The sequence below is a fragment of the Kitasatospora sp. NPDC089797 genome (assembly GCF_040684795.1).
Taxonomy (GTDB): domain Bacteria; phylum Actinomycetota; class Actinomycetes; order Streptomycetales; family Streptomycetaceae; genus Kitasatospora.
In genome coordinates this window covers 57672-115342 of the sequence record NZ_JBFBGS010000012.1, presented here as the reverse complement: position 1 = coordinate 115342, position 57671 = coordinate 57672, and the positions used below count along the sequence as shown (strand labels likewise).

The following is a 57671-nucleotide window of genomic DNA, read 5'->3' as shown; positions in this document are numbered from 1 at the left end:
CCGGCCCGGGTGCCGACGGTCAGCGCGATCCCGCCGACGGCGGCGCCAACCGCCAGTCCGCCGTTGAGGGTTGACTGGAGGTGGGCGAGCAGCCCGGTGCGTTCGGCGGGCGGCACCAGGCCGGCGACCAGCGCCTGCCGGGCGGCGGCGAGGCCGGACTGGGCGGTGGCGTAGAGGCAGACGGCGAGCAGGAACGGTCCGTAGGAGCGGATCACCAGCAGCGCGGCGACGGTGGCGGCGGTGCCGAGCGCGAGGACCACGGCGGTACGGCGCGGGCCCCGGCGGTCGGCGAGGTGGCCGAGCGGGACGCCGGCCAGTGAGCCGATCGCCCAGGCGACGGCGAGGCCGAGCCCGAGGGCGGTCGGCGACATGCCGACGACCCGGGTGAAGTAGAGCGCGGAGCAGGTGTAGTAGGCGCCGTCGCCCACCGAACTCGCCAACTGGGCTGCGGCCAGGGTGCGTTGGGGCCCAGCGGGGGGCACCAGGGCGGACCGGGCCGCGCCCCGGTTCGGCACGACGCCCGGGTTGGGGGCGACGCCCGAGTTAGGGGCGACGCTCGGGTTCGGGACGGCGCCCGGGTTCGGCGCAACACTCGGCTTCGGGGCGACGCTCGGCTTCGGCACGACTCTCCTGACTGTCCGGTGGCGGCGGCGCGGCGGGCGGCGCGCGGGCCGGGCGTTCACAACCGCCCGGGTGGGCCGTCGGTGGGGCGGTACCCAGCCTAGGAACGAAGTGGACCAGCCGACAGGTCCATTGATCTTGCCATTTCCTGGGCCACTTCCGGATCCGCCCGACCCGCCCGCCGCACCGCCGGGCGAGCGGTGAACTCCCGTACGACGGGCCGGTGTTGATCACCCGCCCGGCTCGCCGGCGCTCCGACCCGGTCCCGCCCGCCGGGCCGAAGCGCCGTCCGTACCCGCTCCGACTCCCCCGCCGGAAGTGGATGGGACACCTCCACCACCCGGCCGGAGGGCCAAGATTGACCGTATTGACCCGTCAGTAACGCCCTCCTATGCTCAACGGCGTTCGCGATCCGGCACCGGGGCCGGGGCCGTCCGTGCCCGCCCGATCCGGCGCCGTCTCCCGCTCGAAGGGTTCCTCCCATCAGCACCTCCTTCGCGCCCTCGGGCCCCACCGGCCACCCGGGGGAGCCAGCCGGACCCGACGCCGGGGACCCTGGACGCCGCCGCTTCCTCACCTACCTGCTGGCCGCCCCGACACTGACCGTCGGCGCCCGGCTCGGCCTCGACGCCGCCGCCCCCACCGCCGCCCGGGCCGCCACCGGAGCCCCCGGCGCCGCGCCCACCGCGAGCGCCGCGGCCACCGCCCGCGCGGGGTCCGCGCCCCCGCAACTGCTCGGCCTGCCGGGCATCCCGGACGTCCTCGACCTGGGCGACGCGATGATCCTCGCCGGGCTGCCGACCGCACACCTGCTGGTGCTCGAAATCACCCCCGCCGGGCGTGCCGCGCTGTACCTTCCCCGGCTGGAGGTCGGGCAGGGCCTGACCACCGCGATCGCCATGCTGGTCGCCGACGAACTCGACGCCAGGCTCACCGACGTGGACGTGCCGCTCTCCGACAGCCGCCCCGAACTGCTCTTCAACCAGCTCACCGGCGGCTCCAACTCGGTGCGCGCGCTCTACGACCCGGTGCGCGCCGCGGCCGCCGCCGCCCGCGCCCGGCTGGTCACCGCCGCCGCCCGGCGCTGGAACGTTCCCGCAGGCGACCTGCGCACCGCCGACTCCGCCGTCCTCGCGCCCGACGGCCGCCGCCTCGGCTTCGGCGAACTCGCCGCCGACGCCGCCGCCGTGATCGTGCCCGCCGTGCCCGGCACCCCCAAGCCCGCCGACCGGCGCCGCCTGGTCGGCCGGCCGACCGGACGCATCGACGCCCGCGACATCGTCACCGGGCGCGTCAAGTACGCCGGGGACCTCCGGATCCCGGGCGCCGTCCCCACCGTGGTCGCCCGCCCGACCACCGTCAACGGCACCCTGAAGTCCCTGGACGCCGCGGTCGCCCGCGCCATGCCCGGCGTGCTCGCCGTGGTGCAGATCCCCACCGGCGTCGCCGTCCTCGCCGAGACCTTCGACCAGGCCCTCAAGGCCCGAGACGCGCTGCGCACCACCTGGAACCCCGGCCCGGCCGCCGACCTCTCCACCGCCGACGTCCGGTCCCGACTGCGCGCCGCCCACGCGCCGTTCCTGCTGCCGCCGCTGCTCACCCCGTACCTGGACGGCGAGTTCGACTTCGCCTTCGTCAACCACGCTCCGATGGAGGTGCTGACCGCCGTCGCCGACGTGCGGCCGAACCGCGCCGAGCTGTGGTTCGCCGCCCAGAGCCCGATCATCGCCCAGCAGACCATCGCCGCCGAACTCGGCCTGCCGCAGGACGCCGTCACCGTCCACGTCGTGCGCGGCGGCGGCTCCTTCGGCCGCCGGCTGTTCTTCGACGCCGCCCTGGAGGCCGCCCAGGTCTCCAAGGCCGCCGGGCGCCCGGTCAAGCTGATGTGGACCCGCAACGACGACATGCGGCACGGCCGGATGCGCCCCGCCAGCCACCACCGGATCCGCGCCACCTACGGCCTCGGCCAGGTGCTCAGCTGGGAGCACCGCGCGGCCACCGTCCGCACCGACCTCTCGCACGGCCTCGGCGAGGCGCTCACCGGCGCCGGCTTCAACCTGTCGGTCGCCGGGATCAGCCTCGCCCAGGCCTTCTTCCTGCTCACCGAGAAGAACCCGTACAACGTCGGCATCCCCACCCAGCTGCTCGCCGAGCTGTCGCTGCCCCTGCACACCGGCAGCTGGCGCTCGGTCTACTCCGGCATGGTCCGGGTCGCCGACGAGATCATGATGGACGAACTCGCCCGCCGGATGGGCCAGGACGAGGTCGCCTTCCGCCGGGCCCGGCTGCGCGACGCCGCCGGACGGGCCGTCCTCGACACGGTCGCCAAGGCCGGCGGCTGGGGGCGCCCGATGCCGGCCGGCCAGGCCCAGGGCGTCGGCTACCACGACGAGAACGGCGCCCGGGCCGCCTACCTGGTCGAGCTCGACGCCACCGACCGGGCCAACCCTCGGGTCACCCGGGCGGTGGTCGCCGCCGACGTCGGTCAGGTCATCAATCCCCGGGGCCTGGAGGCCCAGTTGACCGGCGCACTGGTCGACGGCATCTCGGTGATCCTCCAGGCCGGCAACCACCTCGACAACGGCGCCTTCCGGGAGGGGAGTTACGCCGACTTCCACTACGCCCGGCAGCGCCACACCCCGCCGAGCGTCGAGATCCACCTCATGCCGCCGAGCGGATCCCCGGGCGGCGCGGGCGAGTTGGGTGTCCCGGCAGCCTCCGCCGCGGTCGCCAACGCCTACGCCCGGGCGACCGGCACCAGCCCGCGTTCCTTCCCGATCAGCTTCTGACCGCCGCCGACCAGCCGAACCGAGGACCCCGACTCCCCATGCCCACCCACACCTTCGTCCTCAACGGGCAGCCCCTCGCCGTCGAGGCCCCGGACGACATGCCGCTGCTCTGGGTACTGCGCGACAAGCTCGGCGTGACCGGCCCCAAGTACGGCTGCGGCGTGGGCGTCTGCCGGGCCTGCACCAGCCACCTCGACGGCCAGGAGTTCCAGCCCTGCACCCGGTCCGTCAAGGACTGCGCGGGCCGCACCGTCACCACCATCGAGGGCCTCGCCGACGGCGACACCCTGCACCCGGTCCAGGAGGCCTGGATCGACTGCGACGTCGCCCAGTGCGGCTTCTGCCAGCCGGGCCAGATCATGACCGCCGTCGCCCTGCTGCGCCGCACCCCGAACCCGACCGACGCGGACATCGACCAGATCCAGAACATCTGCCGCTGCGGCAGCTACCCGCGCATCCGCGAGGCGATCAAGCGCGCGGCGGCGGGCGGGCCGGTGCGGTGACGCGGCGGTGCCCCGCCCGGACGACCGGACGGGGCACGGCGGGGTCAACCGGGTGTCAGCACTCGACGACGCCGTTGTGGAAGTACCAGTTGTGGTCGACGTACGCACCGTAGGTGTAGGCCTTGTAGCTGCCGAAGTAGTTGTAGTTGGTGCCACCGATCCGGTACCAGACGTTGCCCTGGCCGCCGATGTTCACACCCCTCACCCAGCACTCGAGGTAGATGGTGTTCTGGGATCCCGATGTCGAGTACACATCGTTGGCGACCTTGGCCGACCCGGGGTCCGGGGACGAGTAGACGCCCACGCCGTGTCCGGTCGGGCGGATCCCGAGTACGTACCAGCCGTTGGCGGAGGCGCTGCCCGCCGAGACGCCCACCGCACCGGCCGCCATGGCCAGCACCGCCGCAGCGGCCGCCCCGCGCCGCCCGATCCTCTTCGTGACGTTCTTGATCACGCCGACTCCCTGTCCGGTCGAAACGCTCCGACGCCGCCCCGTCGATCTCGGCGGCGGAGCCAGCTGACCCGATCACCGCCCCTGTTCGGTACTGCCTGACAGGAACTGACAACAGCTGACACCGCCCGCCAACAGCACCGAACGCCCCTTCGCCGAACGGGATCCGGAGATCGGCACCCGGTGCCACTCCCTCGCTATGATGTGTACGCAACATATGAACGCCGACACCGAGGGCTCTGACATCTGACACCAGGGGGCCGCCATGGCGGAGCAGCAGCAGGAGCACCCGGCCGTACGGAAACCGCCCACCGCCGCCGAGAACTTCGCCGGCCAACTGCGCACCCTCCGACTGGACGCCGGCCAGCCCTCGTTCCGCACCATGGCCAAGACCGCCGGCTCGATCTCCCACACCACGCTCTACGAGGCCGCCGCCGGCGCCCGACTCCCCTCCTGGCCCACCACCCGGGCCTTCGTCCGCGCCTGCGGCGGCGACGAGGCACAGTGGCACGACCGCTGGTGCGCCGCCGCCAAGGGGGAGCCGCCCGCCGAACCCGTCATCCCCGCTCCCCCGGCCGGATCGGCCGCCCTTCCGACACCACCGCCGCCACCGACCGGACCACCGCCGCCCGCACCCCCGGTCGCCGCCCGCCCGCACCGCGCCCGGGCCTGGACCCACGCCCTCAGCCTGCTCCTCGGCGTGGCGCTCGGCGCCCTCGGCATGCTGGGCCTGCTCGCCCCGCGCGAGCCCGCGCCCCGGGCCGCCGCACCCGACTGTCCGACGGCCGCCCCCGGCACCGACCCGGAGGCGGCCCCGCCCGGCCAGGACCCGACGCCGGACCCCCACGCCCCCGGAGCCCCGCCACCGTCCTGGGTCGCCCGCCCGGCCGTCGCCCAACAGGCCTCCGCGAGCACGGATTTGACCCTTCCAGTGCTGGCCCCGGTCACCCACGGGGACACCCTGGTCGTCTCGCTGATGCTGACCGACGCCTGCCCCGGGCCGGTCACCGTCACCGACGGCCACGCCGACCGCTTCCAACTCCTCGGGGACGTCACCGACGCGCTGCGCCACCGCGTCCTCGTGCTCGCCGCCTTCGGCGTCTCCGCCCTGACCGCCGCCGACTCGATCCGCGCCGAGTACCCGCGCGCCGGGGATTACCACGTGGCGGTGGACGAGTACCGGGGGGTCCACACCCTCCGGGCCTTCTCCGCCGCCTCCGGCAACGCGGGCAGCCCCCTCTTCGCCACCACGGCCCACACCCCCTGCGACCCCGGCGACCTCCTGGTGGCCACGGTCGGCAGCGGCAGCGGCGGCCCGGCCGAGTTCGGCCCCGACTGGACGTCCCCGCCGGACCTCCGGCTCCCCGCCGACCGCCTCAGCACCGCCCACCGGATCGCCGCCGGCGCCACCCCCTGCACGGCCGCCGTCCGCACCACGGCCCGCTGGGGCGTCGTCCTCGCCGTCCTCCACTGACCCGCCGACACGACCGCCCCCGCCGACACGACCGTCCCCGCCACCCCGAGACCGCCCCCGCCGACACGACGGCCCGCCCGGCCGGGGTTCCGAGCGGGCGGGCAGGAGAACGGGCGGGCAGGTCAGGTGCGGAGCAGCACGCCGGTCGAGCGGTCGGGCAGTCGGCTAGGTCTTCTGATCACTTCACACCAGTCCAATCGGCAGGTCCCGTACGGCGCCGGGGTCGTGGAGCTGGTGCGACCCTAGCGAGAGAACTCCGGGGCCGGACGTTCACATCATGAGCACATCAACAACTTGTCCGGAACCGGCCGCGAGTTGCCCGCAATTCCTCCCTGTCAAGGGTTCGTTACGCTCCGTCCACCTCCTCCGGGGCGGTCGGCGCGGTCGAGCGCCCCGGCCGCCCCCGCGCTCCCGACCGCCCCGGTGGTCTCAGCGGTCGTGCACCCAGGCGGCGATGTCCGCCACCACCTCCGCCGCCACGTGCCCGGGCCGGGCGTACTCGGCCGGGGTGGCGGGGCCGGAGCCCGGATGGAAGAAGTGGTTGGCCTCCGGATGAATCCGGACGGTCACCCCGGGCCGGTCGGCGAGCGCGCGCCGCCAGCGCGTCAGGTCGTCCTCGACGGTGACCTGGTAGTCCCGGCCGCCCTGGAGCAGCAGCACCGGCAGGTCGAGCCCGGCCGCCGTGGCCAGTTGGTCGTAGCCGCGCAGGTCGAGCCAGTAGGCGGCGGAGAGTCCGAACGGCAGCGACTCCGCCGGGGTGTCCGGGGTCAGCCCGGAGCCGTCGACGATCGCGGCCTGCCGGGTCACGGTCTCCACCATCCGGTCCGCCTGCGGCCCGGGCGTCAGCTCCGCCAGGCGACGGGCGACCCGGACGGCCGCCCGGTGCATCGGCTCCGCGTCGGCGGCCAGCAGCACCAGGCCCGCGACCGGCGGTTCGGCGGCGGCGGCGATCCTGGGCGCCGCCTTGCCGCCCATGCTGTGGCCGGCCAGGTGGACCCGGTCCGGGTCGATCTCGGGCCGGGCACGCAGCAGGGCGAGGGCAGCGAGGGCGGGCGGCAGGTACTCGTCGGCCATGGTGAAGCCGGCGGGCAGCCGGTCCGGGTGGGCGAAGGTCGGCTTGTCGAACCGCAGCACGGCGGTCCGCCGGGTGGCGAGGCCCCAGGCGAGGTCCTTGAGCGGCTTATTGGGGCCGCTGCTCCCGTCCCGGTCGAAGGCCCCGCCGCCGCTGAGCAGCACCACGGCGGGCCAGGGGCCCGGCCCGACCGGGAGGGTGAGCGTGCCGGGCACGGCGAGCGGTCCGTCGCCCAGCAGCACCTCGGTCTCGGCGAACCGGGCCGGGTCGGCGTACGGCGGGGGCTCCCATCCGCCGCCCTCGCCCGGGTCGATCCGCAGCCCGTGCAGCAGGCCGTCCGCGCCGACCGAGGTGACGACGGTGAAGCCGCCGTCCGCGCAGCCCACCGGTATCCGCACCCGCACCGGTTCGCCGTCCGGTTCGGCCGCCGGCTCCCCGATCGCGGTCACTCCGCCCCGGCCGTCGGTCTCGGTGGTCCAGGCGAGCCGGAGCGCCTCGGCCGGGACGGCGGCGCGCAGCGGCGGCGCGAACAGCCCGACCGCCTCGGCGAACCGCTCGGCCCGCAGCAGCGCGGCGAACGCGCGGGCCGCCTCCAGTACTGTCCCCTGATGCTGAGTCATGATCAGAAACGTTACCAGCAAGGGGAGTTGTGCCATCCGACGCAGACCGGCCAGGCCTACCCGAGACCGGGATCGCGCCCGAAGAACGCCGCCAGCCGTACGCCGGAGTGTCCGCCGGAGCGGGGACCTCGGGACCGAAGGCGTACTGCTCCGCCTCCTCACCCCGGTACTCGGGCTTGAGGGCACCACGGGCCCGGTTGAGGGCGGCGCGCGCGACCTCGTGGTCCAGGCTCTCGGTGGACTGACCGGTGGCCCGCGCCAAGTCCCAGGCATGGACGGCGAATTCGGTGGTCTGCTGGTCGACGGCGAAGCGCGCCGGGAGGGGCCCGCCGGGGGTCTCGACGGTGCCGCCGAGGTCCCCGGCGGCACGCCAGGCGTCGACCAACCGCCCGGCACCGGCCTCGAAGGCGTGCAGCCAGTCCTGCTCGACCCGGTCGAAGGGCCGTGACCGGTCCGGTTGTCCGCCCTCGGCCCGGACGGTGAACTGCCGCAGGTCGTCCAGCAGATGGCTGATCAGGTCGCCGACGTCCCAGGACCGGCAGGGGTGGGGTGGCCGGCCAGTTCGACACCGGTACCGTCGATCAGCCCGGCGATCTGGGCGAGGGCCCGGGCGAGCAGGTCGATCGGGTCGTCCGGCGCGGTCATGGCACACCTCTCGGTCGGGAGTCGGGGCGCACGGGTCGTGCCGGCGATCGTCGGCCCGGGCCGGCGTAACCCGGCGCGAGCCGTGCCGGGCGATCGTCAGCGGGTCGGTCGACCACCGCCCGGCACGACACCGCCGCCCCACCGGCCCGCAGGTCAGGCGGCGAACCCGCCGTCCACCGACAGCTCCGCGCCGCTGACGTACCGGCCGTCCTCGCCCGCCAGGTAGGCGACGGCACCCGCCACGTCCGCCGGCGTGCCGTACCGGCCCAGGGCGACGAAGCCGCGCTGGAAGTCGGCGGACTCGCCGTCGGCCGGGTTCATGTCGGTGTCGATCGGGCCCGGGTGGACCAGGTTGACGGTGATCCCGCGCGGGCCGAGCTCCCGGGCCAGCGCCTTGGTCAGGCCGATCAGTGCGGCCTTGCTGGTCGCGTAGAGCGCGGCGCCGCCGAAGGCCACCCGCTGGGCCATGCAGCTGCCGATGGTGACGATCCGCCCGCCGTCGGCCAGGTGCTCGACGGCGGCGCGGGCGTACAGGTAGGGCGCGCGGACGTTGACCTCCAGTACCCGGTCGACCTCCTCGACGGCGGTCCGCTCGATCGGCCCGACGGCGCCGACGCCCGCGTTGTTCACCAGGACGTCCAGCCGCCCGAACCGCTCCGCGACGGCCGCCACCGCGCCGTGCACGGCCGCCGGGTCGGCACTGTCGGCGCGGACGGCCCAGCCGGTCCGGCCCATCGCGGTGATCTTCGCGACCACTTCCTCGGCCCGATCGGCCGAGCCCTGGTAGGTCAGCGCCACCTCGGCGCCCTCCTCGGCCAGCCGCAGCGCGACCGCCGCACCGATGCCCCGGCTGCCGCCGGTCACCAGGGCCACCTTGCCGTCGAGCGCCGTCGCACTGTTCATCGTCATGTCCTCGGATCTCCTCGTCCACGCCGTCGCGGGAGCGCCCCGACCGGTCTGCCGGTCGGTGTTCCGCTCTCCGGGCGCGAGTCGATCCTGCTCCGGACTCCTTGACATCTCCGGCGGTATTCGGACCTTGCGTTCAAACTTCAACTACCGGCCGGACGGCGCCTCGGTGCCGGACGGCGCCTCCGCGCTGGACGGCGACTCCGCGCTGGACGGCGACTCCGCGCTGGACGGCGACTCCGCGCGTGCCCGTGCGCCGTAGTACGACCCGACGGCCGGCTGCCCGGTCCAGTTCGGCCCGGCCGCCGGATCGGCGCCCAGGTAGTCGAACGGCAGCACGACCGGCCCGCCGCCCTCGAACAGCAGCAGGTGCCGCCGCGGCCGGTACCCGAACCCGGCCGCCCGCAGCGCGGCCAGCACCGCGCGCTCCAGGCTCGATCCGTCCGGCCGGCGCACCGACGCCGGGTCGAAGTGGGCGGCGAACCGGCCGTCCGGGGTCAGCCAGGAGACGGCGCGGACGATCGCGCCGAGCTGGTCGCCCAGGTAGTGCAGACCGTGCACACAGGTGATCAGGTGGTACCGCCGCTCGGGCACCCAGTCCGCGAGCGCCGCCGGCACCAGCCGGACCTGCGGCGGGGTCGGCGCCGGGACGAGCGGCCCGACCAGGTCGACACCGGTCAGCCCGGCACCGGCCGGCAGCACCCGGGCCGCCTCGACCAGTGCCCGGCCCTCCCCGCTGCACAGGTCCAGCCAGCCGGGCGCGGTGCCGCCGTGCTCCCGCAGCCAGGCGGCCGGGTCGAAGCCGAGCTCGCGGGCGTAGCTGTTGACACCGCTGAGGCCGCGTTCGCGGTTCATCGTGCTGTTGGCCACCACGGAGGAGGCCGTGAGCTCACTGTCGCCGATCAGTCTGACCATCAGCCGACCCTACCGGTGCGGGAATCCGGCCCCGCGGCCCGGAACGGCCGGAACAGCCCCGAACGGCCCGGAACGCGCCGGGCGGCCACCCCGCACAGGGGTGGCCGCCGGGTCACACCGGAGGGCGCAGGCGGACCGGTCGGGCGCATCGGCCGGACGGATCCGCCGGTCGCGCCGCCGACCGCCCGTCCGTCAGACGGTCAGCGTCTGCCCCGGGAAGATCAGGTCCGGGTCGGCGCCGATCGTGCGGGCGTTCTTGCCGTACAGGGCGTCGGTGTCGACGCCGAACTTGGCGGCGATGTCGCTCAGCGTGTCACCGCTGCGCACCGTGTAGCTGCCGCCGGAGGTGTTCTGCGCCGACTGCGGGGCCGCCTGCGCCGGCTTGGCGGACGGACGGCCCTGCGGGGCCTCCGCGGCCCGCGGCTTGGCCTTCGGCGCAGCCTGCTGGGCGCTCTTCGGGGCCGCCTTCGGAGCCGCCTTGGCGGCCCGCTTGGCCGGCTTGGCCGCCGGTGCCGCAGCCGAGGAGCCCGAACCGGCCGAGGTGTCGACGGCGGCCGGGGCGCCGCCCTTGCCCAGACCGGCCTTCCGGGAGCAGACCGGCCAGGCGCCCGGCCCCTGGGAGGCGAGCACCTTCTCGGCGACCGCGATCTGCTGCTCCCTGGTCGCCTGGTTGGCCTGGGAGGCGTACGCGGTACCGCCGTACGCCCGCCAGGTGGACGGGGTGAACTGGAGTCCGCCGTGGAACCCGTTGCCGTTGCTGATGCTCCAGTTCCCGCCGCTCTCGCACTGGGCGACGGTGTCCCAGGTGGAGGCGGGTGCGGCGGAGGCCGAGGTGGCCGTGACGAGGCCGGCCACCGGCAGGGCCGCGACGGCGGCGCCCGCGACGACCGCCATCCGCAGGCGGCTGCGCTTGCCGGCGGTGGCGGTGGTGGTGTCGGTGACAGCGGCGGTCTCGTGACGGGAACTCATGCAGTGTCCTCTCGACAAGCCCCGGGCGGGCAGGCGGAACCAGGCCCGGGACACGGGCCGGTCGGTTGCGCTCACCTCACTCGTCGGGCGGCCGGCACGTGTCGGACGTGCCGTGCCGCCACGGTCACCCCACCTCGCCGACGGCCTGTTCGAGCCGGTCTCGTCGGCGGGCACCGCCCTCGCGCCGGGGGTCAGTCGGCGGGCCGTGCGTCGGGGATGAACCCGGGTGGCGCTCGTTGCGCCGCCAAGAAAGCTAGGGGCATGTCCGGGGCGCAGCAAGCAATTCTTGGTCTTCGCAGGTCAGTTGACTGTTACCGGCGGTATCGATCAAGAAACGGCGCCCGGTTCGACCAGGTTTGACCGCATTTCATAAGACGGACGATCAGTTCCCGTGCCCGCGCTCACACCTGTCCATTCGTGAAGTCCCGCACACCATCGACGGTCTGCGACCAGCGCATGACGGATCGTTACCACGGCATCCGGAGTTCCCCGTTCAGGACGGCAGTTGAGTGGGATCCGCCACTGCGGACACGCTCCGCGATCGACCGGACGCGTTCAGCTACGGTCGCCGAGCTCCGCGTCCCGCGCCAACAGCGCCGCCTGGACCCGGTTCTCGCAGCCCAGCTTGGCCAGGATCCGGCTGACGTACGTCTTCACCGTCGCCTCGCTCATGTGGATCCGGGCCCCCGCGTCCGCGTTGGACAGGCCCTCCCCGAGCAGCGCCAGCACGTCCAGCTCGCGCCCGGTGAGCACCTCCAGCCGGCGCCGCGCCTCGGCACCGCGGGCGGCCGTCGAGCCGCTGCGCCCGGTGGCCAGCGAGTCGACGATGTGCCGGGTCGCGGACGGGGAGAGGAAGGCGTTCCCGCCGGCCGCCGCCCGGACGGCCTGGATCAGCTCGTTCGGCGCGGTGTCCTTGAGCAGGAACCCGGAGCCGCCCTCGGTCACGGCGCGCAGGACGTTCTCGCGCTCCCCGAAGGTGGTGAGGATGATCGCCCGCGCGCCGGGCGCGACCCTGCCGAGCTCCCCGAGCGCGGTCAGCCCGTCCATCACCGGCATCTGGATGTCCAGCAGCACGACGTCCACCCGGTGCGCCCGGGCCAGCTCCAGCGCCTCCCGACCGTCGGCGGCCTCCGCGACCACCTCGATGTCGTCGGCCGAGCCGAGGATCATCCTGATCCCGGCCCTGATGAGCGGCTCGTCGTCGGCGACGAGGACTCGGATCACGCTGGTCATTCCCCTCGAGCGGTGCGGCGGGCGGCAGGACGGTGCACGGCCGGGACACCATCCTCACATCCCGGCCGCTCCGCCTCCCGCCGAGCCCCCCACCTCGCCGGACCGGCCGGCCTCAGCCCTTGGCGAGGTACTCCACCTTGTCCACCAGCACCCCGCCCTTGAAGCAGAACCGCGCCACGTGGTCGTCCGACCAGGAGTCGCCGGTCCCGCCCTTCGCCAGCGTGTACCAGCGGCAGTGCGCGCCCTCCGGCTTCGGCGGACCGGCGTCCCGGAAGTCGGAGGTGAAGAAGTCGCTGCCGGGCGGCAGCCGCTGCATCACCTCGGAGCTCGACTCGCCGACCTGGATCTGGTCGTAGAGCGACTGCTGCACCGTCGAGTCGCTGGCGCCCCGGACGAAGGCCACCACGCCCCAGGCCACCAGGCCCGCCACGATCAGGGTGACCGCGACCACCCCGGCCGCGCAGCCGAGCGCCGGGCGGCGCGGCCCGGCGTCCGTCCCGTCGGCCGGCGGCGCGCCGCCGAGCGCCCAGTCGTCCTCGGCCAGCAGCGCGGCGGCCCCGTCGGCCTCCGCCCCCTCGTACGGGAGGACGGCGGCCAGCCGGAAGCCCTGCTCGGGCGTCGGCCCGGCGTACACCATGCCGCCGACGAGCCGGGCGCGCTCCCGCAGGCCGGTGAGCCCCTGTCCGCCGCTCACCACCGCCCCCGCGCCGGCGTGCGCGCCGACGAGCTCCGGCGCGCGGGGATTGGTCACCTCGACCACCAGCGCGTCCGGCTCGTACCGGAGCGCGACCGCGATCGGCGCGCCGGGGGCGTGCTTGTGCGCATTGGTGAGCGCCTCCTGCACGATCCGGTACGCCGCGTGGTCGACGGCCGCCGCGAGCGGCCGCCGCTCGCCCTCGGTGCGGAACTCCACCCCCGCACCGGCCGCCCGGGAGGACTTCACCAGGCCCTCGACCCCGTCCACCCCGCCGCGGACGGGCGCCGGGCCCGGGGCGCCGACCACCGGCGGCAGCGCCGTCGACTCGTCGTGCAGCACCCCGACCACCTCGCGCAGCTCGCGCATCGCCGCGACCGCCGCCTGCCGCAGCACCCCGACCGCCTCCCGCTGCCGGTCGTTGAGGGTGCGGTCCACCTCCAGCGCGCCCGAGTGCACCGAGATCAGCGCGAGCTGGTGGCCCAGGCTGTCGTGCATGTCCTGGGCGATCCGGTGCCGCTCCCGCAGCCGGGCCTGGTGCACCACCATCGCCCGCTCGCGCACCAGCTGGTCGTTGCGCTCGCGCAGCGCGTCCAGCAGCGCGCGGCGCTGCGCCCGGTAGCGGCTGTACAGGGCGGGCAGGACGGCGAAGACCAGATAGACGCCGAGCGAGAGTCCGATGATCAGCTTGGGCGAGAAGGAGCCCCCGTCCTTCAGCGCCCCGAACACGCAGTACAGCAGATAGCTCACCGTGAAGGCGCCGACCAGTCGCCGGACCCTGCCGATCCGCGCCCCGGCCGCCCAGCCCGCGCAGACCAGCAGCGGCAGCGCTCCGACCGACCAGCCGCCGATCGCCCCGGTCAGCACCAGGACCGTCCCCGGGAAGCCGCGGCGCAGCACCCACAGCCCGGCGACGGCGAGCCCGAAGGGCACCTCCAGACCGGTCCCGGCGGCCAGTTCCAGCAGACCCGCGAACACGCCCATCAGCAGGGCCAGCAGGGCCTCGCCCACCACTCGCCGAGGCCGCCAGGGCCCCGGCAGCGCCGTCCGTACCGCTTGCGACCAGGCCTGTGCGATTGCTTCCACCCGTCGAGGCTAACCGGGCGCCCGCCGCCGGCGCGGTCACCCTTCGTCGCCGCCCGGGCCGACGAAAGTCGCAGCTCCCGGCCCCCGCCCCCGCGCTCCGCACGGCGTCCGGCCCGGGACCGGCACCGGAATCCGCCCGGGATCCGCCCCGGACCGGTACCGGAATCCGCCCGGGATCCGCCCCGGACCGGCACCGGGACGAGGCACTGCGGAAGGCACTGGGCGGGCACCGGCCCCCGCCGCGGGATCCGCTCAGCCGTCCGCGCCGAACGCCGTGAGCAGCAGCGCCACGTCGTCCACCCGCCCGGTCGAGCCGACCTCGCGCAGCAGCCGCTCGGCCAGCTCCTCCAGCGTCTCCCCCGCCCGGCCGTGCGCCAGCGCCACCCGCAACCGGTCCACCCCCTGGTCGATCGCCAGCGCCGGGTCCTCCACCAGCCCGTCGGTGTAGAGGGCGAGCAGCGAGCCGGGCCGCAGCCGCAACTCGCTGACCGGGTAGGTCGCGCCCTCGTCCACGCCCAGCAGCGGTCCGCCCGGGACGTACAGCGCCTCGGCCCGGCCGTCGGGGTGGCGCAGCACCGGCGGCAGGTGCCCGGCCCGCCCGATCCGCACGGTGCCGTCGGCGGGGGTCAGCCGGACCAGGCAGCAGCTGGCCAGCAGCCCGGGGTCGAGGTCCAGCAGCAGCCGGTTGGTGCGGGCCAGCACCTGGTCGGGCGGTTCGCCGCCGCTGGCGAAGGCCCTTACGGCGCTGCGCAGTTGGCCCATCGCGGCGGCGGCGCCGACGCTGTGCCCCTCGACGTCGCCGATCACCAGGGTGAGGTCGGTGCCGGTGGTGATGGCGTCGTACCAGTCGCCGCCGATCTCCATGCCCTGGGTGCCGGGCAGGTAGCGGGCGGCGGTCCGGATGCCGGGCACCTGCGGGAGCCGGTGCGGCAGCAGGCCCTGCTGGAGGCCGCGGGCCAGCGCGAACTCGGCGTCGTACAGCCGGGCGCGCTCCAGGGCCTGGGCGATGAAGCCGCCCAGGCCGGTGAGCAGGCCGCGCTCCTCCACGGTGAAGGGGTGCGCGCGGTCGAAGCCGAGGATGCAGCTGCCGACCGGCCGGCCGGAGGCGATCAGCGGCAGGAAGGCCCAGGCGCCCATCTCGTCCAGGGCCAGGCCCGGGTAGGCGGCGGCGAGTTCGCGCACCGACTCGAAGAAGATCGGGGTGCCGGTGCTGAGCGTCTCGGCGCCGGGGACCCGGGCGTCGATCGGGGTGCCCTCGAAGCCGTCCAGGAAGCCGTCCGGGTAGCCGGTCTGCGAGACCAGGTGCAGCCGCTGTTCGCGCACCCCGTAGATGGCGAGCTCCTGGCCGCCGAAGGCCGGGAGGATCTCCTCGGCCACCGCCCGGCACACGTCGCGCACCGTGACGGCCTCGGTGAGCGCGCTGGCCAGCTGGAGCAGGTGGTGGGTGCCGCCGACGCCGGTGGCGGCCTGGGGCGGCGGGGCGGCGGGCGGTCCGGCCGCGCCCGGCGGGGCCTCGGCGGCGACCACCCGGGCGGTGACGCCGTGCCGGTCGGGGTAGAGCGAGAAGGCGAGCCAGCCGTCCGGCGGGCGGGCGGCCAGGAAGGCGGTGGGCCGCTGGGAGAGCAGTGCGGCGCGGTAGCGGTTCTCGTGGACGGGGTCGGCGAGCCAGGGCAGCACCGCCCAGGGGTGGTGGCCGACCAGCTCCGCCGCGGTGGTGCGCAGCAGCAGTTCGGCGGCCCGGTTGACGGAGCCGACCAGGCCGTCCGGGTCGAGCGAGAAGACGCCCTCGGGCAGTCGCTCGACGGCGGCGGCCGCCGCGGTGACGGCGCGGACGTCCAGCACGGCGCCGACCAGGTGGGTCCGGCCGTCGGAGATCGCGCCGGGGACCCTGGCCCACAGCTCCACCGGGTACGGGCGCCCGTCGGGCCCGAGCACCCGCACCCGGGCGGCCAGCACCTCGCCGTGCTCCAGGGCGGTCCGGGCGGCGGTGCGGAACCCGGGGACGTCCCCGGGGGCGATCCGGCCGGTCAGGCAGCCCACCGTGCCGTCGAACTCACCGGGCCCGAAGCCGAAGATCGCCCGGAACTGCTCGTCCGCGGCGAGCGCCCCGGTGGCCACGTCCCAGTCGAACAGCCCGACCCGGGTGGTCGGCACGGACGGCGGCGGCAGCTCCACCGCGGCGGTCTCCCCGGCCGGTTCCGGCAGCTGTCCGGCGGCCGCCAACTCGGCCAGCCCGGCACCGAGTTCATCCGCGATGGCGGCCGACTGCCCGCCCTCCCGGGCCGACACCCCCTCGTCCGAGGCCGGCCACAGCACGCTGAGCACCCCGAACCGCTCCCCGCCGTGCCCGACCGGCACGCAGACGGAGACGAAGTCGTACGGCAGCCCGACGGCGAGCTGCGGGAAGCGCCGCATGGTGTCGTCGGAGTCGGACAGCGCGACGGCCCGGCCGGTGCGGAAGCAGACCGCGACCGGCAGCGGCCCGGCGGCCGCGACCCGGCGGAACGAGCTCATGATCGACAGCGGCACCCCGACCAGCGTGCACAGCACCAGCGAGCGCCGGTCCCGCGAGCGCAGGTACACCATCGCCCCGTACGCCCCGGTCGTGTCGAGCACCCGGCGGACGGCCGCCGCCAGCAGCTCGTCCCGCTCCTGCACCGCCGCCGGGGCCGGGAGCGCTGCCGGCCCCGACCCCGGTTCCGGGTCCGGGTCCAGGGCCGTCTCCGGGTCCGGGTCCAGGGCCGGTTCCGGATCCGTCTCCGAGACCGGTCCCGGGTCCGTCTCCGGGCCCGCCGCGCGGACCGGATCGGCGGCCCCGCCGGTCACCTGCGGATGGCGCATGCTCCCTTGCTACGTCCGCCCCCGAACGGTGTCAAGGCGAGCCCCCGCGCCCCACCCGCCCCACCGGCACCGGACGGCGGACGAGAAGTCAGGCAAGCCTCACCTTGCCAGGCGGCCGTCCCGCCCCCTACGGTGAAGTCCTCAGACAACCTGATGACCTGATGACTTGGGAGACCGGAACAACGATGTCAGCCCTCCATGACCTGACACTGGCCGAACAGGCGGCAGCCGTCCGCGCCCGCGCCGTCTCACCGACCGAGCTGGTCGACCACCACCTGCGCCGGATCGCCGCGCTCGACGGCCTGCTGGGGGCCTACCGCACCGTCGACTCCCCCGGCGCCGCCCGGGCCGCACACGCCGCCGAGGCCCTGCTGGCCACCGCCGGGACCGACCACGACGGACTGCCCCCGCTGCTCGGCGTACCGCTCTCGGTGAAGGACACCTGGCCGGTCCGCGGCCTGCCCTTCACCGCGGGCTCCGCCGCCTTCGACGACCGGATCGCCACGGCGGACGCCACCGTGGTCGGCGCCCTGCGGACCGCCGGCGCCACCCTGCTGGGCACCACCACCGCGGCCGAGTTCGGCTGCTCCTCCTACACCGAGACCGCGCCCGGCGCCGCCCGCAGCCCGTACGGCCCCGCCCTGGGGGCCGGGGGCTCCAGCGGCGGCGCCGCCGTCTCGGTCGCCGCCGGACTCGCGGCCGGAGCCCTCGGCAGCGACGGCGGCGGCTCGATCCGGATCCCCGCCGCCGGCTGCGGGGTGGTCGGCCTCAAGCCCAGCCGGGGCCGGGTCACCCCCGCCCCCGCCACCGACGCCTTCGGACTGGCCACCGCCGGCCCGCTGGCCCGGACCGTGCTGGACGCGGCCCTGCTGCTGGACGTCCTCGCGGGCAGCACCCCGGGCGACGGCAGCACCCTGCCCGCCCTCCCCGCCGGACACTTCCGGGCCTGCGCCGAGCGCGACCCCGGTCGGCTGCGGATCGGCGTCCTGCCGCCCGCCGACGGCTGGCACCCCGAGGCCGCGCTGGCCTGCCGGCGCACCGCCGAGCTGCTCCACGACCTCGGCCACGAGGTCGAGGAGGCCCCGCCCTCCGACCCGGACGAGTACCTGCCCGACTTCACCGTGCTGTGGAGCGTGCTGGCCGCCGCCGTCCCGGTCCCGCCCGAGCGGGAGGAACTGCTGCTGCCGCTCACCCGCTGGCTGCGCGCCCGCGGCTCCGCCCACGACGCGGTCAGCCTGTACACCGCGGCCGCCTCGCTGACCGCCGGCGCCCGCGCCGTCTGCCAGCGCTACGCCCGCTACGACGCCGTGCTCAGCCCGACCACGGACACCCCGCCGCTGCCGGTCGGCGCCCTCGTCGACCCGGACTCCCCGGAACGCACCTTCACCCGGATGCTCGCCCACACCCCGCGGACCCCGCTCGCCAACCTCACCGGCCGGCCCTCGATGAGCCTGCCGCTGCACTGGACCCCGGACGGGCTGCCGGTCGGCGTGATGCTGACCGCCCGGCACCACCAGGAGGGCCTGCTGCTCTCCCTCGGCGCCCAACTGGAACGGGCCCGGCCCTGGCACCACCACGCGGCCCGGCAGGAAGCCCTGCTGGAGCAGGCCCGGCAGGCGACGGCGCACACCGGGCAGGTGGCCCGGTGAAGCGCGGCCAGCTGGCCTTCCTGACCGGCACCCACATCGTCAACGACCTCTACCAGGGCGCCGTCCCCGCGCTGCTCCCGTTCCTGATGTCCGAGCGGCACTACAGCTACACCGCCGTCTCCGGCATCGCCCTGGCCGCCGGCGGGCTCTCCAGCGTGGTCCAGCCGCTGTTCGGCCTGCTGGTCGACCGCCGCCGCCGGGACTGGCTCATCCCGGCCGGCTTCCTCACCGCCGCGGCCGGCATCACCGGCGCGGCCCTGGCCGGCAGCTACCTGCTCACCTGGCTCTGCGCCGCCCTCGCCGGGATCGGCATCGCCGCCTACCACCCGCCCGCCACCGACCGGGCCCGCGCCGCCGGCGGCCGCTCCCAACGCGCGATGAGCCTGTTCTCGGTCGGCGGCACCCTGGGCGCCTCACTCGCACCGGCCCTGGTCACCCTGGTGGTCGGCTCCTACGGCCTGGCCGGCGGCTGGCTGCTCGCCGTCCCGGCCCTCGTGACGGCCGTGCTCTGGGCCGTCCGGGCCCGGTCACGGCGACACCGCGACCACCCCGCCGAGGCCCCGGCCGGCGCCGGCCGCACCGTCACCACGAGCACCGAGCCCGACGACTGGCGGGCCTTCGGACACCTGGTCGCCACCATCATCGGCTGGTCGATCCCCTATGTGACCGTCACCTCGATGCTCTCCCTGCACATCCAGCGCGACCTGCACGGCTCGACCGGCCTCGGCGCCACCGCCCTCACCCTGCTCACCCTCGCCGGTGCGGCCGGCACCCTGCTCGGCGGCTGGCTGGGCGACCGCAACGGACGGCTGACCCCGATCCGCACCGGCTACCTGCTGGCCGTCCCCGCCCTGGCCACCGTCGTCCTGGCGCCCTCCAGCACGGTCGCCGTGATCGGCGCGACGGCGTTCGGACTGGCCATGTTCCTGCCCTTCGCCCCACAGGTGACCCTCGCCCAGGACTACCTGCCCACCCGGCCCGGCACCGCCGCCGGGCTCACCCTGGGGCTCGCCATGTCGGCGGGCGGACTCGCCGCCCCGCTGCTCGGCCGGCTGGCTGACGCCCACGGCCTGCGCACCGCGCTCGCCCTGGCCCTCGCCGTCCTGGCGGTCGCCGCCGGCTGCGCCCTGCGGCTGCGCGACCGGGTCCTGCCGGACCACCACCCCGAGGCGGAGCCCACCCGGGCCCCGGCCGAACCGGCCGCCGAACCGGTGGCCTGAGGCACGACGCCCGGCGGACGGCAGACCCGTCCGCCGGGCGGGTGACGGCTACGGCAGCCCGGTGAGGTCGACCTCCACCGGGTACGGCACCACGGCCTCGACCAGCCCGGTGAACAGCTCACCCGCCCGGTACGTCCCCGTCGCCTCGTCCAGCAGATACGTGTGCACGATCGGCACCCGGCCCGCCGCCTGCTCGACCCGCCAGTAGAAGGGGACACCGGCCTTCGCGTACTGGTCGGGCGTGACCACCCGGTCGGTGGTCTCCGAGCCCGGCGAGACGACCTCGACCAGCAGCAGGACATGCTCCGGTCGGGTCACCGGCGCGTCGTAACTATCCGCGCGGTAGACGACAACGTCGGGCCGACGATTGCTGAGCGGCACGTCCTGCAGCCGCACATCGAAGTCAGTGTCCGCGATCCACTCCGCACCGCCCGCCTCGTCGAGGGCGTTGGCCAGCAGGCGTCCGATCCGGTTGTGTTGCCTGGATGCGCTGGGACTCACAACCACCATCCCATCGATGATCTCGATCCCCGCGCACTGCTCCTCGGTCCAGGAGTCGTACTCCTCGCTGGTGATCTGCCGGTGCATCCACTCAGGTGCGATCATCTCGGCCGTCACGGCGTACCTCCCCGGTCTCCTGCGCGGGCCTTTGCTGTGCGCCACAGCCTAGTGCAGGGCGCCGACAGCACCGGGTGGTTCGGGCGCGGTTCGATATCCTCCCGGCGGGTGGTGGCATCGGGGCCGCCGGGGGTGGAAGCGAGACATGCGTGAAGTCGTCCGACGGTTCGGTGCGGGACGCCTCCTGGCAGTGGGACGGGGAGGCGGACGGCACCGCCGAGGCCCCCGCCGACGTGCTCGGCGGGGGCCGGGACGAGGACGGCTCCGGGTGGCGGCCGAGCCGGCGCGGCCTGCTGGTCGGGACCGGGGTGCTGGCGGCCGGCGGGGCGGCGTGGGCGCTGGGCCGGGCCGGCGGCGACCCGATGCCGCCCGGCCCCGCCGAACCCAAGCCGACCGCGCTGTCCGGGCCGACCCCGCTGTGGACGTACCGGGGGCCGCAGCCGATGACCCTCGGGCGGATGGTCAGCCTGCCGCAACGCCCGGTGTTCCTGTCCAAGGCCGGGCTGCAGGTCCTCGACCCGGCCACCGGTGACCCCCGGCGGCTGGTGGCCTTCGACCCACCGCGGCCCCGCGACCTGCCGGCCGACATCGAACTGCCGCTCACCGCCGTCCTGTTCGGGCCCGACCAGTTCTTCACCGCCGCCTCCAAGGGCCACCTGGACGCCCACCACCTCACCGACCCCGCCGCCGACTGGAGCCTGCCGCTGCCCGAGGAACCGCCGGGCCAGCTGCAGTTGGCCGGGCTGGACGACGGCATCCTCTACGGCTCCGTCCGGGGGTGGCCCGGCCCCGACGGCAGCGGGCCCGCCAACCGGATCCACGCCCTGCGGGTCGCGGACCGCTCCCTCCTCTGGTCCGTCGAACTGCCCGCCGACCGCCCGGAGCGCCCGGTCGCCCCCGCCACCAGGGGCGGCGACCTCCGGCTGCTGCCCTGCGTCCGCTCGGTGGGCGCCGGCACCGAGCTGGTGGCCCGGGACGCCGCCACCGGCCGCGAGCAGTGGACCGCCCCCGGCCGCGGCGACCTGCGCTGGTGCGTCGCCGACGGGCCGGACCTCCTCGTCCCGGACGGCAACGGCGGAGTGCTCCTGCTCGGCCCCGACGGCAGGCCGGGCTGGTCCCACTCCCCCGCCCGGGGCGAGTCCTGGCAGGCGATGCGGCCCGTCCCGGCGGGCCCCAAGGTGTTCGTCCCGCGCGGCGACGGCGTCGTCAGCTGCCTCGACACGACCACCGGCGCGGTGCTCTGGTCCCGCCGGCTGCCGTTCCTGCTGGACAGCCGCAGCCGTCCGCTGTTCCTCGAGCGCACGGACACCCTGTACGTGCCGGGCCCGGCCTCCGCCGGGGTCTGCGCCCTGCGCGCCGCGACCGGCCGACCGGCCTGGACCTTCCGCGACTCCGGCCCGGGCCGGGACGTCTGGACCGTCAGCACCGACGGGACCCAGCTCTACGCCGGCCACGACGACGTGCTGCACGCCCTCCCGCCGGACTGAGCGGAACCGCCCACCCGGAATCCCCACCCGGAATCCCCCGCCCGCAGCCGCCCATCCGCAACCGCCCGTCCACAGCGGTCAGCCCGGAACCGCCCACCCCGGCCCGGCCGACCGGCAGGATGGCCTGGTGCAGGTACACCCGATCTCCCCCGACCGCCTGGCCGAGCTGCTCGCCGACCGGATCACCGCGCTGCCCGGCGCCGGCGAGCGCCGGCTGCGGGTCGCCGTGGACGGCGCCGGGCCCGCCCGGCCCGACCTCCTCGCCGACGCCCTGGTCGAACCGCTGCGGCTGCGCGGCCGCCCCACCCTGCGGGTGTCGGCGGCGGACTTCCTGCGCCCGGCCTCGATCCGGCTGGAGTACGGCCACCAGGACAGCGACGCCTTCCACGACCTCTGGCTGGACGACGGCGCCCTGCTGCGCGAGGTGCTGGACCCGCTGGAGCCGGGCGGCAGCGGCCGGGTCCTGCCCTCGCTGCGCGACCCGGTCACCGACCGCTCGACCCGCGCACCGTACGTCCAACTCCCGCCCGGCGGCGTGCTGTTGCTGGACGGAGCACTGCTGCTGGGCCGCTGGCTGCCGCTCGACCTGACCGTCCACCTCGCGCTCACCCCGGCCGCGCTGGCCCGCCGCACCCCGGCCGACCGGCAGTGGACGCTGCCCGCCTTCGCCCGCTACGAGGCGGAGACCGGGCCCGCCGAGGCCGCCGACCTCACCGTCCGAGTCGACGACCCGCGGCACCCCGCCCTGGTCGAGCGCCCGTGACGGCGCCCCCGGCGGCGACCGACGGGGCCGGCCCGCGCTGGCAATAGGGGCACCAGAACACCGCCCGGTCCCGCGGTGCCTCGCCCTGGCGCCCGGTCAGGACGGGCGTGACGCAGCGCGGGCAGGGCCGCCCGGCCCGGCCGTAGACCCAGTGCCGGTAGCCGGGCCTGGTGTCGCCGGTGGTGACGTGGCCGGGGCGCAGCTTGTTGGCGTCCAGCATCCGCCGGGCCCGCTCCACCAGCCGCTCCGGGTGCGGGACCTGACCGACCTCGGTCCACGGGGTGACGCCGGCCACGAAGCACAGCTCGTTGGCGTAGACGTTGCCGATCCCGGCCAGGTTGCGCTGGTCGAGCAGGGCCTCGACGAGCGGGCGGGCCGGGCGGGCGAGGAGCCGGCGGACGGCCTCGACCGGGTCCCAGTCGGGGCCGAGCAGGTCCGGGCCGAGGTGGCCGACCGCCCGGCCCTCGTCGGCGGTGCGCAGCAGCTCGACGACGGGCAGCCGGTAGCCGACGGCGGTGCCCCGCTCGGTGCCGAGGACGGCGCGGATCTGGAAGGCCGGGCCGCCGCTCCACGGCTCGCCGGGGCGGTAGACCTCCCAGCGGCCGTCCATCCGCAGGTGGGTGTGCAGGGTGAGGCCGCCGTCGAGGCGGGTCAGCAGGTGTTTGCCGCGCGGGCGGACCTCCAGCACCCGGCGCCCGGCGAGCGCGGCGGTGGCGTGCGCGGGCACCCGCAGCTCGGCGCTGGTGAGCAGCTGCCCGGCGAGGGTCTCGTGCAGCCGGGCCGCCACGCGGTAGATGGAGTCACCTTCTGGCATGTCCCCATTCTGGTCCGCGTGGCGGCCCGGTGCGGCACCGCCCCCGGCGGCTACCGGGCGCCGGCGTCGCCGTCCTCGCCGTCGCCGTCGACGTGGCCCTCGCGGACCACGACCACCGGGCAGGGCGCGTGCTCGGTGACGTGGCGGCTGACCGAGCCGAGCAGCACGCCGGAGAAGCCGCCCAGGCCGCGGCTGCCGACGACCAGCAGCGCGGCGCCCTTGGCGGCCTGGAGGAGGACGCCCGCCGCGTTGCCCGGCAGGACGTTCTCGACGACCCGCACGCCGGGGTCGGCGCCGAGCACCTTGGCGACGCTCTCGGCGAGCGTCCGGCCGGCGAGCTCCTCCGGGTTGAAGGACTGGTCGCCCGGGGCGGCCGTCCCGCCCCAGCCGTAGAACGCGGGGTACTCCCACGCGGCGACGGCGTCGACCGTGCCGCCGACAGCCTTGGCGTAGTCGACCGCCCAGCGCAGCGCCTGCTCCGAGGCGGGCGAGCCGTCCACGCCGACGACGATCCGGGGGTTGCTGCTCATGCCGTGTCTCCTTCGGTTGCTCCTGCTCGGTCCCGCCCCGCCAAAACATAGAGGAAATCGGACAAATGCCCGCCATGTGCCACGCCGCCCGGGCGCCCTGCCTGCGGTTCGGTGCGGGGTGCCCGGCGGTCGACGGCCTGGCTCAACTGCGGTAGGCCGCCCAGGAGTCCGACATCCGCCGGACCTGTCCCGGGGTGAACTGGCTCATGCAGGAGTCGTAGCTGTAGTCCATGAAGTTGTGGATCGGGTCGAGTCCGCCGCCCGGGCAGCTGTGCCGGCCCTCGGGGCAGCCGTAGGCGGGGCTGCGCTCGGGCGGGGTGTCGTCCACGTAGTCGCCCGGGCCCAGGCAGCCGCCCTGGAAGGTGTGGAACAGGCCGAGCCAGTGGCCGGTCTCGTGGGTGGCGGTGTTGCCCTCGTTGTAGTGGGTGGCCGGGCCGCCGGGCAGCGAGTCGTCCAGGACCACCACACCGTCGTCCGTCGGGGCGGAGCGGTAGGCGTCGGGGAAGGTCGACCAGCCGAGCAGGGACTGCCCGAGGTGGGCGGTGTACAGGTTGAGGGTGCCCCGGCCGCCCTTGCGCAGGGCGGTCTTCATCGCCTGCTCGGCGTCGGAGCCGGGGGTCATGCCGGTGTACCAGTCGGCGTTGTCGGTCCAGTCGGTGCCGGCCAGCTCGAAGTGGAACGGGCTGGGGGCGTTGCCCTCGCCCTGGCCGCCGTAGGTGGCGTTGAGGTGGTCGATCTGGGCGGTGACCACCCCGCCGTCCAGTCGGCCGGCGTCCCCGGCGTGGATCACGTGGACGTACACCGGGACGGTGGTCGGGGCGGCGGCCAGCGGGACGTGGGCGGAGCCGAGCTCGGCGAGCCGGTGGTCGAGGTCCGCCTGCATCGCCCGGGCCCGGCCGGCGCTCACGGCGTTCGGGTCCCCGGCCGCCGGACTGCCGGCCGGCTTGCGCGCGGCGGCGTCCGCGGGGTCCGCGGCCGTCGCGGAGCCGTCGCAGACGGCCGCCACCGCGCGGTGCGGGGCCGGCGCCGCGACCTGGCTCAGACCGGCCGCGGCGACCAGCGCGGCGGCGCAGGGGAACAGGCGGGGGGCACGCGAGCGCACCCGGGCAGTACGGCGCATCAGCGCTCCTGACGGGGAACCCGGAGACCGGGGGGAGTTGACGGGGAGTCGACCGCTCCTCGGGCCCGTCCACCGGCGGCCGGCGCCCGGCGCGGACCCGCCGAGACTACGACGCCGTGAAGTCGATCTCCCGCAGGGCGCGCGCGGCACCCCGGTCGAGTACCACGGCCGACGCACAGCCGGCCGGCGGCCGCCCCGCCGCCGCGCCCTCCCCGAGCAGCAGTCGGCGCAGCCGGGCCGCCGCGCGCCGGTGCCGGGCGAAGGCGTAGCGCGACACCCACCGTCCGCGCCGCCGCTGCCCGGACCACGCCTCGACCGGGTCCGCGTCGAGCAGCAGCAGGTGCACCCGCCGGCCCTGCCCGGCGGCGGCGCGGACCAGCCAGGCCCGGACCACGGGCAGGGTGCCGCAGTCGTGCACCGCGAGCGGTCCGCCGTCCAGCACCGCCCGGCGCAGCCGCCGGTAGTGCGCGAGCCGGGCGAGCGGCCGGTACAGCGCGTACGGGAGGCGGCCGGGCAGCCGGGCCGCGTACTCCTCGCGGACCGCCTGGGAGTCGACCAGCGGGGCCCGGACGCAGCGGCGCATCAGGGTGCTCTTGCCGCTGCCGGGCAGGCCGGTGACCACCAGCAGGTCACCGGCCGGGTACTGCAGGGCGGCCGGGCCGGGGCCGCGCAGCTCGTGGACGCCGCTGCGGACCGGCCTCGTCGGCCGGTCCCCGGCCGCGTCGGGCGGCGGCACCCGTGGCACCGCCGCCCTCGGTGTTCGTGCGCCCGTCACCGGACCTCCGCCCGCCGCTTCCGCTCCCGTATCCCTCCCCAGGAGCATCGCCGATTCCCAAGAGCAAGTAAAGACCCCTGGTCAGAGCGGGCGGAACGACTACTACCGGTCCAGCTGCGGGGCGACCCGGGCGGCGATCAGCTCCAGCTGGTCGAGGTCGGCCAGGTCCAGGACCTGGAGGTACACCCGCTGGCTGCCGGCCGCCGCGTACCGGCCGAGCTTCTCCACCACCTCGTCCGGGGTGCCGGCCAGCCCGTTCTCCTTCAGCTCGGCCACCTCCCGCCCGATCACGGCCGCCCGGCGGGCCACCTCGGCGTCGTCCCGGCCGACGCAGACCACCAGGGCGTTGGAGTACACCAGCTCGTCGGCCGACCGGCCGGCCTGCTCGACGGCGGCCCGGACCCGGCCGAACTGGGCGGTGCTGTCCGCCAGCGAGGCGAACGGCAGGTTGAACTCGTCGGCGAAGCGGGCGGCCAGCGCCGGGGTCCGCTTCGGGCCGAGGCCGCCGACCAGCACCGGGATGCGCTCCTGGACGGGCTTGGGCAGCGCGGGCGAGTCGGTGAGCGTGTAGTGCTCGCCGGAGAAGGAGAAGGTGTCGCCGAGCTTGGTGCGCCACAGCCCGGTGATGATCTCCAGCTGCTCCTCCAGCCGCCCGAACTTCTCCTTCGGGAAGGGGATGCCGTACGCGGAGTGCTCGGCCTCGTACCAGCCGGCGCCGAGGCCGAACTCGACCCGGCCGCCGCTCATCGCGTCGACCTGGGCGACCTGGATCGCGGTGACGCCCGGCAGCCGGAAGGTGCCGGCCGTCATCAGGGTGCCGAGGCGGATGGTGCGGGTTTCGCGGGCGAGGCCGGCCAGGGTGATCCAGGCGTCGGTGGGGCCGGGCAGGCCGTCCACGTCGCCCATCTTCAGGTAGTGGTCGGAGCGGAAGAACGCGCTGAAGGCGCCGAGGTCCTCGGCGGTGCGGGCGACCTTCAGCAGGGTGTCGTAGCTCGCACCCTGCTGGGGCTCGGTGAAGATGCGGAGATCCATGCCGCCCATTCTGGTACGGACGACCCGGTCGTGGACGCAGGGAACCGGCCATGCCACGGAACGTCCCGAAGGTGGCCAAGGTCTCAGCACGGAACCGTCACGCGCCGGCCTGCCCGCTCGGCCGCTCGCCTACCGTGGACGGATGTTCGCGACCCCCGACGAGTCCTTCCGGCGCTCCCCCGACGAGCCGGCCGGCTGCCCGCTGCCCGGCATCGTGGCCGCCTTCACGCCCCGGCTGGCCGAGTTCGCCTTCGAGCCCGGCTTCGTCGCCGCCGTCGACCAGCACGCGGCGATGCTGCGCGAGCTGCTGTACGCGCAGGGGCCGGAGCTCTCGCCCCGGCCCCTGGACCGTGAGGAACTGTCGGACTACGCGCTGGGCTTCCTGGACGCGCTCACCGAGATCGGCTGGCGGGAACCGGTCGGCTACGACTACGCCGTCACCCGGCTGACCGCGATCTGCTGGCTGGTGCGCGAGCAGGGCCTGCTCGCCGTCTGAACCGGCCGCCCGGCTGCCCGCCGGTCCCTGCCGTGGCCGGCGTGGCTAGCGCTGGTCGCCGGGGTCGATCCCCGGCGGCGGGGTGCCCGGGCCGGTCTGGGTGGTCGGCCGGATCGGCTGGTTGCCCAGCGCGTCGGACCGGCCCGCCTGGTAGGCGGTGCCGCGCAGCCGGGCGGTCTCCTGCTCGGCGCTGTTCAGCCACCGCTCCCAGCGCTGCCGCATCGGCGTGATCAGGCCACCTCCGACGCCGACCACCAGCACACCGGTGATCGTCGCCAGCGCGGCGATCAGCACCGGTCCGGTGATCGCGGTCGCGATCCCGGCCTGGCCGAGCGCCGCGATCACCCCGAGCCCCACGATGAACGCCCAGGTCAGGGTGGACACGGTACGGCCGTACGAGGCACCGGAGAGCGCGCTGCCGACGATGTCGCGGACGCCGTTGGCGATGGCCATCGCCACCACCACGATCGCCACCGCGACGATGCCCCTGGGCAGCCAGGCGACGATGCTGTGGATCATCACGCTGATCGGGTTCGGGCCGAAGACGCCGAACGCCAGCTGGAGGGCCATCAGCAGGATCGCGTAGTAGACGATCTTGCAGATGATGCCGGTCATGTCGTACTTGGAGTTGCTCAGGTAGCGGGCCATCCCGGCCCGTTCGGCGACCCGCTCGGACCCGAGCCGGCGCAGCACGCGGTCCAGGAGCCGGGCGATCGCCTTGGCCACGATCCAGCCGATGACCAGGATCGCCAGGAAGGCGATGAACTGCGGGATGACCTTGGCGATCTTGCCCCAGGCCTGGGTGAAACCCGACCCGAAGTCGACGGAGAGTGCGAGCTGCTGAGCCACGGAGTCCTCCACTCGGTGACACGGCGCCACGAGCGGCGCGGGCGACCCCCCACCCTTCGTGGATAGCAGCACCCCGGCCCGACCGCGCGCGCCCGAATGTCCGGGATGGTTCCGTCGGGTGAACACCGGGGCCGACCGTCCACGTACAGTGGCGGTCCGGACCGGGGGTGACGGGACACGGAGACGGAACCGGAGGGTGCCAAGGTGAGCGGAATCGGTACGGGCGCGGGCGCGCACAGGACGCTGCAGTGGCGGGTGCGCCCGGCGGCCGCCACGGCGGCCGTCCTCGTCCTGCACGGCGGCGAGGAGCACAACCTCGCCCGGCCCCGCCGCTTCAACCTCCCGCTGCTGCGCATGCACGGCTTCCTCCGCGCCCTCGCCCGGGAGACCGCCGACGCCGGGATCGCCATCGGCACCGTCCGCTACCGCCACCGCGGCTGGAACGGCGCCCGCGCCGACGCCGCCCAGGACGCGCTCGCCGCGCTCGACGAGCTCACCAAGACCCTCGGCCCGGTCCCGACCGTCCTGGTCGGCCACTCCATGGGCGGGCGCGCCGCCCTCCGGGCCGGCGGCCACCCGGCCGTCACCGGCCTCGTGGTCCTCGCCCCCTGGTGCCCGGCCGAGGACCCCTGCGAGCAGCTCGCGGGCCGCGACGTCCTGTTCCTGCACGGCGACCGCGACACCGTCACCGCCCCCGCCGACACCCGCGCCTTCGCCGCCCGCAGCCGCGCCGCCGGCGCCCGCGTCTGCGGCTACACCGTCACCGGCAGCGGCCACGCGATGCTCCAGCGGATCCCCGACTGGCACCGGGCCACCGCCCGCCTCACCACCGCCCTCCTCGGCCTCCACCCGCTCCCCGCCGAGACCGCCTCCGCCCTCGCCCTGCCGCCCGCCTCCCCCGAGGCCCTCACCCTCCCGCTGCCCCGGCAGCCCCGGCCCGCCCCGACCCTCCCGGCCACCGCCTGACCCGGCCCGGCGCCCCGGTCTGCGCGCCGCGGGCGTCCGGGGCGGTGCGGTTCAGTCGATCAGCGCCGTGACGACCTGCCGGACGATCTCGCGGCGCTTCCCGGGATCGTCGAGGTCCACCACCGCGAGCAGCTCGGGGGCGGTGGCGGGCCAGAGCATGGCGGTGTGGACGATCACCGCGAACAGCACCCGGGGGTCGAACCGGTCCGAGACCACGCCCCTGGCCTGCGCGTCGGCGAGCGCGGCGCTGCGCCGACGGACCTCCTCGACCCCGAGCCCGCTCAGCGGCTGACCGGCGCGCTCCAGGTTCTGCCAGGTGATCAGCCGGGGCAGGTCCGGGTGCTCGGCGTAGATGTCGCTGAGCCGGGCCGCGACGCCGGGGAGGTCCTCCACGTCGAACGGCAGGCCGCCGATGATCTCGCCGACCGCGCTGTTCCAGACCGCCTCGAACAGGCCCGCCTTGCTCTTGAAGTAGTGGTAGATCTGCGCCTTGTTGCTCCGCGCGGCCTCGGCGATGCGGTCGACCCGGGCGCCGGCCAGTCCGTGGGCGGCGAACTCGGCACGCCCGGCCTCGATGAGTCGCTGTCTGGTGGCTTCGGCGTCGCGTTGCATGCGCCGACCCTAGCCCAGTACCAACTAACCCGTTGGTTGACAGCGGAATCATCGGCCGGGTGTAATCAACCGGTTGGGTAGTTGAAAGCCGTACCGCTTTGGCCGCCGCCGGGCCCGTTCCACCGGGCCGGGCGGCCGCGGTCGCGCTGACCTGCGGGTTCGATGGAGTCCTGCGGGTTCTACGGGGCCTGCGGGGATCGATGGGCCTGCGGGCTCGATGGGGAGGGAGCGAGGCCGTGGTTCCGCTCATGCCGATGCTCGGCCGGGACGGCGAGCGGGCCCAGCTGTCCGCGTTCGCCCAGGGCGCGGAGGGGCGGACCCTGCTCCTGCGGGGGGAGGCCGGGGTCGGCAAGAGCGCGCTGCTCGACCACGCCGCGAACCTCGCCGCGCGCGACGGTCAGCTCGTGGTCCGGGCCACCGGGGTCGAGGCCGAGTCGGAGCTGCCGTACGCGGGCCTGCACCAGCTCCTCTACCCGCTGCTGCCGCACACCGCCGGGCTGGCGGACGGCACCCGCGCCGCCCTCGACGCCGTGTTCGACCAGGGCGGCGGCACCCCGCCCTCCCTGATGGCCCTCGGCATCGCGGTGCTCGGCCTGCTGTCCTCCGCCGCCGACCGCCGACCGCTGTTCCTGGTCCTGGACGACGCCCACTGGCTGGACGACTCCAGCGCGGCCGTCTGCGGTTTCGTCGGCCGCCGGCTGGTCGGCAGCCGGCTCAAGCTCCTGCTGGCCGTCCGCGCCGACATCGCCTCCCGCTTCGACACCGCCGCGCTGCCCGAACTCCCGATCGGCGCCCTCGGCGCCGCCGACGCGGCCCGGCTGCTCGACGGGCACTACCCCGCGCTGGACGGGCAGGTGCGCAGCCTCGTCCTGGAGCAGGCGCAGGGCAACCCGCTGGCGCTGCTGGAACTGCCCGTCCACGCGGCCGCCCGGCACGGCGGCCGGGCCCCCGCCGAGCCGTCCGCCCTGCGCGACGCCTCACCGCCCCGGCGCCTCCAGCACCTCTACGGCACCCGGATCGCCGGCCTGGCCGACACCGTCCGGGCGGAGCTGCTGAAGGGCGCCCTGGACGGGGTCGCGGCCGGCCCGCGCGAGAGCGCGTTCGCCGTCCGGCGGTACCGGATGCGCAACGCCGACGAAGCCGTCGCCCACGGCCTGCTGGTGATCGAGCAGAGCACCGGCGACTTCGCCTTCCGCCATCCGCTGGTCCGCTCGTCCGTCGTCCACCTGGCGACGCCCGACCAGCGCCGCGACGCCCACCGCGCCCTGGCCGACCTCCACCGGGGCGACGTGGAGCGCCGCGCCGCCCACCTGGCCGAGGCCACCGTCGACCCGGACGAGGAGGTCGCCGCCCTGCTGGAGACCGCGGCCGAGTCGGCCACCCGGCGCGGCGGCGCCCTCACGGCGGTGACCTGGCTGACCCGGGCCGCCGAGCTGAGCGAGCACCCGGCCGACCGTTCCCGGCGGCTCGGTGACGCCGCGTTCATCGCGGGCCACGCCGCCCGCCTCGGCCACGCCCGCAGGTTGATCCTGGCCGACCCCGGCCCCGGCTCCCACCGTTCCCCCGCCGCCGTGCTCGCCGCCGGCTACCAGGCGCTGTACCACGAGGGCGACGTCCGCACACCGCACCGCCAACTCCTCGCCGCCATAGAGCAGTTGGCCCACCCCACGACCGACCGTCCGGGCGACGGCGGCCCGGCGGACGGCCCCGGGACCGGCAGCGGAGCCGGCCCCGGTGACGCGCGGGCGAGCGACGGGGAACGGGGAGCGGGCGGCGCCGAGGTGCTCGACCGGCTGGTCACCCTGCTGCTGGCCACCAGCCAGTTCGCCGCGGACCGCACCCTGTGGGAACGCACCCACGCCCTGCTCGCCTCGCTCGGCGACCGCGTCAGCGAACGGGCCCGGCTCTACAGCGGCACCTGGAGCGACGTCGTGCGGCACGGCGCCGGGTGGGCCGCCACCGTCGAACGGGCCGCCGCGGACCTGCCCGACCAGGACCCGTGGGACGTCGCCCGCCTGGGCGTCTCCGCCTACCACCTGGACGTCCTCGGCCCGCTCCGCCCCCATCTGCAGCGCACCGTCTCCCGCGAGTTGGAGACCGGCGCGGTCTCCACCGGCATGGTGATGCTGCACCTGATCATGCTCGACCAGCTGGCCGTCGGTGAGTGGGAGGCCGCCGAACGGACCGGCCAGCGCGCGCTGTCGCGCTCCGACGACCTCGGTCTGGAACTCTTCGCCCACCAGACCCGCGCCTACCTCGCCCAACTCGCCGCCCTGCGCGGGCGGACCGGCGCCGCCCGCGAACTCCAGGCGGTGGTCGACTCCTGGGCCCGCCCGCGCGGCATCGGCTTCCTCACCCAACTCGCCGACTCCGCCGGGACCATCGCCGCGCTCAGCGACGGCGACTACGAGAGCGCCTACCTCCAGGCCATCGGCATCACCGCGCCGGGCACCCTCCAGCCCTACGCCCACCAGGCCTCCCGCACCCTGCTGGACCTCGTCGAGGCCGCCGTCCACACCGGCCGCACCGCACAGGCCCGCGCGCACGCGCTCGCCGCCCGGGCGGCGGACCTGCCCGCCGTCTCCCCGCGGCTCGGCCTGCTCACCCACGGGGCGCTGGCGATGACCGCCGAGGACGACGACGAGGCCGCCGAGGCGTACGCCCGCGCCGAGGCCCACCCGGCCGCCGCGGACTTCCCGTTCGAGTTCGCCCGGATCCAACTGGCCCACGGCGTCCGGCTCCGCCGCACCCGGGGCGCCACCGCGGCCCGGCCGCTGCTCGCCCCGGCCGCCGACACCTTCGAGCGCCTCGGCGCGGCCGCCTGGGCCGCCCGGGCCCGGGCCGAACTGCGCGTCGGCGGGGTGCCGTCCCGGGCACCGGCGCACACCGCCGTCGCGCTGACCTGGCAGGAGCGCCGGATCGCCGACCTCGCGGCGGGCGGCCTGACCAACAAGGAGATCGCCGAGCAGACCCGGCTCTCCCCGCGCACCGTCAGTGCCCACCTCTACCGGATCTTCCCCAAGCTCGGCATCACCAGCCGGGCCGCGCTGCGCGACGCCCTGACCAGGCTGGGGCCGCCGTCCACCGTCGGCGCCTGAACCGGGCGCCGTCGCGCGCGGGCCGCCGGTCAGCCCAGCGGGGTCAGGTCGCCGTACGGAGTGGTGACGTGGGCGGACAGGTCGGGGTGGCGCTTGAGCAGGACGGCGAGTTCCTCGGTGGCGGCCAGCGCGGGCGGGACGACCAGTCGGCCGTGCTGCTCGGGCGGGACGAGGCCGCGGACGAGGGAGCTGCGGACGGTGCGCTCGTGGCGGGTGGCCCGGCCGGAACCGCCGTGCGGGTCGCGGGCGAGGGCGCTGACCCCGCCCCGGGCGGAGAGCTGGTCCAGGGCGGGCACCAGCCGCCAGAGCTGCTGGGCCTGGTGACTCCGCACGGAGCCGGCCAGGTTGGCCTCCAGGCCGTGGGCGTGGCAGAGGTCGACGAAGTAGCGGATCTCGTCGAGGGTGAGGATGCCCGCCCGGGCCAGACCGTGGTCGTCGGTGTCGTGGCGGTCCAGGTCGACCAGTTCGGTGCTGTCGGCCAGCGAGACCACGCCGATCCGGGCGACCTTCAGCAGGATGCTGGTGTCGATCATGATCGCGTCGGCGCCGGCCGCGGCGCTCGCCTCCACCATCGCCCGGATCGCGGTGCGGTCGGTCCGGCGGGCCCGGGTGAGGCCGTAGCGGTCGTGCGGGAAGGGCTCGGTGACGGCGACGGAGGTGCCGCGGGCGCTGTCCGGCAGGTCGCCGCGGGCCTTGAGGCCGGCCTCGGTGGGGCGCCCGTCGGGCGACCGGGCGTCCGCGGGTTCGGCGAAGTCGGCGAGGTCGAACGCCCCCGGGGTGTCCGGGGCGCAGGGGTGGTACTCGCGCAGGCCGACCAGGGCGCGGCGGACCTGCGGGAGGGTCTTGCGGGCCTCCCAGAGGTCGAGGTCCTGGGCGAACAGCACGGCCATCACCCGGGTCCCGGCCAGGCCGTCGGCCCGCCGGACGGTGGCGACCACCTCGCCCAGCACCTCACCGGCCTCGGCGGCCGTCATGCCGTCCAGCCCGACCTTGACGATCCCGCAGGGGTGCACCCGGGTGCCCATCGCGAGGGCGACGCCGAGCGCGGCCTGGGCCGCCTTGCCCACCTGCTCGTAGGACGACTTCGCCAGGGCCAGGCCGTTCTCGGCCCGGCGGTACAGCAGTTGGTCCTCGCCGATGTTGGTGCTGAGCTGCACCGGCAGCTCCCGGCGGGCCGCCAGCACCGCGTCCGCGATGTCCATGATCCGGCGCGGCTTGATGGTGCCCAGCGCACTGCGCGGGTCCTCGCTGTCGATGATCCGGGCACCGCCGAGCACCGCCGCACGGGCCTCCTGCGGCCCGAACACACTGACCAGCAACCGTCGATCGGCTTCCACGGCCCCCACCCCTCCGACTGTCCGCGGTCCTCCGCGCCGTCCTTTCCGGTCACGCTAGCGAGGGGAGGGGGTGGAACCACGTTGTCGATCACTCGTTCGGGTGAAGGTGTTCGATTTTCCGGACGGCGCCGCTCCGGGTGTCACTCCGACTCGGGGCCACTCCGGCTCGGGGGCGGTGCGGGCGTCACTCCGGTCCGGGTGTCACTCCGGTCCGGCGGCGGCAGCGGCGGGCAGGCGGCCGGCCAGCAGGGCCCGGCCGAGCGCGGTGGGGAGGTGGGTGACGGTGCGGCCGTCGCGCTCCTTGCTGGTGAGGCCCGACTCCGCCAGGACGGTGGCGTGTTCGCTGGCGGAGGCGGTGGAGATGTCCAGCACCGCGGCCAGGTCCTTGGTGGAGCACGGCCCGTGGGTGGCGATGGCCTCCAGGGCGGCGGCGCGGGTCTGGCCGAGCAGCGCGGTCAGGGTGCGGCTGGGGGTGGGTTCGGCTTCGGGCTGCAAGGGGCCGCTGATCCTCGCCGGGTAGAGGAGGACGGGCTGCTGCCGGGGGTCCTCGAAACGGGCGATGACGGGGCGGCGCGGGCCGAACACACAGGGCTGGAGCAGGAGTCCGCGGCCGTCCAGCCGGACGTCGTGGCGGCAGCCGCCGGCCAGCGGGAAGCTGAGCACCGGGCGGCGCCAGGACAGCGCCGGGTGCAGCGAACCGAGCACCTGGTCCGGCTCGCTGATCCGGCGGCGGCGCCCGTGCTCGGTGGTGACGATGGTCTCGATCTGGCGCCGGTACGGGTCGATCGCGCGGGTCTGGTAGTCGGCGGTGACGTTGCCGAGCAGCTTCCGGGCCCGCTGGTCGCCCGCCGCCACCCCGCGCGCGAAGGCGCTCAACTGCCGTACCCCGCCCACCGATCGCAGGTGGTCGCGGAGCGGCTCGGACGGCGTCTCGGCGGTGGCGCTCTCGGTCGCCCCGGGATCCCGGCGCACGGTCAGGAACTCCGGGATCGCCGTGGCGGTGTAGAGGTCGAAGAGCAGCGCGGTGCGCGGGTTCCAGGACGCCCGCAGCCGGTTGCGCCAGACCTGGAAGCGCGGATCGCAGCGGCCGCTGACCAGGCCGTGCACGCTGAGGGACAGCTCCATCGACATGTCCGGACGCTCCGCGACCCGGGTCCGGTCCAGGTCGTCCGTTCCGAAGAAGATTCGCAGCACGAACGCGATGGTCGCCCCGGAGCCGCCCGGACCGCAAGACCCTTCGGCGGAGGCCGAATCCATTGCCGCCCGGCCGCGGCCCCGGCAGTCTCGGAGGGCCGGCCGGCCCCGGGTGACGGACCGGGGCCCGCCGGTTCAACGGCTCGGCTCAACGGTTCCGCGGTTCAGCCGAGTTCGACGGTTCGGCTCAACGGTTCCGCGGTTCCGCGGTTCAGCCGAGTTCGGCCGCCGTCTCCACGACCACGCCGTAGAGGTCGCCGATGGTGGCGAGCGCGCCGCGGTGGACCTGGTCCGCGGTGAGCTGCGTGGCACCGGACTCCAGCGGGCGGGTCGCGCAGGCGTCGGCGACCACGGTGGGGCGGTTGCCGCGCAGGAAGGCGCCGGCGGTGGTGAAGGCGACGCACATGTGGGTCATGAAACCGGCGACCACCACCTCCTGGTGGCCGGCCGCGTCGACCAGGTCGGCCAGGTCGGTGCCGACGAAGGCGTCCGGGGCCTGCTTGACCACGACCCGCTCGCCCTCGGCCGGGGCCACCGCCGGGTGGATCCGCCCGATCTCGGCGCGGACGTCGTACGGGGTGCCCTCGCCGCCGTCGTTGACGACGTGGATGACGGTGGCGCCGGCCTCCCGGGCCCGGGCGAGCAGCGCGGCCGCCGCGTCGAGGGCCTCGCGCCAGCCGGTCAGCTCCATCACCCCGCGGGTGTAGGTGCTCTGGTAGTCGACCAGGATCAGCGTCGCGGCGCCGAGCACGGCGGGCTTGTCGTCGAGACCGGTCAGGGTGCGCAGGGTGGTCGTGGGCATGACGGTACCGCCTTCGTGGGCTGGGGGGATCGGGGCAGGTCACGCCTGGTGCGGCCCGCCTCCGGCAACGCTACGGGCGGGCTCGCCACGGCGGCAATGTCGCCTAACATGCAGATTCCGACATCCGGCCATCGGGGAGGGACCGTACTCGTGGAGACCGTGCTCGTGGAGCCCGCGCGGCGGCTGATCGTGATCGTCCTGTTCGAGGGGGTCGACCTGCTCGACGTCACCGGTCCGCCGGAGGTGTTCTCACTGGTCCGGCGGGAGAGCGGCGACGACGACACCGGCTACCGGGTGGTGCTGGCCGCCGCGACCACCGGACCGGTCACCACCGCCGCCGGGGTGCGGATCCTGCCCGACCTCACCTTCGAGCAGGCCGCCGCCGCGGGCGGCATCGACACCCTGCTGGTGCCCGGGGCCGTGGAGACCGACGGCGCCGGGCGGGTCCGGGCGGTGACCGACCCGGCCGTGGTCGGGCACGTCCGCACCCTGGCCGCCCGGGCCCGCCGGGTCGCCTCGGTCTGCGTGGGCGCGCACCTGCTGGCGGCCGCCGGACTGCTGGACGGCCGCCGGGCCACCACCCACTGGTCCACGGCGGGCCAACTCGCCGCCGAGTACCCGCAGATCGAGGTCGACGCCGACCCGATCTTCATCCGGGCCGGCGAGGTGTGGACGGGGGCCGGGATCAGCGCCTGCCTGGACCTCTCGCTCGCCCTGGTCGCCGAGGACTTCGGCGAGGAACTCGCCCTGCGGGTGGCCCGCCAGCTGGTCATGTACCTCAAACGCCCCAGCGGCCAGAGCCAGTTCAGCGTCCCGCTGGAGCCCGTCTCCACCACCCGGCGGATCGAGGAGCTGCGCCACCACATCCTGCGCAACCTCTCCGGCCGGCTCACCGTGCCCGAGCTGGCCGCCCACGCCCACGTCAGCGAACGGCAGTTGATCCGGATCTTCAAGACCGAACTGGGCACCACCCCGAGCGCCTACGTCGAGTCGGCCCGGGTCGAACTCGCCCGCCACCGTCTGGAGTCCGGCGACGACACCCTCGAACGGATCGCGGCCGCCTGCGGGTTCGGCACCACGGACACCCTGGTACGGGCCTTCCGCCGACGGCTGGACACCACACCGACGGACTACCGGCAGCGCTTCCGGACGGCGGTCACCGGCGCTCGACGCCGGGCGACGGAGGAGCCCCCGGCAGCCGCACGGTGAACACCGTCCGGACGACGGCCGGGCCCGGCCCGGCCCGGCCCGGTCAAGCCGGCGCCCTGGGAGCGCGCCCGGTCGCCGCGGACGAAGCGCTCGGAGACCCGTTCCAGCAGCTCCCGAGGGACCCCCGAGACCTCGTCGGACAGGCTCAACTCGAGCTGCTCACAGTCGACTTCGAGGCGCTCATCGACAGCCCTACCGGCCGGGGCGCGGGTCCGGACGTCGGCAGGCCGTCGGCCGGTCGGCCCGGACAGACCGAGTTCACCCCATCGGGTGAACACGACGATCATGTCCCGCCCGCTCCGGCGTCCTGGGTCGATAGTGGGAGACCGATCGGGCACGGACCGCCCGGTCCCCACCGGCACCGATCCGAGGAGATCCCGCACCGTGGCAACCACCGCCGTACCCGTCGACACGACCGGGGCCGTCCCCGTCAACGTACCCGCGGGCGTCCCCGCGGCCGCCGCCGCGGTTGACCGGGGACCGGCCGGGTGAACGCGCCCGACGGCCGTACCGCACTGATCGTCGTCGACCTCCAGAACGACTTCTGCGCCGGCCCGGTGGCCGCCGCCCGCTACCCCGGCGACCCGACCCGGCTCGCCACCGTCGCCGCGACCACCGCCCGCGCCGTCGACACCGCCCGGGCGCACGGCACCGACGTGGTGTTCGTCCGCTTCCTCGGCGATCCGGCCCACCAGGGCGCGAGTTGGCGCCACCGCGACGCCACCCTCGGCAAGCGCCCCAAGTGCCCCACCGGCAGCTGGGGCGCCGAGTTCCACGCCGTGGCCCCGAGGGACGACGAGGCGGTGTTCACCAAGTACGCGTGCTTCGACGCCTTCCTGAGCGAGGGCTTCGAACAGCACCTGGTCGAGCGCGGCGTCCACCATCTGGCCCTGGCGGGCGTGTTCGCCGACGTGTGCGTGGACAGCACCGCGCGGACCGGGTTCCAGAAGGGCTTCCACATCACCGTGCTCGCCGACTGCACCGCCGCACTGCACCTGTCGGACGAGGCCGTCCTCGGCTTCATGCGGCGGGTGTACGGCGCCCGGGTCACCACCCACGACCGGCCCGGCGTCTGGACCCGGCCCCCCGGCACGGCCACCCCCACCCGGGGGACGGCCGTCCCCCGGCGCACCGTCCCCCAGCGCACCGTCACCGAGCAGACCGTCACCGAGCAGCAGGAGCGCGCATGACCGTCGACCTGACCGAGAACCCCGGCCTCGCCCCAGCAGCCGGTACGGCAGCGGAGGTCGAGCCGGCCGCCCTGCTGGTCGCCGCCGCCCGGGCGCTCGAGACCCACCGCCCCGACGCCCTCGCCCGGGACCCGTACGCCGAGCACCTCCTGCGCGCCGCCCCCGCCGCCGCGCACTGGCCCCGCCGCCCGGAGGACGTCCCGGACGGCGGGGCCGACCCGCTCTGGGGCCGGCTCGCCCGCTACTTCGCCCTCCAGACCCGGGCCTTCGACGACCAGGTGCTGCGGGCCGTCCAACTCGGCGCCCGGCAGCTCGTCCTGCTCGGCGGGGGCCCGGACACCCGGGCGTACCGGCTGGACCTGCCGGACGACTGCACCGTCTACGAGGTCGACCGGCCCGAGCTGCTGACGTTCAAGGAACACGCCCTGGCCGGCACCGGCGCCCGGCCCGCGGCCCGGCGCCGCGCCGTCGGCACCGACCTCCACACGGACTGGACCGGGCCGCTGACCGACGCCGGGTTCCGCCCCGACCGGCCGACCGCCTGGCTCGCCGAGGGGCTGCTGCTGCGCCTGCCCGGCGCCGCCGAACCCGGACTCCTCGACGCCGTCGACCGGCTCAGCGCCCCCGGCTCCACCCTCGCCTACGAGGCCCGGCCCGGCGCCGGGCCCGCCACCGGGTTCGAAGGGACCGGCCTCGAACCGGCCGCGCCGCTCGACCCCGGCCCGCGCCCCGACACCACCGCCCACCTCGCCGCGCACGGCTGGTCCACCACGCTCCACACGCCCTTCGAGTTCACCCGCCACTACGGCCGCGGCCCGCTCCCCGTGCCGGACGACGTGCTCGCCGCGCACCGCTGGGTCTTCGCCGTCCGGTCCTGAGGGGGCGGTCCTCAGGGTCCGGACGGGGCCCGTCCCGGGGCCCGGCGCTAACCGCGCGTCAGGGAATCCGGCCGCGCCGCAATCCCGGTATATGCGTTGCGCCAACAGTTCAAAATCCCGGCATCTTCTCCACGTACCGTCGTCCCGGCACCCGACCAGGGGCCCCAGGTACGGAGGAGAGACGCATCATGCACACCGCTGCCATCCACACCGCTGCCGTCCAGGCCGCCGGCGACCTGCTGCGTGACGGCTACGCCCGGATCACGCTCCGCGACGGCGCGGACCAGCTCCTGCACCGGGCGCTCGCCGAGAGCCGGGTGTTCTTCGCCCACCCGACCGAGCACAAGTTCCGCTACTCGACCGGGGACTTCAACTTCGGCTACCGCCCGCTCGGCCGGGAGTTCTCGGTCAGCGCCGACCGCCCCGACCTCAACGACTGCTTCACCCTCTGGCACGACCGCCTCGACCTGATCCCCCACGCGGCCGAACTCCCGGGCCTCACCGACGCCCTGCTCGCCTGGCGCCGCCACCTGGCCGGGCTCGTCGCCGACACCGTCGGCGAGATCGCGGCCCGGCTCGGCGAGCACCGGGCCCCCGCCTTCGAGACCGCCTCCTACCTCCAGCTGAACAACTACGCGGCCACCGGCTCCGACCGCGACCTGCTCCAGGACCGGCACGAGGACGGCCACATGGTGACGGTCATCCACAGCACCGGCCCCGGCCTCGAGCTCTTCCTCGACGGCGACCCCCAGCCGGTGGTCACCGCCCCGGACGAGGTCATCCTGATGCCCGGCTCGGTCCTCACCGACCTCACCGGCGGCCGCATCCCCGCCCTCTACCACCAGGTCCGCAACCTGCGCCTGCCGGAGCGCACCGCACTGATGTACTTCGTCAACCCCGAACTCACCGAGCCGGTCCACGCCTGGACCGACGAGCCGGGGGCGGACCGCGTCGACCTGCGGGAGCGGATCCGCAACAACCCCGGCATGTTCGGCCTCCCCCAGGTCCCGGCGCTCTGAGCCCCGGTGACCGTCAGAAGTCCGACGGGACGGACCAGCGGCCCGGGCACGCGAACCGCTCACAGCCGTCGTGCCCGAACCGCACCGTCCCGTCGAACACCGCCGCCCGGCCACCCCGTGGCGGAGCGGCCGCCGCGCCACCCGGCGTCACGGGGTCGGACACCTCGGGGCCGTTCTCAGGCGCCCCGTTCCGCGGCGAGCCGCTGCTGCTCCTCCTCCACGATCCGTACCGCCAGCGACGGTTCCGAGACGTCCACCGCCTCCGGTACGGACTCCGCCAGCTCGCTCCGCCGGGCGTAGGCGTCGAACAGCCGCTGCTTCGTCCGCAGGATCTCCAGCATCCGCTGGTCGACGCTGTCCGCCACCAGCAGCCGGTGCACCTGCACCCGTCGGACCTGCCCCATCCGGTGCACCCGGCCGACGGCCTGGGCCTCCATGGTCGGCTTCACCTGGGGCTCGCAGAGGATGACCACCGAGGCGGCCTGGATGTTCAGGCCCAGCCCGCCGGCCTGGATCTGGGCCAGCAGCACGGCGTGCCCGGGCGCGGCGGCGAAGCCGTCCACCACCTCCTGGCGCCGCTCCGCCGCCTTTCCCCCGTCGACCGGCCCGAACACCCCGCTCCCCAGCGCCTCCCGCACGACCGCCAGGACGTCCCGGAAGAAGGAGAACACCACCACCTTGCGCCCGTTCCCGGCCGCTTCCGCGACGATCTCCCGCAACCGCTGGAGTTTCGCGGAGTGCTCCGGGTCGGCGTAGGCCGCCCGTCGCATCGCCGGGAAGCTCCCCTCGGTGACGGCGGCGCGGTAGGCGGCGAGGTCGGTGGGGGTGAACTCCTCCCACTCGTCGACGTGGACGACCTCGGGCAGTTCGGTGAGCACGTCCTGCTGGTTGCGCCGCAGGTAGGCCGGGGCGACCGCCCGGCGGAAGGACGTGGAACCGGCGGCGGTCGACCCGGTGTCGATCTGCGGCAGCAGGCCCGGCTGCAGGTAGTGCACCAGGTTGCGGAACTCCTCCACCCGGTTCTCCATCGGCGTGCCGGTGAGGAACAGCACCCGGTCGACCCGGTCGGTCCAGGCGCCGACCGCCAGGGAGCGCTGCGCCCGGTGGTTCTTGACGTAGTGGGCCTCGTCGACCACCAGCAGGCCGACCGGCTGCTCGGGCGGGACGTCCAGCCGCCGCAGGCCCTCGAAGGTCACCACGGCGACACCGCCCGTCCGCAGCCACTCGGCGCGGGCCGCCTCCCGGTCCGGGCCGTGGCAGCGGTACGCCCGCAGGGTGCTGCGGGCCTCGACCTCCCGGCCCCAGTTGATCAGGACGCTCGCCGGGCAGACCACCAGGAAGTGGGTGTTCGCCCGCGAGGCCAGGTGCGCCATGACGGCGATCGCCTGGACGGTCTTCCCGAGCCCCATCTCGTCGCCCAGGATCACCCGTCCCTGCCGGAGCGCGAAGCGGGCCCCGAACGCCTGGTAGCCGCGCAGCGAGACCCTGCACCGGGTGTCGTCCAGCGGCTCGGCCCGGACGAGGTCGGCCAGTTCCCCGGGCAGGTGGCCCTCGGCGGCGGTCGGGTCGGCGGTGTCGCCGAGGGCGGTGACCTCCGCCAGGACGCCGTAGTAGTCGGCCGAGCGGTGCTCGAAGTCCGTCCAGGCCTCGACCGCCGGGGCGGGTGGGCGCAGCAGGTCCGCGGAGGCCTGGGCGAACAGCACCGGCACCGCCTGCCCGTCGAGTTCGGCGAGCCGCGCCGCCAGCCGCCCGACCGCGGCGTGCGCCTCCCGCCGGCGGTCCCGTCCGGCGAGCAGCCCGCGCAGCGGCCGGCCGACCGGCCGGGCCGCCTCGGCCAGGGCGCCGAGTTCACCGTCGACCCGCTCCCCCAGTTCGGCCGCCCGGGGCGCGTCCGGCCCGGCGACCACCAGCCGGTGCAGCGCGACCACCAGCGCGGTGCCCGGCTCGTCCTGCCGCTCCACGTCCAGCCGCACGGCCACCGTCCGCTCGGCCGCCCGGGCGATCTGCCCGGCCGCGGCCACCGCCTGCGCGGCGGTCTGCGCCCCGACGCCCGGGACCAGCTGCAACTGGTACGCCGTCGCCTCCGCGACCTGCCGCACGGTCGTGTACCCGGCGGCCTCCAGCGCGCCGACCCGCAGCCGGCCCTCGGTCACGTCCCGCAACCGGCCCACCGCGATGGCGCCCAACTCCGCCCGCACCAGCCGGTCCCGCAGCGCGACCGCGGCCAGCCGCGCCTCCTCGACGGCGGCCCGGTGGTCACCGGCCGCCGCCCGCCCGGCCGCGGCCAGCCGCCCGGCCCCGGCCAGCAGTTCCCGGACCGCCCGCCCGCCCCGCCGTCTCTCCCCCACCTACGCCCCGTCCTGCCTCGACCCACCGCGTACCCGTCCGCGCCGGGCCCATGATCCCAGCCGCGGTGATCCGGTCCACCGGCCGGGCCCCGCCCGCGCCGCACCGACCGGGGCCGGCGCGGCGGCGCGGAGCGGACCGTCCTGCTTGAGCGTTTCTGCGCAGAGGGCCTCCCGCCGGGCCGGGTCGGAGCGCCCGGGGTGCTCACTCCTGCAGGCGCGATTGACATGAACCGCCCGAAGCAGCAAGCTGCTCTTTCGAAACTGCTCAAAACCAGTGTTCTTCAAGCATCTTGGATCACCGATCAAGCACGCACGAAGGCGGTAACTGCAGTGGACAAACGTGTACTGGCCCTCGTCTCGGCGTGTGCGCTCGGAGCGCTCGCGCTCACCTCCTGCGGCAGCGGTGGCAGCGGCGGCGGGGCGGACGCCGACGGCAAGGTGACGCTCAAGCTGGTGGCCGCCGACTACGGCGACAAGGAGTCCAACAGCTCCAAGAACTACTGGAACAAGGTCGCCACCGCGTTCACCGCGGCCAACCCGGGGATCCGGGTGGACGTCCAGGTGATGAACTGGAACGACATCGACAAGCAGGTCAAGACGATGATCCAGAGCGGCAACGTGCCGGACGTGCTGCAGACCGGGGGCTACGCCGACAAGGTCGCCGACGACCTGCTGTACAAGGCGGAGGACGTGCTGTCGCCCGCCACCCGCTCCGACCTGATCGACAGCTTCGCCGCGGCCGGGCAGGTCAAGGGCGTGCAGTACGGCATCCCGTTCGTCTCCTCGGCCCGCGCGCTGTTCTACAACAAGACGGTGTTCCAGCAGGCCGGGATCACCCGACCGCCGTCCAACTGGGCGGAGTTGCGCCAGGACGCCGAACTGGTCAAGGCCAAGGCGCCGGGGGTCACCCCCTACGCGCTGCCGCTCGGGCCGGAGGAGGCCCAGGGCGAGAGCATGATCTGGGAGCTCGGCGACGGCGGCGGGCCGACCGGCCCGGACGGCGCCTACACGCTGAACAGCCAGGCGAACATCGACACCTTCCGCTGGCTCAGGAGCAACCTGGTCGACCCCGGGCTGACCTACCCCAACCCGGCCAGCACCGACCGCAAGACCGCGTTCGCCGACTTCGCGGCCGGCAAGGCGGCCATGCTCAACGGCCACCCGTCGCTGATCCAGATGGCCCAGGACGGCAAGGTCGACTACGGGGTCGCGCCGATCCCCGGCAAGGACGGCCCGCTCTCCTCCACCCTCGGGGTCGCGGACTGGATGATGGCGTTCAAGAAGAACGGACACCGCGACCAGATCAGGAAGTTCCTCGACTTCGCGTACGCCACCGACAACCAGCTGGCCTTCGACGAGACCTACAACCTGATGCCGGTCACCAAGGGCGCGCTGGCCGACCTCACCACCGGCGGCAAGCACAAGGACCTCGAACCGTTCTTCGCCCTGCTGCCGCACGCCGTGTTCTACCCGCTCGGCGACACCACCTGGGACGCGGTCTCGGCCGAGCTCAAGAAGTCGGTCGGCGGCGCCGTGTCGGGCGACCCGGCCAAGGTGCTCGGCGACCTGCAGAAGAAGGCCCAGGACGCCGTCGCGAACAGGTGACGGACCCGACAGACGACGGACCCGACAGACGACGGACCGGCCAGGCGACGGACCGGGCCGGGCCGGACCGGACCGCGGAAGGCGATGCCGTGACCCTCAACTCCCCCGTGCGCAGGGGCCGTCGACCGGGCGGCCGGCTGGGGCCGCTGCCCTGGATCGGCCCGGCCGTCCTGCTGATCCTGGCCGTGGTGCTGTGGCCGGTCTACGAGATGGTGCGCACCTCCTTCCTGCGGGTCAGCACCAGCGGCTTCGTCCGCGGTTCGGCCGGGCTCGACAAGTACCGCAAGCTGTTCGGCGAGGCCGACCTCGGGCACGTGCTGCTCGCCACGGTGGCCTGGACGCTCGCCGTGGTCGGCCTGACCATGCTGCTCTCGCTCGCCCTGGCCCAGCTGTTCGACCAGCGCTTCCCGGGCCGCCGCTACACCCGCTGGGCCCTGATCGCGCCCTGGGCGGCGTCGGTCCTGATGACCGCCATCGGCTTCCGCTGGATGCTCGACCGGACGGCCGGCGTGCTCAACACCGTACTGACCGACCTCGGGCTGGTCGACGGCCCCCGGGACTGGCTCGGCGACCCGTCGACGGCCTGGCCGTGGATGGTGTTCGTCGCGGTGTTCGTCTCGCTCCCGTTCACCACCTACACCCTGCTGGCCGGCCTGCAGACCGTCCCCGCCGAGGTGTACGAGGCGGCCCGGGTGGACGGCGCCTCGGCCTGGCAGGCCTACCGGCGGATCACCCTGCCGCTGCTGCGGCCGGCCTTCCTGGTCGGCCTGGTCATCAACCTGATCAACGTCTTCAACTCCTTCCCGGTGATCTGGGGCATGACCCGGGGCGGCCCGGGCAGCTCCACGGCCACCAGCACGGTGTTCATGTACCAGCTGAAGGACACCGACATCGGGGAGTCCGCGGCCATGTCGGTGGTCAACTTCGCCCTCGTGGTGCTGCTGGTGCTGGTCTTCCTGAAGGTCAGCCGCTGGAACCGGGAGGAGAGTTGACGATACGTCAGAGGCGGCGGATCGGCCCGCGCACCCTGGCCCTCGCGGGGGCGGCCTGGCTGCTGGCGGCGGTCTTCCTGTTCCCGTACCTGGAGATGGTCGTCACCGCACTGCGCCCGGCCGACGAACTGCGCGACGCGAGCTACCTGCCCCGGCACTTCGCCTGGTCCAACCTCACCGGCGTCTGGCAGGACTCGACCCTCGGCGCCAACCTGCGGGTCACCCTGCTGGTGGCCGGCGGCGCCACCGTGCTGGCGCTGCTGGTCGCGCTGCCCGCCGCCTACTACACCGCCCGGGTCCGCTACCGGGGCCGCCGGCTGTTCCTGCTGCTGGTCCTGGTCACCCAGATGTTCCAGCCGACCTCCCTGCTGGTGGGGCTGTACCGCGAGTTCTACCAGCTGGACATGCTCAACTCGGTCTGGACGCTGATCCTCTGCAACGCCGCCTTCAACCTGGCCTTCGCGGTCTGGATCCTCACCGCGTACATCTCCTCGATCCCGGTGGAGCTGGAGGAGGCCGCCCAACTCGACGGACTCGGCCGGCTCGGGGCGCTGCGGCGGGTCGTCCTGCCGCTGGCCCTGCCGGGCGTGGTCACCGCGGTGATCTTCACCTTCATCTCGGCCTGGAACGAGTTCGTGATGGGCCTGACGCTGTCCACCGACCCGGGCAGCCAGCCGCTCACCGTCGGCATCAACAGCTTCATCGGCAACTACACCGTCCAGTGGAACTACCTGTTCGCCGGCTCGGTCGTCGCGATCGTGCCGGTCGTGGTGCTGTTCGCCCTGATCGAACGGCACGTCGTCTCCGGCCTGACCGCCGGATCCGTCAAGTAGCCCGCCGCACCGGCAGACCGCGCCATCGAGCCTTCGGGCTCCGTGCCACCGAGTCTTCGAGTCATCGAGCCTTCGAGCCTTCGAGTCGACAGGAGAACCCCCGTGCGCCTGCTCCGACCCCACCTCCGCAGGGCCGCCCTGGCGGCGGCCCTCACCAGCATCGCCGCCGTGGCCGGCCCCGCCCTGCCGGCCCGGGCCGCCGCCCCCGTCACGGCCGTCCTGGACGGCGACCACCAGAACGTCAGCTGGCAGAGCCCCGACTACGCCAAGGGCACCATGGGCGGCGCCACCTCCTGCCCGGCCGCCGCCCAGGACCCGGACAACGCCGTCTGCGCCCGCTTCGACCTGACGGTGAACGTGCCGGCCGGCTACTGGGACGACAACCCCGAGGGCGGCGTCCCGGTCTCGATCCAATGGGCCCACCAGACCGACGACTTCGACCTCTACGTCTACGACGCGAACGGCAAGGAGGTCGCCGAGAGCGCGACCACCGCCGACCCCGAGGCCACGGTGATCCCCAAGGCCTCCGGCACGTACCACGTCCTGGTCGTCCCGTACGACGTGCACGGCGCCTCCTTCACCGCCCGCGCCTACCTGCCGCAGACCGCCGACGCGGGCGACCTCACCTCCTTCTCCGGCGGCCGCGGCAGCTACGACATCGCCGCCGGCACCCTCAAGGCCAAGGTCGACTTCCTGGCCGACGACCAACTGCGCCTGCGCGCCGCCCCGGACGGCGTCCTGACCGACCCCGCGGGCCGTACCATCGTCCGCAAGCAGCCCGAACTCCAGCCCCGGACCAGCTCGTTCGACGCCGGCGACTACTACGGCATCCGCTCCGGCCACGTCGTGCTGCGGGTCTACAAGCACCCCCTGCGGTTCGGCCTCTACCAGGCCGACAACCGCACCGCGATCTGGCAGGAGGACGCCCCGCTGCGCTGGTCCACCGACGGCCTGCGGCAGAGCCTGGTCCGCGGCGCCGACGAGCAGTTCTTCGGCGGCGGCGAGCAGAACGGCAGCTTCTCGCACCGCGACCGGACGATCCACGTCGCCAACAGCACCAACTGGAACGAGGGCGGCTACAACAACTCCCAGCCGTTCTACGTCTCCACCGCCGGGTACGGCGTCTTCCGCAACACCTTCGCCCCGGGGATCTACGACTTCGGCGCGCCGGTGCGCACCGGGCAGCAGGAACGGCGCCTGGACGCCTACTACTTCACCGGCGACGTCAAGTCGGTGATCGGCCAGTACACCGCCCTGGTCGGCAAGCCCTTCATGCCGCCGGTCTACGGCCTCGAACCCGGCGACTCCGACTGCTACCTGCACAACGCCAACCGCGGCGAACGCCACACCACCGACGCCCTCAAGGTCGCCGACGAGTACGTCCGCCAACAGATGCCGCTCGGCTGGATGCTGGTCAACGACGGCTACGGCTGCGGCTACGAGAACCTCCCGCAGACCGGCGAGGGCCTGCGCAAGGACCACGCCCAGCTCGGCCTGTGGACCCAGAACGGCCTGCCCAACCAGGCCGAGGAGGTCAAGGCCGGGGTCCGGGTGCGCAAGCTGGACGTCGCCTGGGTCGGCAACGGCTACGACTTCGCCCTCAACGCCTGCGACCAGGCCAAGGCCGGCATCGAGGACAACAGCGACGCCCGCGGCTTCGTCTGGCTGCCGGTCTCCTGGGCCGGCGCCCAGCGCTGCGGCGTGCTCTGGAGCGGTGACCAGAGCCTGTCCTGGGACTACATCCGCTGGCAGATCCCCACCTACGCCGGCGCCACCATGTCCGGCATCGCCTACGACACCGGCGACGTCGGCTCGATCTTCCGCCGCGACCCGAAGATGTACACCCGCGACCTCCAGTGGAAGGCCTTCCTGCCGACCATCATGACCATGGACGGCTGGGCCAAGGACCTGGCCGGCAAGCAGCAGCGCGACCAGCAGCCCTGGTTGGACGGCGAGCCGTACACCTCGATCAACCGCAAGTACCTCCAGCTGAAGGAACGGCTGCTGCCGTACATGTACACCCTGTCCGCCGAGGCCACCCGCACCGGCATCGGCGCGGTCCGTCCGCTCGCCCTGGAGTACCCGGACGACCCGGACGCCCTCGGCCCGGACGCGAAGTACGAGTTCCTGGCCGGACCGGACTTCCTGGTCGCGCCGGTCTACTCCGACACCTCCGTGCGCAACGGCATCCACCTGCCCGAGGGCACCTGGACCGACTACTGGACCGGACGCACCTACCAGGGCCCCACCACGATCAACGACTACTCCGCCCCGCTGGACACCCTGCCGGTGTTCGTCAAGGGCGGCGCCATCGTCCCGATGTGGCCGCAGGGCACTCTGTCCTGGCAGAACCGCGACCGCGGCGAACTCGACTACGACCTCTACCCGCAGGGCGACTCCTCCTACACCCTCTACGAGGACGACGGCACCACCCGCCAGTACGCGGCGGGCTCCTCCGCCACCCAGCAGGTGGACGTCCACGCCGACGGACCGGTCACCATCGTCAAGGTCGGTGCCAGCAAGGGGAGTTACACCGGGAAGCCGGACGCCCGACGCTACCGCTTCAGCGTCCACGGCCAGGACGCCCCGCAGCTGGTGGTCACCCGGGGCGGCCCGCTGCCCGAGCTGGACTCGGCCGCCGCCCTGGACTCCGCCGACTCCGGCTGGTACCACGACGAGGCGACCGGCGTGACCCAGGTCAAGACCCCGCCCCTCGCCACCGACCGCGCCTTCACCGTCCACCTGATCCACTGACCCGGCCGTCCGCCGGGCTCCCCCCACGGTCCGGCGGGCGGTCGCATGCACGCTCGAAGCTCGGACTCCTGCCGGACCATCCCGGGCCGCCACCCGCCCGATCGAGCCCATTCCGACCGCGACACGGATCCGGCCGGGACTTCGGCCGGTCGGGTGCGGAAGGGTGAGGCCACCCGTCCCGGGGCCACCACGCGTGGCCCCGGGACGGGTGACTTTGCGGCCACGACCGGCCGGAGCGACCCGAGACCGGGATGGTGGCATGACCCTTCAGCACACCCCGAGCGCCGGAACCACCCGGCACGGCGACTTCGCCGAGCTGCGCCGACGCGTCACCGAGGCCGGCCTGCTCCGCAGGCGCCCGCTCTACTACACCTGCCGGGCCGGCGCCCTGCTGGCCGCCCTCGCGCTGGTGCTGGCCTGGTTCACCGCACTCGGCGCGAGCTGGTGGCAGCTCGGCCTGGCGCCCGTACTCGCCCTCGTCCTCGGCCAGTTGGCGCTGCTCGGCCACGACGTCGCGCACCACGCGGTGTTCTCCGGACGCCGGGCCACCGACCTCGCGGGCATCCTGCTCGGCAACCTCGTGGTCGGGATGAGCTACGGCTGGTGGGTCAGCGACCACAACCGCCACCACGCCCACCCCAACCGCGAGGGACGCGACCCGGCCGCGGACGCCATCCTCTTCGTCCGCACCGCCGAACAGGCCCGCCGCACAAGGGGGTTGAGGAGGACCATCGCCAGGTACCAGGCGGAACTGTTCTTCCCGCTGCTCTCCCTCCAGGCGCTCGGCCTGGTCGCCGCGACGACCGTCACGCTCGTCCGCGGCAGGCTCCGCCACCCGGTGCTGGAACGGACCCTCGCCGCGCTGCACTACCTCCTCGCCGCCGGCCTGCTGCTGGCCGTCCTCACCCCGCTCCAGGCGCTCGCCTTCGCCCTGGTGTGCGGCGCCGTGCTCGGCGTCTACCTGGGCTGCATCTTCGCGCCCAACCACAAGGGCATGCCGCTGACCGGACCGGACGAGGAGACCGCGGACTACCTCCGACGCCAGGTGCTGCCCTCCCGCAACCTGCGCGCCGGGCGGTTCACCCACGCCGTCTTCGGCGGCCTCGGCTACCAGATCGAGCACCACCTCTTCCCGGCCATGCCGGTCGTGGCCCTGCGCCCGGCCTCGCGGATCGTGCGCGGCTACTGCGCGGAACTCGGCCTCGCCTACACCGAGGCCGGGCTGGTGGACTCGTTCCGGGAGATCCTGCGGGACCTGCGGGCGGTCGGCCGCTCCGTCGACGCCCCGTCGGCGGCCCTGCCGGTGGCCCGGGCCGGGGGCGGGGCGCGGGCCGGGAGCGCAGCGCGGACCGAGGACGGGACGGCCCGGTGAGCCGGCTGCTGTCGGGCACGGCGGCGCAGGAGCAGGCCCAGGAGCAGGACCAGGCCCAGGACACGGTCGCGACCGCGGCCGCGCACGGCGGCCCCCTGCGCGTCCTGATCGTCACCGAGTCCTTCCCCCCGCAGCTCAACGGCGTCGCCCACAGCGTGCTGCGCACCGCCGAGCACCTGACCGCCCGCGGCCACGCCGTCCTGGTGGTCGCCCCGGCGACCCGCACCCGGCGCGGCCCCGAACGGGTGGACGGCTACCAGGTGTTCCGGGTCCGCTCCGTCCCGCTGCCCGGCTACCCGGAGGTGCGGATCGCCCTCCCCGGCGGGCAGTTGGCCGCCGCGATCGACCGGCACCGCCCCCAGGTCGTCCACCTGGCCGGGCCGTTCGCGCTCGGCGCGGCCGGGGCGGCGGCGGCCCGGCGGGCCGGGCTCCCGGCCGTGGCGGTGTTCCAGACCGACATGGCCGCCTACGCCCGGACCTACCTCCCCTTCCTCGGCGAGGCCGGCTCCCGGGCGGCCTGGCGGATCCTGCGGCGGGTCCACACCTCCGCCGCCCGGACCCTGGCACCCTCCCAGGCCTCGCTGGGCGCGCTGGCCGCCCACGGCGTCCCCCGGCTCCACCTGTGGCCGCGCGGGGTCGACCGGGAACGGTTCCACCCGCGCCACCGCGACGAGGCGCTGCGCCGCCGGCTCGCCCCGCGCGGGGAGGTCCTGGTCGGCTACGTCGGACGGCTGGCGGCGGAGAAACAGGTCGACCTGCTGGCGCCGGCCTCCCGGCTGCCCGGCGTGCGGCTGGTGGTGGTCGGCGACGGCCCGTGCCGCGCCCCGCTGGAGGCCGCACTGCCGGACGCGGTGTTCCTGGGCCGCCGCACCGGGCACGAACTGGGCCGGCTGTACGCCTCGTTCGACGTGTTCGCGCACACCGGGCCGTACGAGACCTTCGGCCAGACCGTCCAGGAGGCGATGGCCAGCGGCCTGCCGGTGGTCGCCCCGGCGGCCGGCGGGCCGCTGGACCTGGTCCGCCCGGGGCGCACCGGCTTCCTGGTGCCGCCCGGAGCGGGCGAGGAGTTCCGGACGGCCGTCGAACGGCTCGCCCGGGACGCCGGGCTGCGGGCGGAACTCGGCCGGGCCGGCCGGGCCGCCGTGTCCGAGCGAGGCTGGGACGCGGTCGGCGACCGGCTGATCGGGCACTACCGCCTCGCCATCGCGGAGACCGCCCGGCCGCTGCGGCGGTGAGACCCGCGCCCGGCCCCCGCCGCCGTGCGCCCCGCCCACCGCCACGACCACCCGACCCGCAGAGGACCCGACCGCCGTGCACCCGCCGCTCGCCGCCGAGCACACCCCCAGCACCGCGCCCACCGCCGACACCGCCGTGTTCCTGCACGGCCTGGGCGGCTGGACCCACAACTGGGCCGCCCTGATCGCGCTGCTGCGCGACTCGGTGCACTGCCTGGCCCTGGACCTGCCCGGCCACGGCCGGTCCGCACCCCCGGCCGACGGCATCACCGTCCGGCACCAGGCCGAGGCCGTCGCCGACCACCTGACCCGCACCGGGCACCGCCGGGTCCACCTGGTCGGCAACTCCCTCGGCGGCCTCACCGCCCTCCACCTCGCCGCCCAGCGGCCCGAGGCGGTCGCCACCCTGACCCTGCTCGCCCCCGTCCTGCCGGCCCTCCCGCCGCCCCAGGCCGCCCGCGCGGCCCTGCTCGCCCTCCCGGGCGCCCCGCGGCTGTACGCCCGGCTGCTCGCCGCCCGGAGCCCGGACCGCCAACTGGACGACCTCTACCGGCTGATCTACGCCGACCCCCGCCGGGTCCGCCCCGAGCAGCGCGCCGCGGAGGCGCGCGAACGCCTGCGCCGCAGCGTCCTGCCGCACGCGCCGCGGATGCTGCCCGAGGGCATGCGCGCGGTGGTCCGCAGCTCCCTGCACCGGGGCGCCGCCTCCCCCTGGCGGCAGGCGGGCCGGATCACCGCCCCCACCCTGCTGGTGTACGGCCGGGAGGACCGCCTGGTGCCGTTCCGGCTCGCCCCGCGCGCCTACGCCGCCTTCCGCGACGCCCGCCTGCTCACCCTCCCGGACACCGGCCACGTCGCCATGCAGGAGCACCCCGCCGCGGTCGCCGCCGCGTTCCGCGCCCTGCTCGCCGACGCCGACCGGGCCGCCCGGCCGGTGGCCACGCCCGGCGACCGGGCCGTACCGCCCGTCCCCGCCCGGTCCACCGGCCCCGGCCGTCCGGTGCGCGTGCCGCCCGGCTAAGGTGCCGCTCGGGGGCCGGGGACGGACTGAGGACACGGGTGCGGCGTGCGGATACTCCTGCTGGGACCGTTGGAACTGCGGACCGTCCGGGGCGTGCCGGTCCACGTCGGCGGCTCCCGGCGGCGCGCCGTCCTGGCCGCGCTCGCCCTGGAGGCCAACCGGGTCGTCCCGGTCGAGCGGCTGCTCGACCTCGCCTGGGACCACGCCCCGCCCTCCACCGCCCGGGCCGCCCTCCAGGGCCATGTCGCGCGGCTGCGCACCCTGCTGGACGACGGACTGCGGCTCGACACCCGCGCCCCCGGCTACGTCCTGCACGCCGACCCGGAACTGATCGACGCCCACCGGCTGGACAGGCTGCTCGACCGCGCCCGCACGGCCGCCCCGGACCGGGCCGGGGACGACACCGCCGTGCCGCTGCTGCGCGAGGCGCTCGCGCTGTGGCGCGGCCCGGCCCTGGAGGACTGCGGTTCGGCCGCGCTGCGCGAGGCCGCCGCCGGGCGGCTGGAGACCCTGCGGATCGAGGCCCTGGAGGAGCTCGCCGAGCGCTCGCTGCGCACCGACCGGGGCCGGTCGGTGACCGCGGAACTCACCGCCGCGCTCGCCGACCACCCGCTGCGCGAGTCGCTGGTCCGGCTCACCGTGCTCTGCCTCCACCAGGAGGGCCGGCCCGCCGAGGCCGTCGCCGTGTACGAGCGGGCCCGCCACCGACTGGCCGAGGAGACCGGGATCGACCCCGGTCCGGCGCTGCGCGAGGCCCTGGCGCTGGTCCGTCCGACCGCCGTCGGAACACCCGCCCCGCCGCCCGCCCCGGCTCCGGCTCCGGTTCCGGTGCCGGCCCGACTGCCGCGCGCGCCCGGCCGGTTCATCGGCCGGGAGGCCGAACTCGCCTGGCTGGACGGCCAGTTCGACACCGGCCGGAACGCCGGGCCGCACGCCGGGCCGCACGCCGGACGGAGCACCGGCCCGGGCACCGGCCCGGACCTCGGCCCGGCACCGGGTCGGCTGCTGCTGGTCACCGGCCCGGCCGGGGTCGGCAAGACCGCCCTGGTGCTGAGCTGGTCGCACCGGCTCGGCCCGGCCTTCCCGGACGGACGGATCGCCGTCAACCTCCGGGGCTTCGACGAGACCGAGCCGCTGCGCCCCGAGGAGGCCCTGGCCGAACTGCTCCGCACGCTCGGCGCCGAGGAGGGCGCGATCCCGGCGACCACCGAGGAGGCCGCGGCCGCCTGCCGGCGCCTGCTGGCCGGACGCCGGGTGCTGATCCTGCTGGAGAACGCCCGTGACGCCGCGCAGGTGCGCCCGCTGCTCCCGGCCGGGCCGGGCTGCCTGGTCGTGGTGACCAGCCGCCACCGGCTCACCGAGCTGGTCGCCGACGAGGGCGCCCGCACCCTTCCGCTGGCCGCGCTCCGGGCCGCGGACGCCTTCGGCGTGCTCGCCGGGGTCACCGGCCTGCCCCGGCTGACGGCCGAACCGGAGGCGGCCCGGCGCGTGGTCGACCTGTGCGAAGGGCTGCCGCTGGCCCTGCGGATCGCCGGCTCACGGCTGGCCACCCGGCCGCACTGGCGGGTCGCCACCCTGGCCGACGAACTGGCGGACGAGCACTCCCGGCTGGCGGCGCTGGCCACCCAGGGCACGCTGAGCATCGCGGCCGCACTGGAGCTGACGGTCCGCAGCCTGCCCGGGCCGGCCGCCGGGCTCTTCCGCCTGCTCGGCATCCATCCGGGCCAGCAGGTCGACACCGCGGCCGCGGCCGCGCTGGCCGGCACCGACCGGCGGTCGGCGGCCGCGGCGCTGGAGCTGCTGCACCGGGCGCACCTGGTCGCGGAGAGCGCCCCGGGCCGGTTCGAGCGCCACGACCTGGTCCGGCTGTACGCCCGGCAGGCCGCCGGAGAACTCCCGGCCGCGACCCGGGACGCCGCCCTGGCCCGGCTGGCCGACCACTACCTCGCGGCGACGGCGGCCGCCCTCGTGCTGGCCCGGCCGGACGCCCGGCACCACGGTCCGTCCGGTCGGCCCTCCGGCGGCACCCCGGAGTTCGCGACGGCGGCGGAGGCGCTGAGCTGGTTCCGGGCCGAGGAGCCCGCCGTCCGCGGCCTGATCGCCCTGGCCTGCCGCTGGGGCCGGCCCGAACACGCCTGCCGGCTGGTCGAGAACGCCGGCTACCTGTACCTGGACGCGGGACTGTTCCGCGCCTGGGAGGAGTCGGCCCGGACGGCGCTGGACGCCGTGGAGGCCGCCGGGGCCGAGGGGAACTGGCCGCACCTGTACTCCAACCACAGCATGTCGCTGGGCTGGCTGGGCCGCCGGCCGGAGGCCCTGGAGCAGTCCGCGCGCGCCGTCGCCGTCGCCGACCCGGAGAGCCGGCCCGTCCTGCGGCACCGCTACCTGAGCATGCGGAACAGCTTCTCGGACGACCACGGCGACCCGGGCGCCGCCCTGCCCGGGATCGCCGGGACCGTCGCCGAGGCCCGGGCCGTCGGCGACCGGCGGATGCTCTCCCAGGCGCTCAACAACCTGGCCGACGCCCTGCTGCGGGCGGGCCGGGCGGCGGACGCCCTGGCACCGATCACCGAGTCGCTGGCCCTGCTGGCGGGCCGGGAGTCCGACCCGTACCTGGTGGTGTCGACCAAGACCCACGCCCAGGTGCTGAGCGCGCTCGGCCGCCCCGAGGAGGCGGTGGACCGGATCCACCGCGCCCTGGAGCTCGGCCGGGCCCAGGGCAACACCCATGCGGAGTTCGACTTCGCCGACGTCATGGGGCAGGTGCGGTACCAGCAGGGACGCCGGGCCGAGGCCCGGGCGCACTGGGAGCGGGCGCTCGAACTCGCCGCCGAGCAGGGGCGGGCGACCTGTCAGGTGGAGCGGGTCCGGGCCCGGCTCGCGGGGTGCGGTCCGTAACGCCGGTCAGGGGCGCCAGGAGCCGCCGGTCGTGGTCGGGGCGGCGCCGGTCGAGGTGGCCGGTCGGGCGGCGCCGGTGGAGGTGGTGGGGCGGGCGGCGCCGGTCGAGGTGACCGGACGGGCGGGAGCGGCGGGCGGCAGGAACTCCGACCCGGCGGTCGAGGTGGTGGTCCGCAGACCCGCCGTCCCGGACGTCCCCCGCGCGCTCGCGCCCGTCCCCGCCCCCGCCGTCGTGGTGGTGCGGCGGGCGGCCGGGAGCCCGGGCACGGCCGCGGGCGCGCCGCCGTCCGGCTCCACCCGTTCGATCCGCAGCACCACGTTGCGGTCCCGCCGGTCGCCCGCCCGGTCCCGGTTGCGGCTGTGCACCAGTTGCGTCAGCACGCCCCGGATCTCCTGCCAACGCCCCTGCACCGCCCGGATGTTGGGGCACCACTCGGAGCCGAAGCGGTGTTCCAGCGCCAGCTGCCAGCTGTCGGCCTCCACCAGGTGCACCGCGCCGACCGTCGCCGGGATCTCCACCGGGGCGGCCCCCCGGACGGTCACCACCGCCCGCTGCGGCCACTCGCCCTCCACCGCCGTCACCGTGATCCGGCTCGGCCCCTGGTACCAGGCCATCGCTGTCCTCCCGCGTCCGTCCTCGCCGGAAGTCGCCCGGCCTCGACCGGTACCACGGACGCCGACCCCCTTCGGGTTCGAGCCGACCTGAACCGGTCGGCCCCCGCGATCCGTGCAACCTGCCGAACACCGCCACCCGGGGAGAGAGCACGTGTCCAGTACCGAATCACCGCGGCGGGCGAACCTGGTCTGCTGCGCGGCGGCCGTCGGCCTCGCCGCCGCGGGCCTGCTCGCGGTGCACGTCCCGCCGACCCGCGCCGCCCCCGACCGGCCGCACCCGGTCGGCGCCGCCGGACCCGCCACGACGGGCGCCCCGGCCAGGCAGCAGTCCGGGCCGGCCCGCACCGGGGTCCGGGCACCGCTGGCCGGGCCGACGGACGGACGGGCGGCGCACGCCCCGGCGGACGGACGGCCGGTGGACACCCCGACGGACGGACGGCCGGTGGACGCCCGGCCGGTGGACGCCCCGGCGGACGGACGGCCGGTGGACGCGGCCGCCCTCGCCGGAGGCCCCCGGTGACCGGGCTCCCGGAGGAGAGCGGCCCCGGCCCCGGTCTGCAACTGCCCTGGATCGCCGAGGAGGAGGGTGCGGAGGCCGCCCCGCCGCGGCCCGCCGCCGCCGAACGCCTGCGCACCGCCGTCGACGTGGTCGCCGCCCGGCTCTCCGGCGGTCTGCACCGGCTGGGCGACCGGTCCCGCTGGGACGCCCGGCGGGTGGCGATGGCCGCGTCGATGGCCGTCGGCGCCGTCCTGCTGCTGGTCGCGCCCTTCGTGGAGCCGGACGCCGGCGGCGGGAGCGACCCGACCGCCGCCGCGCCCACCGGCCGCTCGCCCTACGGCACCCACGGCCGGGCGCACCCGCCGACCGCCTCCCCCACCGACCCTTCCGCCCTGGCGTCCCCGACCCCGTCCGGGTCCCCCACCGACAGCCCCTCCGCCACCGCCACCGCGACGGCCGGCCCGTCCGCCCCGCCCGCGCCCAGCGCGGCGCCCGTCCGCTCCGACGCCCCGGCCACGCCGTCCGCCGCCCCGGCCGCCCCGCCGGCTCCGCCCGCACCGCCGGCGGCCGTCGGCTTCCGGGCGGTCGCCGGGCCCGGCTGTTCCGGCCCGGGCGGTCGCTACCAGCAGGTCGGCGCGTTCAGCCAGGGTGCGGACGGCTGGGTGACCGTCAGCGGCGGCGGCTACGTCGGCGACGCGTGCACCGGGCGGTACGACGCGGTGCCGATGTCCGGCGACCGCGCCAAGGACGACACCAGCACTTCAGCGCTGTGGACCTTCGACGTCGGTCCCGGCCCGGCGAGTTGCGCGGTCGCCGTCTACGTACCGGCCTCCTCGTCGATCCAGCAGGTCGGCGGCGCGCCCGCCCACTACACGGTGGCCGGCCCGTCCGGCGCCGACCTCGGCGCCTTCGACGTCGACCAGGTCGGCCGACGCGGCAGCTGGGTGGACGCGGGCACCTTCCGCCCCCAGGGCGGCCCGCTCACCGTCCGCCTGCACAACCGGGGCCAGGACTGGACCGGT

The 57671-nt window shown here is 75.5% G+C and carries 47 protein-coding genes and 1 pseudogene (2 of these 48 cut by a window edge); 24 read left to right on the top strand and 24 right to left on the bottom strand.

Features of this window, described 5'->3' with window-relative positions:
• Nucleotides 1-515 carry the 5' end (the start) of an MFS transporter gene (locus AB0O91_RS12025; RefSeq protein WP_363430813.1) on the bottom strand. Its footprint begins 739 nt before the window's first position, so only the first 515 of its 1254 coding nucleotides appear in the window; its start codon is at nt 513-515; its stop codon lies beyond the left edge, outside the window.
• Nucleotides 516-1400: 885 nt separating this feature from the next.
• On the opposite strand from AB0O91_RS12025, the gene AB0O91_RS12020 reads away from it, so the two are divergent.
• Both AB0O91_RS12020 and AB0O91_RS12015 read left to right on the top strand, forming a co-directional pair.
• The gene (locus AB0O91_RS12020) at nt 1401-3410 is read left to right on the top strand and encodes a molybdopterin cofactor-binding domain-containing protein (RefSeq protein ID WP_363430656.1); all 2010 of its coding nucleotides are present in this window, start codon (nt 1401-1403) and stop codon (nt 3408-3410) included.
• Between the two features lie 38 nt (nt 3411-3448).
• Entirely contained in the window at nt 3449-3913 is a 465-nt protein-coding gene (locus AB0O91_RS12015) for a (2Fe-2S)-binding protein (RefSeq protein WP_363430654.1), read from the top strand.
• Between the two features lie 55 nt (nt 3914-3968).
• Here AB0O91_RS12015 and AB0O91_RS12010 read toward each other — a convergent pair whose 3' ends face one another.
• A complete protein-coding gene (locus tag AB0O91_RS12010; RefSeq protein ID WP_363430651.1) occupies nt 3969-4367 on the bottom strand; it encodes a hypothetical protein in 399 nt (132 codons plus the stop codon).
• Nucleotides 4368-4629: 262 nt separating this feature from the next.
• On the opposite strand from AB0O91_RS12010, the gene AB0O91_RS12005 reads away from it, so the two are divergent.
• Nucleotides 4630-5838, top strand: coding sequence for a hypothetical protein (locus tag AB0O91_RS12005; protein WP_363430648.1), 1209 nt, complete (start codon nt 4630-4632; stop codon nt 5836-5838).
• Nucleotides 5839-6267: 429 nt separating this feature from the next.
• Here the strand turns inward: AB0O91_RS12005 and AB0O91_RS12000 are convergent, their stop codons facing one another.
• The 9 genes and pseudogenes from AB0O91_RS12000 to AB0O91_RS11960 form a co-directional block, all read right to left on the bottom strand.
• Nucleotides 6268-7530: an alpha/beta fold hydrolase gene (locus tag AB0O91_RS12000; protein WP_363430646.1), complete on the bottom strand. Its 1263-nt coding sequence runs from the start codon at nt 7528-7530 to the stop codon at nt 6268-6270.
• Between the two features lie 157 nt (nt 7531-7687).
• A pseudogene (locus AB0O91_RS11995) lies at nt 7688-8023 on the bottom strand (maleylpyruvate isomerase N-terminal domain-containing protein); the annotation flags it as partial.
• Between the two features lie 20 nt (nt 8024-8043).
• Nucleotides 8044-8175: a hypothetical protein gene (locus AB0O91_RS11990; protein ID WP_363430643.1), complete on the bottom strand. Its 132-nt coding sequence runs from the start codon at nt 8173-8175 to the stop codon at nt 8044-8046.
• 153 nt (nt 8176-8328) lie between these two features.
• The gene (locus AB0O91_RS11985; protein WP_363430640.1) at nt 8329-9084 is read right to left on the bottom strand and encodes a 3-oxoacyl-ACP reductase family protein; all 756 of its coding nucleotides are present in this window, start codon (nt 9082-9084) and stop codon (nt 8329-8331) included.
• 144 nt (nt 9085-9228) lie between these two features.
• Entirely contained in the window at nt 9229-9996 is a 768-nt protein-coding gene (locus AB0O91_RS11980) for a class I SAM-dependent methyltransferase (RefSeq protein ID WP_363430637.1), read from the bottom strand.
• Nucleotides 9997-10188: 192 nt separating this feature from the next.
• Nucleotides 10189-10965, bottom strand: a complete 777-nt coding sequence (locus tag AB0O91_RS11975) for a transglycosylase family protein (protein WP_363430635.1) — start codon at nt 10963-10965, stop codon at nt 10189-10191.
• 555 nt (nt 10966-11520) lie between these two features.
• Nucleotides 11521-12189 (bottom strand): response regulator transcription factor, encoded by a 669-nt coding sequence (locus tag AB0O91_RS11970; RefSeq protein ID WP_363430632.1) that lies wholly within the window; start codon nt 12187-12189, stop codon nt 11521-11523.
• Nucleotides 12190-12310: 121 nt separating this feature from the next.
• A complete protein-coding gene (locus AB0O91_RS11965) occupies nt 12311-13978 on the bottom strand; it encodes a histidine kinase (protein ID WP_363430630.1) in 1668 nt (555 codons plus the stop codon).
• Nucleotides 13979-14230: 252 nt separating this feature from the next.
• A complete protein-coding gene (locus AB0O91_RS11960; RefSeq protein ID WP_363430627.1) occupies nt 14231-16819 on the bottom strand; it encodes a SpoIIE family protein phosphatase in 2589 nt (862 codons plus the stop codon).
• Between the two features lie 185 nt (nt 16820-17004).
• On the opposite strand from AB0O91_RS11960, the gene AB0O91_RS11955 reads away from it, so the two are divergent.
• Entirely contained in the window at nt 17005-18468 is a 1464-nt protein-coding gene (locus tag AB0O91_RS11955) for an amidase (RefSeq protein WP_363430624.1), read from the top strand.
• Nucleotides 18465-19688: an MFS transporter gene (locus AB0O91_RS11950; protein ID WP_363430622.1), complete on the top strand. Its 1224-nt coding sequence runs from the start codon at nt 18465-18467 to the stop codon at nt 19686-19688. Before AB0O91_RS11955 ends, AB0O91_RS11950 begins: the two co-directional genes overlap by 4 nt.
• Before the next feature lie 48 nt (nt 19689-19736).
• Here the strand turns inward: AB0O91_RS11950 and AB0O91_RS11945 are convergent, their stop codons facing one another.
• Complete coding sequence (locus AB0O91_RS11945; RefSeq protein WP_363430619.1) at nt 19737-20306, bottom strand: Uma2 family endonuclease; 570 nt, start codon at nt 20304-20306, stop codon at nt 19737-19739.
• Nucleotides 20307-20455: 149 nt separating this feature from the next.
• Between AB0O91_RS11945 and AB0O91_RS11940 the strand changes: the two genes are divergently transcribed.
• Both AB0O91_RS11940 and AB0O91_RS11935 read left to right on the top strand, forming a co-directional pair.
• Nucleotides 20456-21793 carry a PQQ-binding-like beta-propeller repeat protein gene (locus tag AB0O91_RS11940; RefSeq protein WP_363430617.1) on the top strand — a complete coding sequence of 446 codons (1338 nt, stop codon included), beginning with the start codon at nt 20456-20458 and terminating at the stop codon, nt 21791-21793.
• Nucleotides 21794-21920: 127 nt separating this feature from the next.
• Entirely contained in the window at nt 21921-22556 is a 636-nt protein-coding gene (locus AB0O91_RS11935; RefSeq protein WP_363430614.1) for a uridine kinase, read from the top strand.
• Here the strand turns inward: AB0O91_RS11935 and AB0O91_RS11930 are convergent.
• The 5 genes from AB0O91_RS11930 to AB0O91_RS11910 all read right to left on the bottom strand — a co-directional run bounded on the left by AB0O91_RS11930 (nt 22504) and on the right by AB0O91_RS11910 (nt 26827).
• Nucleotides 22504-23370 carry a DNA-formamidopyrimidine glycosylase family protein gene (locus AB0O91_RS11930; RefSeq protein WP_363430611.1) on the bottom strand — a complete coding sequence of 289 codons (867 nt, stop codon included), beginning with the start codon at nt 23368-23370 and terminating at the stop codon, nt 22504-22506. The genes AB0O91_RS11935 and AB0O91_RS11930 overlap by 53 nt on opposite strands.
• Before the next feature lie 50 nt (nt 23371-23420).
• Nucleotides 23421-23900 carry a universal stress protein gene (locus AB0O91_RS11925; protein WP_363430608.1) on the bottom strand — a complete coding sequence of 160 codons (480 nt, stop codon included), beginning with the start codon at nt 23898-23900 and terminating at the stop codon, nt 23421-23423.
• Nucleotides 23901-24042: 142 nt separating this feature from the next.
• A complete protein-coding gene (locus AB0O91_RS11920; protein WP_363430605.1) occupies nt 24043-25020 on the bottom strand; it encodes a zinc metalloprotease in 978 nt (325 codons plus the stop codon).
• Between the two features lie 106 nt (nt 25021-25126).
• The gene (locus AB0O91_RS11915; RefSeq protein WP_363430602.1) at nt 25127-25756 is read right to left on the bottom strand and encodes an AAA family ATPase; all 630 of its coding nucleotides are present in this window, start codon (nt 25754-25756) and stop codon (nt 25127-25129) included.
• A 141-nt stretch (nt 25757-25897) separates the two neighbouring features.
• Entirely contained in the window at nt 25898-26827 is a 930-nt protein-coding gene (locus AB0O91_RS11910; RefSeq protein ID WP_363430599.1) for an LLM class F420-dependent oxidoreductase, read from the bottom strand.
• Nucleotides 26828-26969: 142 nt separating this feature from the next.
• Between AB0O91_RS11910 and AB0O91_RS11905 the strand changes: the two genes are divergently transcribed.
• A complete protein-coding gene (locus AB0O91_RS11905; protein WP_363430596.1) occupies nt 26970-27323 on the top strand; it encodes a DUF6401 family natural product biosynthesis protein in 354 nt (117 codons plus the stop codon).
• Between the two features lie 45 nt (nt 27324-27368).
• Here AB0O91_RS11905 and AB0O91_RS11900 read toward each other — a convergent pair whose 3' ends face one another.
• Nucleotides 27369-28172 carry a hypothetical protein gene (locus AB0O91_RS11900; RefSeq protein WP_363430593.1) on the bottom strand — a complete coding sequence of 268 codons (804 nt, stop codon included), beginning with the start codon at nt 28170-28172 and terminating at the stop codon, nt 27369-27371.
• A gap of 204 nt (nt 28173-28376) precedes the next feature.
• Here AB0O91_RS11900 and AB0O91_RS11895 point away from each other — a divergent pair, with 204 nt between their 5' ends.
• Nucleotides 28377-29138 carry an alpha/beta fold hydrolase gene (locus AB0O91_RS11895; RefSeq protein ID WP_363430590.1) on the top strand — a complete coding sequence of 254 codons (762 nt, stop codon included), beginning with the start codon at nt 28377-28379 and terminating at the stop codon, nt 29136-29138.
• 51 nt (nt 29139-29189) lie between these two features.
• On the opposite strand, the gene AB0O91_RS11890 is transcribed toward AB0O91_RS11895, so the two are convergent.
• Complete coding sequence (locus AB0O91_RS11890) at nt 29190-29750, bottom strand: TetR family transcriptional regulator (RefSeq protein WP_363430588.1); 561 nt, start codon at nt 29748-29750, stop codon at nt 29190-29192.
• A 254-nt stretch (nt 29751-30004) separates the two neighbouring features.
• Here AB0O91_RS11890 and AB0O91_RS11885 point away from each other — a divergent pair, with 254 nt between their 5' ends.
• Nucleotides 30005-32848, top strand: a complete 2844-nt coding sequence (locus AB0O91_RS11885) for an AAA family ATPase (protein ID WP_363430810.1) — start codon at nt 30005-30007, stop codon at nt 32846-32848.
• A 29-nt stretch (nt 32849-32877) separates the two neighbouring features.
• Here the strand turns inward: AB0O91_RS11885 and AB0O91_RS11880 are convergent, their stop codons facing one another.
• The 3 genes from AB0O91_RS11880 to AB0O91_RS11870 all read right to left on the bottom strand — a co-directional run bounded on the left by AB0O91_RS11880 (nt 32878) and on the right by AB0O91_RS11870 (nt 36181).
• Complete coding sequence (locus tag AB0O91_RS11880) at nt 32878-34185, bottom strand: (5-formylfuran-3-yl)methyl phosphate synthase (RefSeq protein WP_363430584.1); 1308 nt, start codon at nt 34183-34185, stop codon at nt 32878-32880.
• Nucleotides 34186-34386: 201 nt separating this feature from the next.
• Nucleotides 34387-35379 carry a helix-turn-helix transcriptional regulator gene (locus AB0O91_RS11875; RefSeq protein ID WP_363430581.1) on the bottom strand — a complete coding sequence of 331 codons (993 nt, stop codon included), beginning with the start codon at nt 35377-35379 and terminating at the stop codon, nt 34387-34389.
• 211 nt (nt 35380-35590) lie between these two features.
• A complete protein-coding gene (locus tag AB0O91_RS11870) occupies nt 35591-36181 on the bottom strand; it encodes an isochorismatase family protein (RefSeq protein ID WP_363430578.1) in 591 nt (196 codons plus the stop codon).
• A gap of 165 nt (nt 36182-36346) precedes the next feature.
• Between AB0O91_RS11870 and AB0O91_RS11865 the strand changes: the two genes are divergently transcribed.
• The 4 genes from AB0O91_RS11865 to AB0O91_RS11850 all read left to right on the top strand — a co-directional run bounded on the left by AB0O91_RS11865 (nt 36347) and on the right by AB0O91_RS11850 (nt 40477).
• The gene (locus AB0O91_RS11865) at nt 36347-37390 is read left to right on the top strand and encodes a DJ-1/PfpI family protein (RefSeq protein WP_363430807.1); all 1044 of its coding nucleotides are present in this window, start codon (nt 36347-36349) and stop codon (nt 37388-37390) included.
• 488 nt (nt 37391-37878) lie between these two features.
• Entirely contained in the window at nt 37879-38580 is a 702-nt protein-coding gene (locus tag AB0O91_RS11860; RefSeq protein WP_363430575.1) for a cysteine hydrolase, read from the top strand.
• Nucleotides 38577-39458 (top strand): SAM-dependent methyltransferase, encoded by an 882-nt coding sequence (locus tag AB0O91_RS11855; protein WP_363430572.1) that lies wholly within the window; start codon nt 38577-38579, stop codon nt 39456-39458. The genes AB0O91_RS11860 and AB0O91_RS11855 overlap by 4 nt, the downstream gene beginning before the upstream one ends.
• A 188-nt stretch (nt 39459-39646) precedes the next feature.
• Nucleotides 39647-40477: a 2OG-Fe(II) oxygenase family protein gene (locus AB0O91_RS11850; protein ID WP_363430569.1), complete on the top strand. Its 831-nt coding sequence runs from the start codon at nt 39647-39649 to the stop codon at nt 40475-40477.
• Between the two features lie 176 nt (nt 40478-40653).
• Here the strand turns inward: AB0O91_RS11850 and AB0O91_RS11845 are convergent, their stop codons facing one another.
• Entirely contained in the window at nt 40654-42825 is a 2172-nt protein-coding gene (locus tag AB0O91_RS11845) for a DEAD/DEAH box helicase (protein WP_363430561.1), read from the bottom strand.
• Between the two features lie 330 nt (nt 42826-43155).
• Here AB0O91_RS11845 and AB0O91_RS11840 point away from each other — a divergent pair, with 330 nt between their 5' ends.
• From AB0O91_RS11840 to AB0O91_RS11805, 8 genes are all read left to right on the top strand, one after another.
• Nucleotides 43156-44430, top strand: a complete 1275-nt coding sequence (locus AB0O91_RS11840; RefSeq protein WP_363430558.1) for an extracellular solute-binding protein — start codon at nt 43156-43158, stop codon at nt 44428-44430.
• A gap of 89 nt (nt 44431-44519) precedes the next feature.
• The gene (locus tag AB0O91_RS11835; protein WP_363430556.1) at nt 44520-45422 is read left to right on the top strand and encodes a sugar ABC transporter permease; all 903 of its coding nucleotides are present in this window, start codon (nt 44520-44522) and stop codon (nt 45420-45422) included.
• Nucleotides 45419-46255, top strand: coding sequence for a carbohydrate ABC transporter permease (locus AB0O91_RS11830; RefSeq protein ID WP_363430553.1), 837 nt, complete (start codon nt 45419-45421; stop codon nt 46253-46255). Before AB0O91_RS11835 ends, AB0O91_RS11830 begins: the two co-directional genes overlap by 4 nt.
• Before the next feature lie 102 nt (nt 46256-46357).
• Nucleotides 46358-49009, top strand: coding sequence for a TIM-barrel domain-containing protein (locus AB0O91_RS11825; RefSeq protein ID WP_363430550.1), 2652 nt, complete (start codon nt 46358-46360; stop codon nt 49007-49009).
• 259 nt (nt 49010-49268) lie between these two features.
• Nucleotides 49269-50381: an acyl-CoA desaturase gene (locus tag AB0O91_RS11820; RefSeq protein ID WP_363430547.1), complete on the top strand. Its 1113-nt coding sequence runs from the start codon at nt 49269-49271 to the stop codon at nt 50379-50381.
• A 95-nt stretch (nt 50382-50476) separates the two neighbouring features.
• Nucleotides 50477-51616, top strand: a complete 1140-nt coding sequence (locus tag AB0O91_RS11815; RefSeq protein WP_363430804.1) for a glycosyltransferase family 1 protein — start codon at nt 50477-50479, stop codon at nt 51614-51616.
• Between the two features lie 76 nt (nt 51617-51692).
• On the top strand, nt 51693-52637 hold the full coding sequence (locus AB0O91_RS11810) for an alpha/beta hydrolase (protein WP_363430544.1): 945 nt from the start codon (nt 51693-51695) through the stop codon (nt 52635-52637).
• A 45-nt stretch (nt 52638-52682) separates the two neighbouring features.
• Nucleotides 52683-55535, top strand: coding sequence for a BTAD domain-containing putative transcriptional regulator (locus tag AB0O91_RS11805; protein WP_363430540.1), 2853 nt, complete (start codon nt 52683-52685; stop codon nt 55533-55535).
• A 6-nt stretch (nt 55536-55541) separates the two neighbouring features.
• Here the strand turns inward: AB0O91_RS11805 and AB0O91_RS11800 are convergent, their stop codons facing one another.
• The gene (locus tag AB0O91_RS11800; protein ID WP_363430538.1) at nt 55542-56150 is read right to left on the bottom strand and encodes a hypothetical protein; all 609 of its coding nucleotides are present in this window, start codon (nt 56148-56150) and stop codon (nt 55542-55544) included.
• A gap of 151 nt (nt 56151-56301) precedes the next feature.
• Between AB0O91_RS11800 and AB0O91_RS11795 the strand changes: the two genes are divergently transcribed.
• Both AB0O91_RS11795 and AB0O91_RS11790 read left to right on the top strand, forming a co-directional pair.
• Nucleotides 56302-56670, top strand: coding sequence for a hypothetical protein (locus AB0O91_RS11795; protein ID WP_363430535.1), 369 nt, complete (start codon nt 56302-56304; stop codon nt 56668-56670).
• Nucleotides 56667-57671, top strand: the 5' portion of a protein-coding gene (locus tag AB0O91_RS11790) for a hypothetical protein (protein WP_363430532.1). The gene runs 63 nt beyond the window's last position; the window shows 1005 of its 1068 coding nt (coding positions 1-1005); it begins with the start codon at nt 56667-56669; its stop codon lies off the right edge, out of view. Before AB0O91_RS11795 ends, AB0O91_RS11790 begins: the two co-directional genes overlap by 4 nt.

Bases quoted from the DNA above. Each gene is read 5' to 3' on its own strand.
- AB0O91_RS12020 (WP_363430656.1), top strand. From the start codon at position 1,401: ATGATCCTCGCCGGGCTGCCGACCGCACACCTGCTGGTGCTCGAAATC.
- AB0O91_RS12015 (WP_363430654.1), top strand. From the start codon at position 3,449: ATGCCCACCCACACCTTCGTCCTCAACGGGCAGCCCCTCGCCGTCGAG.
- AB0O91_RS12005 (WP_363430648.1), top strand. From the start codon at position 4,630: ATGGCGGAGCAGCAGCAGGAGCACCCGGCCGTACGGAAACCGCCCACC.
- AB0O91_RS12000 (WP_363430646.1), bottom strand. From the start codon at position 7,530: ATGACTCAGCATCAGGGGACAGTACTGGAGGCGGCCCGCGCGTTCGCC.
- AB0O91_RS11990 (WP_363430643.1), bottom strand. From the start codon at position 8,175: ATGACCGCGCCGGACGACCCGATCGACCTGCTCGCCCGGGCCCTCGCC.
- AB0O91_RS11985 (WP_363430640.1), bottom strand. From the start codon at position 9,084: ATGACGATGAACAGTGCGACGGCGCTCGACGGCAAGGTGGCCCTGGTG.
- AB0O91_RS11980 (WP_363430637.1), bottom strand. From the start codon at position 9,996: ATGGTCAGACTGATCGGCGACAGTGAGCTCACGGCCTCCTCCGTGGTG.
- AB0O91_RS11975 (WP_363430635.1), bottom strand. From the start codon at position 10,965: ATGAGTTCCCGTCACGAGACCGCCGCTGTCACCGACACCACCACCGCC.
- AB0O91_RS11960 (WP_363430627.1), bottom strand. From the start codon at position 16,819: ATGCGCCATCCGCAGGTGACCGGCGGGGCCGCCGATCCGGTCCGCGCG.
- AB0O91_RS11955 (WP_363430624.1), top strand. From the start codon at position 17,005: ATGTCAGCCCTCCATGACCTGACACTGGCCGAACAGGCGGCAGCCGTC.
- AB0O91_RS11930 (WP_363430611.1), bottom strand. From the start codon at position 23,370: ATGCCAGAAGGTGACTCCATCTACCGCGTGGCGGCCCGGCTGCACGAG.
- AB0O91_RS11925 (WP_363430608.1), bottom strand. From the start codon at position 23,900: ATGAGCAGCAACCCCCGGATCGTCGTCGGCGTGGACGGCTCGCCCGCC.
- AB0O91_RS11920 (WP_363430605.1), bottom strand. From the start codon at position 25,020: ATGCGCCGTACTGCCCGGGTGCGCTCGCGTGCCCCCCGCCTGTTCCCC.
- AB0O91_RS11910 (WP_363430599.1), bottom strand. From the start codon at position 26,827: ATGGATCTCCGCATCTTCACCGAGCCCCAGCAGGGTGCGAGCTACGAC.
- AB0O91_RS11905 (WP_363430596.1), top strand. From the start codon at position 26,970: ATGTTCGCGACCCCCGACGAGTCCTTCCGGCGCTCCCCCGACGAGCCG.
- AB0O91_RS11890 (WP_363430588.1), bottom strand. From the start codon at position 29,750: ATGCAACGCGACGCCGAAGCCACCAGACAGCGACTCATCGAGGCCGGG.
- AB0O91_RS11885 (WP_363430810.1), top strand. From the start codon at position 30,005: ATGCTCGGCCGGGACGGCGAGCGGGCCCAGCTGTCCGCGTTCGCCCAG.
- AB0O91_RS11870 (WP_363430578.1), bottom strand. From the start codon at position 36,181: ATGCCCACGACCACCCTGCGCACCCTGACCGGTCTCGACGACAAGCCC.
- AB0O91_RS11855 (WP_363430572.1), top strand. From the start codon at position 38,577: ATGACCGTCGACCTGACCGAGAACCCCGGCCTCGCCCCAGCAGCCGGT.
- AB0O91_RS11850 (WP_363430569.1), top strand. From the start codon at position 39,647: ATGCACACCGCTGCCATCCACACCGCTGCCGTCCAGGCCGCCGGCGAC.
- AB0O91_RS11820 (WP_363430547.1), top strand. From the start codon at position 49,269: ATGACCCTTCAGCACACCCCGAGCGCCGGAACCACCCGGCACGGCGAC.
- AB0O91_RS11800 (WP_363430538.1), bottom strand. From the start codon at position 56,150: ATGGCCTGGTACCAGGGGCCGAGCCGGATCACGGTGACGGCGGTGGAG.